This is a genomic window from Mesorhizobium sp. M0664 (assembly GCF_040320565.1).
Lineage (GTDB): Bacteria > Pseudomonadota > Alphaproteobacteria > Rhizobiales > Rhizobiaceae > Mesorhizobium.
In genome coordinates this window covers 1-56,450 of record NZ_JAMYPW010000008.1, presented here as the reverse complement: position 1 = coordinate 56,450, position 56,450 = coordinate 1, and the positions used below count along the sequence as shown (strand labels likewise).

The following is a 56,450-nucleotide window of genomic DNA, read 5'->3' as shown; positions in this document are numbered from 1 at the left end:
TATTCCCCATTGTCAGCTTCTTCTCTCAAAGACCTCCCATTTTGACGCTATATCTCGTCAGGTTATGAGGCATTTTGCGATTAGGCAGTGAGAATGGCACTGGTCCAGTACTCCGACAATGGCTTCTTCGCTCCGCGCACGATTGCCGATCCTTTCGCACGACGAGCGACGAACCCGGCCGAACTGCCGGGCTGGGCAAGGATGCCGACCAGCACAAGCTGCGCGTCCGGTCGGGCAAGACCCGCGGTGCCATCTTCGGCTAAACCCATGGCTCACAGCGGGGGCCGCCAAGGCCAATTCACGCTCCAGGGCAGCGTTGGCGACAAGAAGCGCCTTTGCTGCTTCTCTGGCCCACCACGGGCCGCGAGGGCTTCGTCCGCCGCAAGCTCCCAGTCGGCTGCAGGATCAAGTTGCTGTTGCTGCGACCTATCGATTTGGTCGCCCATGGCTATCAGCCCAACACTACCGGCGTGTCGTCATAGCTGTTGGCGACACCGGTCAGGCCGGGAACAGGGATGACCGTGCCATGTCGAAGGCATCATAGTCTGCAAAGCAGATTGGGACCCAGTTCGCCGACCCCATCAGGGCCAGCAGCGTCGAATGGCTGCATCTACAGGCCGGACAGACGACTGCACCCGACCAACGCGCCACAACAGAGGACATCGCAGGTGCCGACGCCATGAGCGGCGCTGCGCCATCACCCGACATCGCAAATCGACCTTAGGCTCTTGTTGTCAAGGTAGAGAGCTGGTCAGTGTCGTAACGGTTCCGCAAGTCTGCAAGCGCTTTCGGATTCGGAGGGCCGTGCGCAGCGAGCCTGGCAAGCTCTTCAAAATAGTGTTCGTGTCCAGGCGGAGAGACGGTCATCAGCACCCGCGCCAGCTCTTCGCTGACATTGGTGATGTTGTGCGGAATGCCCGGTGGAATGAACAGGTAGGTGCCCCCGGTCGCGCGGATCGTCTTGTCCCCAACATGCCAGACGCATTCGCCCTCAAGAAGGTAGAAGGTTTCCTCCTGCACGCGATGAACATGAAGGCCGGTAGCGAACCCGCTCGGGATCGTCCAGTCGAACATGCTCGTGTGTTTCGTATCCTTGCCGGTGACAAGGAACACCATCGGATAGCCACGTAGCATGACCCCCTTATTCTGGTCGGGCATGCGAATGACGGGAGCGACGCTCATCTGATCCTCCATTGGCTCGGCGCTTCTTCCGCAAGCACCGGCTCAGGTTGCCCTCGCCATTTCGACAAGTCGTGAAGCGGCTCCGAAATCGTTGCGAAAAATTCACAAACGGTATCTTCTTCGGGAATGGCGACAACTCTTGCGTTTGGCGCGCATAACTTGACCATCGCTCCGGTGGCTAACCATTACGTCGCTGCAGATAGCGATACCCTGGCCCGCAGCGACCGCGTCGACCGCATGCGGTTCCTCGCGAAAGCTCAGATTGTTGCTGTCCCGGATGTCGAGATCGATAGAGCGGGCAACGCCAGATATCGCGACCAGGTTGGCGCCGCGCGATCACGGTTTATCCAATCAAAATGGATGAGCGGCTAGCTTGGATGCTTTCGGAACGATCCGTGGTCGTGTCGGCTATGCCTTCGACCGCTGGCTACCGTACGTCCGCTGGCGTTGCGATGGGGAAGTGAAGATTGATGAGCACGTCTTTGGAGCGAGCGAGAGCAAGTTTCAGACATGCTATGCAGCCCCGCGCACGGCCGATTGCGACCGCGCGCCTGACGGCGGCGGGATGATGAAGCTGTCGACCTCGTCCCCGGAAGGCATGCCGGAAATGTCCATGGCGAACTCAATGAGAAATTAAGCGCTGTGTAAGGGCATCCGTCATTTTCATCTGTGGCCCGGCCCCGCCCAAGCACACGAGGCGTGCCAACTCGAAGCCTTGGCAATCAATTGCTTCGACCAAACGTTGCGAATACCTGACGCCCGATTTCCTTCTTCTAGTTTGGCGTTTTCCGGGCAGAACTCTACCGGGCGCAGGCGTTTTTCACCATGAGCGCCGTCAGGTGCGAGCATCTCGACTGCGGCAAGGATGCCGGATGGGGATTTGCCAAGTCCAGACAGCCATCGCATTGGTCCTGTTTTGAATACCGCGCCGACGGCGATGCATATCTCTGAGGAGCAATTCGAAAATGATCAGTCCGCCAAGGCGACATGGCGAGTACGCGACCGCGAGACGCCATCCCGCTCGCGATGATGCGCGCGGGCCGGCCTTGACGATCGCCAGACCGGCGCCAGACGGCGGGGCGTGGTCGCCGGCGCTCGGCGGCGTCATCGTGGTGAATTTGAGACGCTGTTTCAGCTGCTCCCCGCAAACTGATTTGCGATCGAGACAACTTTACCCGCTGGCGAAACGGACCCTCAATATGCTGCCTCTAGGTTAGTCCCAGCTAAATGAAGGGGGCTTTCATGCGGGTGACCGAACGATTTTGGCGTTCAGAACGCGGCAACCTCGCCGTGGTGTTTGCGTTGGTCTTGCCGGTCGTGCTGTTGGGCGTCGGAGTGGCGATAGACTTTGCGCGCGTGAGCCGAACTGCCCAACAGTTGCAGGAGGGAGCCGACTCCACGGCCCTTCAGTTAGCCGTGGCAAGCGCGAACAGCAGCGATATGACGTCGGAGCAGCGTCAGCAGAACGTTGATACTTTCGCCAGCCCCACCTTTGTGGCCACGCGAAGTCCCTATAGTGGTGACGCCCACCAGACGGTTGGTTCAACCAATCCCACAATTGTCACGGTTCTATTGCACCAACCCCAGGAATTGGCCTTCTCGGCAATCCTTGGCGTCGCTAAACTTGATATTAGCCGAAGCGCAACCGCGATTGCCTATCCGCGATACCCAGTCTGTCTTCTCGTGCTAGATCGGTCCGCCTCGAACGCATGGTCGAATTCGGGGTCTTCGTCGATAAATGGCCAGAAATGCGTTGCGCAGGTGAATTCAAGATCGGGGTCTGCGCTAGCCACGAATGGCGCATCGTCCATCAGGACATTGGTGACGTCAGTCGTCGGCCCCTCCGGGCCGTCTGCCGGCTTCAACCCTCAACCGCTTTTCGATCAGAAAGAGCTGGCAGATCCCATTATCTCCCGAGTGGTCTGGCCAACAGACAATGTCTGCACCTACAATAACCTGGTGATCAAAAACGCCACCGCAAATCTCGTTCCCGGCACTTTTTGTGGAGGGCTCATCCTGTCGGTCGGAGCGGTGGTCAATCTTGCTGCGGGAACGTATGTTATCAGGACGGGAGGGCTTTCGCTCTCCTCTGGCGCGGTTCTCGATGCAGCTGACGGTACCACCATCGTTCTACTCGACGATCAGGCCACCACTACAATGCAGGCCGGCGCCAAGCTACGCCTGACGGCGCCGACCAGCGGCCCGTGGATGGGGATCGCGCTAGCTCAAAAACCCCAAGGCGTGGAGAGAACCTCCACGCTCATTGGCGGTGGCGATACAGATCTAGGCGGTATAGTCTATCTGCCGTCACAAAAGCTTTTTCTTACAGGTGGGGGTGCATTGTCGACGGACAGTAAGCCTCGCATCTTTGTGGTCAACCGGATCGAGATGAACGGCAATGGCTCAATTTATCTTGCTGGCGCAAGTGACTTATTGACAACGAATTCTGCAACGAGACTGATGAATTGAACTTAGCTATAGCCGGCGCGGTGTTGTGGTACAGACTCATTTGAAGTTCGCTTGCTTCCGTGTTGGACGGAGCGGATATCGAAGGCAACGCGGGACCTCGAGTGGTAACGAATTTAGTCAATCAGCGGATTGTATCGGTTGCTTGATTGACCCGCAGCGAAGCGGCTCGTCAGTCCCTGCCTGGTAGTGAAGCACTGTGCCGATCCCACTGAGTAGACGCCGTATGTACGAGGTGATGCGCTTGGGACAGCCCGGACCGGGCGATTGGCGCCGCGGAGATCGAGCGGGCTTTCGCCCACGCTGGCGAGAGACGCCGAAGCGCGTTCTCGACGCCGCTCCGGGATGTGGGCCCGAATGCCCGGTTGCAATCTCGGCTGTCGGCCACGCGTAGTTGACGTCCGCGCCGATATGCTTGGGAGCCATGACGTCATATGCCCCGCCATAGTGGCGGCTGACGCCTGAGCGGCAATGTCATGGTCGGTTTCTTCGAGACCAGCCGCATTGTTAGGGTCGCCATGAACAACACATGTCCTGTGCGCGACGAGCCGCGACCACGCTGCCCTACATCGGGCAACGCCGTCGGGCGGCTTCGCGGCAAGGTCGATCCCGGTTCCGGTCTCGGCTTGCAGGAGGTCAATTGACGACGCCAGCCTTGTCGTACGCGGGGTTCGTGAGAAAACTTAGCTACGTTAGCGACATTGACATCGAAAATGCGATCACCGAGCGAAAGGTGCAAATGTCGCTCCGCTGACGCTTCAAAGCCAAGCCCTCGCGCGTCACCGATAAGAGCTTTAGCTATCGCGTTGGCGGCATCGTCGCGGTGCCTTAACGTCGAATAGCCGCCCACCTATGGCGCTTGCAATCGATCTCGGCGCGGGTTTTCCCTTGTCTCATCGCCTGTCAGCGCCTTGCAAATGAGCGAGACCAAGCTGTCGCGCGCTCGCTCGTGGAGTGCGCCTTCGGCCGCCATGCAAGGAAATCATCAACGCTCATCCAATCAGCCGGGTTTGTATCGGCGTCTGGCTGGCTGAATTCCACATACATCCACATACAGATGCAGTTCGTTCGGCAGGAAGACGACCCCTCCACGAGCCTTTGATGTCATTGGCAAGGTTGTAGGCGAGGATGGTCATAGCGGGGCACTCCTTTCGCCGTGGAGCGTGCCTGTCTCACGGGAAAATTCCATCACCAGAAGCAGTATTGACGCTCGCGCTTTCTCACAAATCCAACGTCCACGTGATGCCGAAAGGTGCAGCTAGCTTTTTGTGCATCTCGATGGAACACGGGATCGCCGCGAAAGTTCGGTGCACGCAGCGAATCCTCCCCCTCCAGGTATTGCTGCAGATCGGTATTCCGATCGGCCCGCGCTCCCCGCAAGGCGCGGGCCCTGGGGCTGTGGTGCTCATGCCATCTACTTCGATCCGCAAGATGGAATATGATCGGGATAGAAGAACCCTCTCGGTGTGGTTCGTCGCCAGCCGTAAACGATACGAGTTTGAGGGGGTACCGCCGGAAACCTTTGCCGCGTTCCGGGCCGCGTTCGCCAAGGGCCGCTATTTCAACGACCACATCCGCAACAATTTCCGCTACCGTCTGGTTGCGAGCGATAGCGACCCGGGATGACCTGACCTGCCGGCGACTCAGTCGTCCTATCGCTCCAACCGGCGGTTGGTGGACGCGTCGCCGCTGTGGCGCTTAGGGTTGGTTACGGTCCGCGCTCACCTGGCAAGCCCAACCCCCCGCATCCCCCCGCCTGGTGCAAAGCGTTTGATCGGTCCCGCCGTTCTGGCAGTGCGGCGGGACTTTTTTGCGGTCCAGGTGGAGCATCGGCGCGCGGGGAAGGCGCGGTGCACGCAGCACCTTTTCTCATCCAACGTACGCGGTGGCGCGCTGAAGGGTCTCAACGTCGGTCTGCCGCCGGAGCTCAACTAGCTGGACTATTGCTCGACCGGAAGCGGCTCGTGCTGGGACTCAGCGTGGTGGAAGACCTGTCCAAGATCGCGCGCGTCGAACGTTTGGCCGCAGACTGGGCAGTAGACCAAGTGCTTCGACTCGTCCTCTACCGGCCCGTCATGCGGCCTGCCCTCATAGCCCGTCGCGATGTTGTCGGTTCTAATCCGGGGCAACGACAAGTGCCTTTCGTCGGTTTGGCGGCCTATATTTCTCCACCAACCGGACCTTGTCACGGTCGATCGTGACCAGCGGCCCGAGGTCGATCGTCACGGTGTCCTCGTCGATGCGCGTGACCTCGCCTTTGAGGTTGATTTGCTGGCCTCGGTTCACCTTGCTGTGGTCGATGATGGATGTGGGAAGTCGTCACCTGGGATAGAGACGGCTTACGCAGTCCTCTGTTATCCGCCTTCGAACCGTGGCAGCACTCGCCACCTGGTCACCAATGCCTATTTCGCGAGCCATGCCATGGATTCTGGTGCGGGCAGCGTCTTCTTCAAGAGGCTTCTAATATACGCCCGTCATCCTGAGGCTGACCTAGGACCAGAGTTACAAAAGTTGAACTTCATCGGGGAACACTCCTTCTGTCTGCCTGTTCGATTTGCCAGGCGCATCCCGCGCATTCAGACAGGAGAAAGAAGATGAAACGCATCCTTTTGGCTTCGGCCGTGCTGGCGGTGTCGGCCGGGCTTTCCTTTGCCCAGACGACCAGTGGAACTTCGAGCGGAACCTCGACCACGACAACCATGCCCAGCACGACGGATCAGGGCACCGGCACGACGAGCGGCGGCACCAACATGTCCGGCGATCAAGGCACCGACACGACCACGACCAGCGGCACCACAAATGCGAACTCGGCCAGAGACTGCGCGCCCGGCCAGCAGACTGGCAGCGCTCAGCAGGCGGCGCCAGGTCAGCAGGACACGACAGCCAAGACCGCCGCGCCGGGCCAGGTGAAAAAGACCGACGAAGGTTGCTGATTGGCACATCGGCAAAGGTTGGAATCACCAGCGTGTGGCTGGCCGGTCTCCCCCGACCACCGGCCAAAATCACTCGGCTGGCGATCAAATTGCCGCCAGCCGAGCATCAGTTGAGGAACCTTTGCGCTTGCTTGTGCTTTCAGTGGGCACGCCGGGCTTCTGTTTGCTTTCGGTCAGATAGATATCCATCTGCTCGCGCATCTTGCCTGAAGGGAGCTGCGGCCGCGCTCAGAGATACGACCCCCTACATCGGACAACGTAGGTGGGGGCTGATCGTTGCGGCCGGTGACGTTGCCCCCAGTTTCTATCCAGTTTTGAGTTCGTTTCCGGCGTGGGTTGTGCCCTGCTGGGCGGGTGAAGCGGCGGGCGCTGGCGCGGGCCTGCGCGTCGCCGAGGTGTCGATGCTGAAGGTCGCCGAAGTGGTAGCGAGCGCATTGCCACGCAAAGGTCGAGGAGCGCTCCTCGCCCATGCGGATCAGTTTATGTCGTGGTATCACCGGCCTAGAAAGACGACTGACAAGGCCTCCCTTTGCCGGCATGATGCAAGCATCAACATCTGAGCCTTCCATGCTCGAATCGCCAAGGGATGTTGAGAATTTCGGATGACCCGTATCGCAACCTTTAACGTCAACGGCGTGAACGGTCGCCTGCCCTTGCTCATCAAGTGGCTGGGTCAGACCGACTATGACATCGTGTGCCTTCAAGAATTGAAGACTTCGGATGAGAAATTTCCCGCGGAGGCCGTCAGGAACGCCGGTTATGGCGCGATCTGGCACGGGCAAAAGTCCTACAACGGTGTAGCTATACTCGCACGGGGAAAGAAGCCCCTGGAGCGTCGACGCGGCCTGCCGGGTGACCCTGACGACACTCACAGCCGGTATATCGAGGCAGAGGTGGATGGGATCGTCGTGGGGTGCATCTACCTGCCCAACGGCAATCCAGCGCCCGGCCCGAAATTCGACTATAAGCTCCGCTGGTTCGACCGTCTGATCAGCTACGGCCAGCTACTGGTCAAGGAGGGGATCACAAGCGTTCTGTGCGGCGATTACAACGTCGTGCCAACGCCGATCGATGCCGTGGTACCGAGACGTTGGACGGGCGACGCAGTCTACTTTCCGGAGAGCAGGCAGGCCTACGCCGAAATGCTAGACAGTGGGTGGGTGGATGCCGTCCGCTGCATTCATCCGGAGAAAGGCATCTACACGTACTGGAACTTCTCCTACCGAGGCGCTTATGATCGGAGTTCCGGCCTTCGGATGGACCACCTCCTCGTCAGCCCATCACTTTCGAACAGGTTACGTGACGCGGGCGTGGACGCTGACCTGCGAGGCTGGGAAAAGCCGAGTGATCATGTGCCCGCCTGGATAGAGATCGACCCGTCCGGCAAGTAGTTGACATGATCGAATGTTCGGCGGAATCGCTGGGCGTCTTCGCCCACTGCTAATAGATGCGCTGCGAGATTGCTCACGCTGCTTTTCTGGCAGCCGCCCTAAACGGACGGTCAATGGTGAACGCATCTGGACGGATGGCTGCCTCAACCTGGCTCCAGGTCACGGGACGGGCGATTGGGAACCCGGGTCGCGCCCGTGGGGAGAAGGCGCCGACCGCCGTGTTGCCGCGCCCATTGCGAAGGTAGTCGATGAAGATGCGGCCCTTTCGGGCTGCCGGCGCGGCGGAGAGCAGATAGCGATCAGGATGAGCTTCAGCGAGGCGCTTGGCGAACGATCGGGCAAGGAGCCGGGCATTGTCATGCGTGATCTTCGTCCCAAGTGGGGCCATCAGGTGAATTCCCTTGCCGCCCGTCACCTTCGGCCAGCTCTGCAGACCTTCCGCTTCCATGATGTCGCGAAGCGTTAGCGCGGTCTCGATGACTTCATCCCACTCGACCCCCTCGCCCGGATCAAGGTCCAGAACTATGCGGTCGGCATGCTCGATGTCGTCAACGGTGGCATTCCAAGGGTGCAGCTCTACCGCATCCATCTCGACCAGCCCCAGCAAACCGGCAAGGTCGTCCACCCACACGCGCACACCTTCGCCACCCTCACGCTTCTGGAGTCGCAACTGATGCACGGCGGCCGGGATCTTCGGCAACGCGCCCTTGTGATAGAAGGTTGCGCCGAGTGCGTGGCGGACCAGCTTCAGCGGTCGGTGGCCGAGATGGACGAGTGCGTGATCGGCAACCCTCTGCCAATAGCGCGCAAGTTCGTCCTTGGAGGGCGAGACCGCGTCAGGCAGCAATTGCAGGATGTTCTCGCTGGGAGCGCCATGTTTCCGGGCTGGCCCACGCCGCTTTGATGGCGCCGGAGGCTTGGCCGGGATCGGCACGAGGTCTTCGCGCAGACCCTTGAATACTGCCTCGCGCAACACGCCGCGATCAGTGACGCCGCTGAACTGTACCTCGGCCAGCACCTCTGGCCTGACCCACGTCGCCTTCGGCTTCACGATGGGCTCTGACAGAGGCGACTTGCTGATGATCAGCGGGTCGAGCCGCTCTCGAACCAGGTGCGCAGCGCTCAAGGTGTAGCCGCTGCGAGCCTTCCCGGCATAGAGCAGTCGGTCGCCCTCGCGGCGACCGATGTAGAGGGATGCGATGCGGCGCGGGTGAGCGCCCAGCTTCTCGACAAATGCCACGATGGGGAAAGTGTCGCTCTTGATGCACTTCACCTTGAGCCAACTGGTCTGGACCCCTGAGCGGTAGGTGGCATTGGTGCGCTTGGAGACGATGCCCTCCAACCCCATACGGCAGGCATGTTCAAACACGTCCGTGCCGCCCACTTCCAAATGTTCGGCGTAGGTCAATGTCGGCGCTGAGTTCTTCAGCAACTTCTGAAGGGCTGCCTTGCGCTTCACCAGCGGCTGCTGCCGCAGATCGCGCCCGTTGAGGTGCAGCAGATCGAATGCATAGAAGATGAGCCTCGCCGAGTCTGGACTGCCCAACTCCCGTTCCAACGCTTGGTAATCCGGCAGGCCAGTGTCGCCGAGAACGACAGCCTCACCGTCGATGATCGCCGCTTTCACCGGCAAATCCGCCGCCGCTTGAACAATTCGTCGGTATCGGTGCGACCAGTCGTAGCCACGGCGCGTGAAGGCTCGCGCTTTGCCGCCCTCAATGATCAGTTCGGTGCGGTAGCCATCGTACTTGATCTCATGAAGCCATTCGCTGTCCTCAGGCGCGTTCTCGACCAGCGTGGGCGACTGAAACTCAATGAAAGAGAGCCGACCATCCCCAGTTTTGGAACTCATCGCACACTCCTGACCTCCACCCCAACTTTGGTGCCGCTGAATAGGTTCCGGAACAGATCTGGCCGAGGAGTAGGGTCCCGAGCCGGTTTACCCGATCCTTGCTCGAACCGGGCGTGGTTGAGGGAACTCTTATCTACGAATGTCGCTTGCGCTGGCATTGCCTATCAATGCAACAACGTCGAAGGTCTTGTTGGTGTTTTACGAGCCCGGCCCGGGACCGCGCCCGCGGCCTGCCAACTGATCGGCCGTTGGCGGACGCGACGACCTGCGCGAGCGCCCTTGTACTCGTCGGCGGATGGACGACCGCTCTTTTCATCACCGATGCCGTCACGCTCGAGGATGTCAGGGCAACTGACGACGTCGACCTAATTGTCGATCTACTTCGATGCAAGGCTTTCCGGCACGCCCGGCGCGAAATGGATTGCCGAGTACGGGGCAGGCGCCAGCATTGTGCTGGTCAATCGCGTGATGGCCGACATGGCCGCGGCGGCCGTGGCGGGGCCCGGCCTCGCGGTGCTGGCCCGCATCATAGCATAGCGACCCGGGGTTGCGGCGGTTGACCGGGAAATTCTTGGGCGGCAGAGCCTCTCGGTCGTCTACCGCCGCGAGCCCGCGCTGGCGAGTTCGGTTCCAATCATTGTCCGTTCCCGATGAACGTGATGCGGCGACATTTTGGCGCGATGCCGCGCTGAGCGGTCAGAACCTGAAGGTCGACGAGACAATCGACGGCTTGTGTGAGTTGAGCCTTTGCCCATGGCAGTGCGGCGGCTTCCTTTGCTGTGTTGAAGGTCAGTGCCAACTGTTGCTGCCGGTGGTGCTCGGCTGGTGCAACGAGAACTTCAGCCATAGTGAAGGCGCGGTTTGGGCACTGTTTCGGTGAACTGCACACCGACACGGTCGTTCCTGCGCCAGCGCAACACAGACCGATAGGCAACGCCATCGGTCGGCACGTAGAGAAGGAAATGCTCCGGCACCAGGGCTTCGACCGGCACCTTGAGTTCGGCTCCGCCGACGTTCTGGTTTCGAATGGTGCAGGTGATTTCGGAGTTGTTGATGCCGTTAATGATCGCGGCACCCTTCAGGACGCGCTGTCTCCGTTCGCGGCGGTTGTCGCCTTCTTCAACCATTGTGACCTCCGTTAGGCACCCCACTTGTATATCACAACCGCCCACGCGCGAGCCGGATTAAATCGCGGAGCGTTGTTACCCGCGTCGAGCTGCGATGGCTGTCCAGTCGGGTCAAAAAGGGTTTCCATATGGCTCGGCCCCTTGCCTCGGCCTGGATACAGCGCCCTGTCAGGATTCTTGAGCTGCCCTTCCGGGTAGCCGATGGGTCCGCCCGGAAGGGGGTGCTAACGTCCGCCTTCAGACGTTGCGCCAAGTTCTTCGTCGCCAGGCCGGTGCCGACCGCCGTCAAGCGATAGCGCCCGCTGTGCATGGACTTTCCGCACTGGCGAGATCGTGAGCGAGCGCGGAGCCGGCGGCCGGGATTATCTCCATCAGGGAGTCTCTGCCGTCGGTCCGCGCTGTGCAGCGCGCGGGCGATGGCGTTAGGCAGGGAATGGCGGCCGAGGTGAGGGACGGCAAGCCGCGCATTGCCGGGGCAAAGGCCGTGATCATACATGCCGTCCCCGATCTATAGCCAGGATGAAGGCCCGCGCCGAAGCCTACGTTCTGGCTGGTGGCGGTGAAGCAGACCTGAACGCAAGCAAAGAAGAACAAGCCGATCACTGCGCATGTTGCGTAAGGAGACTATTGGGTGCGCTCATGACGCAACCAACGGAACTGTGACAGTTGTCGCATAATTTATCGAGTATCGGTCGAAGTACGGAAACTCGATCGCGAACGCATATTTGGCGGTCAGATGGGCCATTCGAAAGCCGCCGCTGGGGGCGTCGATTGCTATTGTTACGTCGACGTCGGTTAATCCCAAACTCAGCAATTTTGCCGTGGCGATCGCTTTTATCTCGGCTTCGGTCAGCGAATTCTTCATTTGCAGCGCTCGTGAGGACGTTTCCAGAGTATAGCGAACACTTGACATGGCATTCAGAGCCCAGCCGAATGCGAAGATGCCGATCAAAAGCATTATCAGAATAGGCGCGATCAGCGCGAACTCCAGTGCGGCTCCGCCTGATGCCCCACGTATGAAGGCTCTCCCTTTAGCGAACACGTATCACCTGTTTGTGGCTGAGCTCGCGCGAGAGGGAAAACTCGCCGAAACTGAAGGGCGGCGACCAGGTGGCCGTCGCCTGTATTTCAACGAAAACCGCGGAAGCTTTCAAACTGTCGCACAGCACAGATGGATCGACCACGGTGATCCCGCACATATGTTTCCGGCTCAGCGTCACCTGCGCGTCATCGGGATGATTTTCCCAGCTCGAAAGGGCGACGGTCTGGGTAGCCGCGTCGTCGGCTGCCCCTTGCATCACGAGATTGGCCGCCGTTTTCACGCCCGCGCGCATCGACAACGCGCTTGATACAAAAGACCAGCCGTCAATGATGGCAAGAAGTACCAGGCAAAGGATCGGCACAACCAGCGCAAACTCCACCGAGGCAATACCCGAATCGCTCCCGAACATTCGGGCTGGTAACCGTGCCACGAAGATTACTCGACAAGCTTTATCGATTGCGTGGCCGGAATGTCTCGCATTCCAAGGCTCGTGCAATCCTGATTGACGTTCGCATTGCCGGACCACTGCACGGAACTGGCGACGACCTGAGTGCAACCACCTTTGCCCGAGAAATTGCCGAGGTAATTGACATCCTGTGTTGGAAAATACAAAGCGCCGGTCAAAAGCGAATCTGCCGTGCCATTAAACGTGTTCGATCCCGTCCGGTTAGCTTTGTCGCCGTAAAACAGCACCCCCGAATAGGTGCCTGACGTCGGTGCGCTGAGCTTGACGGTGGCCGTGCCGTTCATGCTGACGCCCGCGCTGCCGGCCAGATAGATGATGACTCCCTCGCCTGAAATATTTGCATTCGAGTTCGCTTTGAAATCTCCTCCCTGAATGACGTATACCCCGGCCGAGAGCGTCACATTGCCGCTCAAGCTGAGCCCCCTGCAGTATGTTCCAGGTTGCAACGTCGACTGGTTGCTGTTTTGACAGGGGTTCGTGGCCGGTGGCGCCGGCAAGTCGGCAAAAGGATCGGCAGCGGGCAACGCCTGGGTTATCGGACTGGCGCAGACGGTCGTCACGGGGTTGCTCAACGAAACACCGCCTGCCGATATTAGGCAATCGACCTGAAGGCTTGCCGATCCCTGAAGCTTGATGGCGTCCGCGGCTATCGAATTCGACATTATGACGCAGCCGGTCAGTTTGAGGTTGGAACTGCCGGAAAACAGCGCCGCTTTCGAAGCGGAAGGATCGAGCGCCGTAAGGCAGGCCTTTGAAGCAGCCGTGATAAGAGCCACCGCTCTTGCCCGTGCGCCGACCGGGTTTTGCGTGAATATCGATGTAAAAAACCGATCGAGGTTCTGATGGACGATGACCTCGACGGCCTTTTGGGCGACATTCGGGCCAGAGGACGGGGGCGTGAAGATTTCGATTGTGCCTGTTGACGGGTCCCAGCCGTTCGTCGTCGCTGACAGTGTCGCGGCGGAGACAATCGTTGGCTTGTCAGATCCCGAAACTTTTTCCAAAGCGCCAGCATAGGCCGCCGCATCCGCCACCGCCTGTAATTTCAGGCTGCTAAAATACCAGTAGGAGGTCTCGATACCGAGACCCGCTGCGCCGACGACAATCGGCAACGACAGGGCAAAAATAGTAGCAATGTTGCCGCTCTCGCCTGTTTGTCGCTGACGGCTAACAAACCGCCTCAAGATACGGCCACCCCATTCCATGGAAGTATTAAAGCCGGGATGAATGAAGGAACGGCTAAGGATTTCACTCCATTTTTCCGGTACGCTCCTTGGGCGGCCGGCACGAGCTCCGGGGGCAACTGCTCGACAACGCGGGCCTCTGCTATTGATGGTAATGCAGATTCGCATTTCTAATCGTGCGGATCAGTTGGAGCTGCGATCGAGCATCAGGCCGAGCCACTCGTCGCGACTTAGGTCGCCAGCACTGTCCTGCTCGGCAAGCTCCCGCAGGCGGCCGCCATGCCGGCGAACCCGAGGGCATGCATCTGATCAAGTGTTGGGTTTTCAGCATTCTTTCTTCCTTTCCTTCACTGGTCATAGTTACTGCCGCGGATGTTGGGATGCGCATGCGTCGGCGCACGTAGCGTCGATACGCCTTGGGCATGTGGGCGTTGACAGTGACATGGCCGGAGCGACGTGTTTCAGACGCCGAGCAATTCCAAGGACTGAGCACCAGAACCGAACCTCCCGACGGATTTTCGCGAGCTGGATTCCTCCCTCCCTCCTTATCAAAACCGCCGCTCGCGAATTCGCTGGCGAGTATATCTCCAGCATGATATACATATATCACTCAGAGGATATACAAATGCCGCTCTTCATTCGCGATCCCGACGTCGATGCCATGGCCGTCGAGCTGCAGCAGATTACCAACGCGCGCAGCAAGACCGAGGCCGTCAGAACCGCCTTGCGCCATGAGATCGAGCGCAACCGCGGCAGCGTCCCGCTGCGCGAGAGACTTGCCAAAGTCAAGGAAATGGCGCGGCGGATCGGGCCAGCCAACCCTGATTTCGATATGAAGAAATTCACCGACCAAATGTGGAGCGACGACTGATGTTCGTCGATGCCTCGGTGATCGTTGCCATTCTGAACGAGGAACCTGGCGCGGAAGAACTGGAAAAGCGGCTCGCGGCCGCGACCAAGCCGCTGTATATCTCCCCGCTCGTCCGGTTCGAGGCAGTCCAGGGTCTCGCGCGAGCGTCGGCCGAAGCCATCAAAAAGAACGCCAAGCCCACGGCCAACATGCTGGCGCAAGCCCGTGATACCGTCGACGCCTTTTTGATCGAGATCGCCGGCAAGGAAATCACGATATCCGGCGACATCGGCGACCGGGCGATCGAAGCCAGCATGAAATACGGCAAAGCAGTCGGGCACAAAGCCGATCTCAATTTCGGCGATTGTTTTGCCTACGCCTGCGCGAAGGCTCATCGGCTTGCCCTGCTTTACAAGGGCAATGACTTTTCACAAACTGATCTGGCGTAGGGCTTTCCTGGCCTTGCATCGCGGCGCGAGAGCCGATGGGCCCCTTTTGCATGCTTTGGGCGAATCGTCGTCTTTCATGGCTAAACGCAACAAGATCGTAGGTGCACTGGTCGTCAGGCGCCACAAGCCAGGTGCCTTCCATGAGCAAGTTGTCCATCTGCTGGAGACCTTCGCAGCCCAATCGGTGCTCGCGATCCAGAATGCCAAGCTGTTCCGCGAGATCGAGGAGAAAGGCCGGGAGCTGGAGGCAGCTAGCCGCCACAAGTCCCAGTTCCTCGCGAATATGAGCCACGAGCTCAGGATACCGCGTTCAGTCTTGGGCTTCACAGAACTGCTGGTCGACGGCATCTACGGCGAACTCCCGGACAAGGCGAAGACGACCGTCGCGCGTGTGCAGGCAAACGGCCGTCATCTCCTCGGGCTCATCAACGACGTACTCGACCTTTCCAAGATCGAAGCCGGCCAGCTCACGCTGGCGATCGAGGACTACTCCGTCGCGCAGATTGTTCGATTGACCGTTACGGCTGTCGAGCCGCTGGCACGAGCGAAAAGGCGGCGAGTTCTGGCAGCCCTGGGGACTGGTCCACCGCCGACGCGTGAACCCGTCTAAGATGCCGTTGGTGTCCAGTTTTGGACGTGCGTCGGCGATGTCGTGTGAAGCTTTTTTGATCATCCTATCGAGCGGTTGGAAACTCGTTGGCCTCGAAAACATGGTGATGCACACGGCCGGTGAACATCTTGAGCAGCTCTCCGGTCACATCGCGGCTCTGAAAGCGAACGTCGGAATGCAGCGCCTTGTTGCAGGCGTCCATGTCGGGATAACGGATGGCGAGCGCCATGGCATAGACGGGGGCGCCCTCATCCCGTGCCGTGCCATCCAGAACGCGCACCTCCTCGGCTCCAGGGAATTGCGTCCACAACGGCACTAGCCTTTCCCTGACAAAGCGCCGGAATTCGCTCTCGCGTCCGGGGTGGATTTCGCCTTCGAACAGGGCGTAGCGAATGATCATGGCGAGGGTTTCCTGATTTCTGCGCTTGGGATGGCCGCCGGCCGGCAAGGGCAGGTCGCGGTGCAATCCGTGGATTTGTCGTGCGAATGAGATGCGGGCGCATCGCGTATTGCGCCCGCATCGCCGGGCTCCTACTTGCCCCAGATCTTCTTGTATGCGTCGCGGTAGCCATTGCCGGGGTCGAATGCGTTATTCGGCCCACCGTCGAACTCGACATTGTCTGCCGTCACCACATGCAGCGGCGACAGATAGCCCGACCATTTTTCGCCAGCGATGGCGCGGTTCAGCTCGTCGACCAATTGCCAGCCCTGCAAGTTGAGCGGTTCGGCGACGGTCACCTTCTGGAACTGACCGGCGCGAATGCGCTGATAGGCCGATTCCGAACCGTCGCCGGCGGCGACATTGATCGGCGCGTCGGTACCGGCTTTGCCGGCGGCGGCAAGTGAGGGTCCCATGAAGTCGAAATAGAGATCGTTGATCGCCAGCGAATGCGTCCAGGCATCGCCGTATTTCTGCAGCAGCGAAGTGGTCAGCTGCGGCATGCGCTGCGAAGTCTCGGCGATCGGCGTGTCGACATATTCGAGCACCTTGCCGCCCAGCCGCTCGATCTCCGCCTTCATCTTGTCGGCTTTGGCGATGGCGATGGCATAGGTCGAATCGGTGAAGATGACGACGCCGGGCTTGCCCTTGGCATCGGCGTAGGCCCAGTCGGCCGCGGCCGTGGAGACTTGCATGGCATCCGTCGACACGTTGGCGAACACGCCGCTTTTCTCGTCGGGCCCGATCACCGGTCCGGCATGCCAGGAGACCAACGGGATACCTGCGGCCTTGGCCTGTTCCAGCGCCGGCGCCTGCTCGACCGCGTCAAAACCGTTGATGACGATCCCATTCGGCTTCAACGCCATGGCTTGGCCGAAGGCAGCGGTGCGGCCGCCGATCGAGCCGGCGCCGTCAATCACCTTGACGTCCCAGCCGATCGCCTTGGCTGCTTCCTCGACGCCGTTGGTGACGCCCAGGATGCCGCCGTTCTTGAGGTCGCCGGCGAGCACGACGATCGTCTTGCCTTGCTGCGCCTTCGGACCGGTGGTCGGGCCATCCCAGGCCGTGACCTTCTGCGCATATTTCTGGACCACCGCCATGGCGTCGGCTGTGGCGTCCGCCCGTGCCTGGCCGGCGAACAGGACAGGAGCAGCGATTGTCATGGCCATCAAGGCGACGGATGATTTCAGGAATGTTCTGCGTTGCATGTTGGTACCTCCCTTGGTTTCAAGAAATTGCATGGTCTTTCAAACTCGGCTTTCGATTGGAGTTGGCGACATGTCACCGGCTGATGTCGCCCGCCACCGGACCAACACCGGCCGGATGTGCGTTGACGTAGATGGCGTAGAGGGATGTCTGAGCGGTGATGTAGAGGCGGTTGCGCTTGGGACCGCCGAAACAGACATTGGAAACGAGCTCGGGAACCAGGATACGGCCGATCAGGGTTCCGTCCGGCGCAAGGACGCGCACCGAGTCGGCGCTGGAGGCCCAGATGTTGCCGTCGCGATCGACGCGAAAACCATCGAAGAGGCCTGCCCCGCACTCGGCGAAGATGCCGCCTGCAAGCGCCGAGCGGCCATCGGCGGCAAGGTCATAGGCCTTGATCGCGCGCGGCAGGCCGGGCACATGGCTGGCGCCGCTGTCCGAGACATAGAGGATCGTCTCGTCGGGCGAAAAAGCCAGGCCGTTCGGCTGCACCATGTCGGTGAGAACGGCGCTCACCTCACCCGAAAGCTCGTCGAACCGGTAGACATGGGAGCCGCCGATCTCCGCTCTGGCGATCTTGCCCTCGTAGTGGCTTTCGATGCCGTAGACCGGGTCGGTGAACCAGATCGTACCGTCGGATTTGACCACCACGTCATTGGGTGAATTGAACCGCTTGCCTGCAACGGTTTCGACAAGCGTCTGCCAACGCCCGTCATGCTCGAGCCGGGAGACACGGCGCCCGCCATGCTCGCAAGCAACGACGCGGCCTTCGCGGTCGAGTGTGTGGCCGTTCTGGTAGTTACAATGGGCCTCGAAGATGCTGACGGAACCATCGCTTTCGTCGTAGCGCAGCAGCCGATCGTTCGGGATGTCCGACCACAGCAAATGCCTTGCGGCGGGGACATACACCGGTCCTTCCGCCCAACGGCTACCGGTCCATAGCCGTTCGAGCTTGGCATGCCCGATCATCAGCTTGCCGAACCGATCGTCGAGAACCTCGTAGTCGTTCATTCCATGATCCACGGGTTTGGCTCGATTTGTCACTTCGAGGGCTGCGCGACGGTCTTGGTCCTGTTTGTTTGCGCTGCGCCGCGCTTGCGCTGGGCGTAGCCGGCAATGCCTATGGCGACGAGCAGCGTGACGCCGTTGAACAATGGCTCGACGAAGAACGAGCCGCCGAACTGCTGGATGCCGGAAATGCCGACCGCCAGGATGATGACGCCCGTCATCGTGCCCCAGACGTTGACTCGTCCAGGCTTGATCGTGGTCGAGCCGAGAAAGGCGCCGACGAGAGCCGGCAGCAGATACTCCAGTCCGACGCTGGCTTGGCCAATGCGAAGCTTGGAGGCGAGCAACACTCCTGTCAGCGCCGTCAGGAAGCCCGAGGAGATGAACGCCCCAATGACGAAGCGGCGCACCGGAATGCCATTGAGAGCAGCCGCCTTCGGGTTGGCGCCGATGGCATAAACGTAGCGGCCGATCGGCAGATATTCGAGAATGATCCACAGTGCGACGGCGATGCCAAGCACGTAGAGGCCGGTGATCGGCAGCCCGAACACCATCGTGCCGTTGAGCGCGTAGAAGCCGTTGGGCAACACGCCGACAACCTGCCGGCCGCCAGTGTGCCAAAGCGCCAAGGAATAGAGCACGGTGCCGGTGCCCAGCGTGGCGATGAAAGAGTCGATGCGGGCGACTTCGACCAGCAGGCCGTTGAGGAAGCCGGTCGCGGCGCCGAGAACCAGCACTATCATCACTGCCAGCGGCCACGGAATGCCGAACATGGTCTGCAGACTGATGGCCAGGATGTGCCACAGCACAATGCCGTAGCCGACGGTGAGGTCGATGCGTCCCGACGCCATCGGGATCATCGCCGCCAGCGACAACAGCGCAATAATCGCCTTGTCGGAGATGATCGAGCGCAGGTTAAGCAGCGTCGGGAACGTGTTCGGCAGCAGGATCGAAAACAACAGGATCAGCAACACCGTCAGGATAACCAGCCCGTAGACCGGCAGCAGCCGGATGACCTTCTGCGCCATGGACAAATCAGCCATCTCGCCGCGGGTCGGTTCGAGGGCGCTGGATTCGATCGATTGCATGAGTTCGCTCCCAGAAAGATCAGGCGGCTTCGGAAGCCGATGCCGCGGTGATCACGGCGGATGTGGTGAGGTCTTTGCCGGTGAGTTCGCGAACGATCTGTCCTCGCGAAAACACCAAAGCGCGGTGGCAGATGTGGGCAATCTCCTCGAAATCGGTCGACACCACGACGACGGCGAGGCCGGCTTCAAGCGCGCGGCCGATCAGCCGGTAGACCTCAGCCTTGGCGCCGACATCGACGCCGGCCGTCGGATCCTCGGCGATCAGCAATGTACGCCCGGTGTGCAGCCAGCGCCCGACGACCACCTTTTGCTGGTTGCCACCCGACAGCGCCTCTATCGGCAGGTTTGGATCGTTGGGGCGCAGCCCGACGGAACTGCCGATCGCCTGCGCCAGCGCAGCCTCCTTGTGAGGCGCAAGGAAGGAAAACAGGCCGCGCTTGCCGGCGCCGGGATTGAGGAAACTGTTCTCACGGATCGACAAGGATCCAGCGATTGATTCTTCGGTCCTGTCGCGCGCGATCAGGCCGATGCCGGACGACATCGCCGCGATCGGGCTGGACAGGTCCGGCACAGCCCCGCGGATCGTCACCGTGCCGGAAAAGGCCTGGCAGCCAAACAGCGCCCGGCCAACCAGTTCCTGCCCGGCGCCGCGCAGGCCGACCAGGCCGAGCAACTCACCCTTGCGCACGTCGAAAGACACCGGGCCGGCACCGGCGCAGACAAGGTCGCGGACAGCACAGATCGTCTCGCCGGCCTGCGTTTGAGCCTTGCTGAAAACCTGGCTGACCGGACGGCCGACGATCATCTCGACCAGTTCGTCCGGTTTTGTGTCGGCGACTTTCTTCTCGCCGACCAGCCTGCCGTCGCGCAGCACGGCGACGCGGTCGGCGATGCGGAAAATTTCATCCAGGCGGTGCGAGACATAGATCATGCCGACGCCGCGCTGCTTGAGCGGACGGATGGCGTCGAACAGCCGCTCGACCTCGTCGGCGGGAAGGCTGGCGGTCGGCTCGTCGAGCACCAGCACATCGGCCTCGGTAGCCAAGGCGCGAGCGATGGCGACCAGCGATTTTTCTGTACGCGTCAGATCCTGAACGCGTGTCGTCGGGTCGAAGTCACAGCCGACCAGCTTTAACGCCTCATGCGCCCTCGCCTCCGTCGATCGCCAGTCGATGAGCCCGGAGCGCAGCGAAAAGCCCTGGGCCAGGCCGACATTCTCGCCGACCGTCATCCATTCGATAAGACCGAGATCCTGGTGAATGAAGGCGACGGGCTGGCGCTGGTTCGGCCGCGGCGGGCGATGATGGTAGGGCTCGCCGCGAAACCGGATTTGGCCGCCATCCGGCCGATAGATGCCGGCGAGCGTCTTGATCAGCGTCGACTTGCCGGCGCCATTCTCGCCGAGCAGCGCCAGGATCTCGCCCTTGTGCAGATCAAGCGTCACGTCGGAGAGCGCGCGGGTGCCGCCGAACTCCTTCGTAATTGACTTGAACTCGATCAGTTTTTGCTCGGTCACAATGCGTTCCTCCCGAGATCGCCCAAATGATGTTATCGATAACATTTCTAACCGTCAAGCATCAAAGAATAAGGCCAACGGATCAGCTGGTCTTGCCGTCGAGCAGACGCATCGTCTCGGCCGAATCGTTCGGCCCCAATCCAGCGGCGCAGAGCAGGCGATGGATCTCGACCACCTGCCCGGTCATCGGCATCGGCGTCTTGGTTTTCAGCGCGAAGGCCTGCAGCGAATCCAGATCCTTCAGCATGTTGTCGATGCGGCCGGTGGCTGAAAAATCCCGGGCAGCGAATTTTGCCATGAACTCCTGCATGATGCTGGAGTCGGCCCGCCCGCCCTTGAGTGCAGCGGGGATTGCCTTCGGGTCTACGCCGCCGGCTTCGGCAAGCTTCACGGCTTCGGCGACAGCCTGGAACAGTACGGCGCAGAACAGCTGGTTGATCAGCTTGGTCGTCTGCCCTGCCCCACTTGGGCCCATGAGAGTGTAGTTGGCGCAGAGATGCCGCATCACCGTGCGCGCCTGTTCGAAGTCTTCAGCCTCGCCACCCGCCATGACGGTCAGCCTGCCGGCCAGCGCGCCGGGAACGCCGCCCGAAAGCGGGCAGTCGAGCCATTTCATGCCGGTCTCGGCAGACAGCTTCCCGGCCATCTGCGCGGTGTCGACGGGATCGATCGAAGACATATCGATCAGCAGCTTCTCCGACGACGCCGCAGCAGCGACACCTGCATCGCCGAACACCACCGAACGCACGATATCGGCATGGTTGAGACTGAGAATGACGAAGCTGCTCGCCCGCGTTGCTTCGGCCACCGACGCGGCGGCAGCAGCACCCTTTGCAGTCAGCGCTGCAACCTTGACCTTGTCCAGATCGAATACCGTTACGGCTTGCCCAGTCTCGATCAGGCGTGTGGCGATCGCCGACCCCATGATGCCGGCACCGACAACGGCGACTTTTGTTGGTTGCGTCATTTCAACGTGCCTTTTTCCTTGATGCTGACAGGGCTGACCCCAAGTGCACCCAGACCCTGCAACACTCTATCGGCAATCGTGTCGACAGGCGCCTCGATGTCCACTGTGACCACCAGCTTCTCGTCACCTGGATGCTCCAGTGTGGCGAACTGGCTGTCGAGCAGCGCGGGCGGAAAGAAGTGGCTGCGGCGCTCGGCGAGCCTGGCTTGCAACACCGCACGTGAACCGTCCAAAAATACGAAAAGCACGGGCCCAATGGCACCATCGCGAAGACGATCGCGATAGGATTTCTTCAGCGCCGAGCAACTCGCGACGAGCCCGCGTCCTTGCTCATGTGCATGGCGCAAGGCTGCGCCCAACAGGTCCAGCCAAGGCCAACGATCCTCGTCGGTAAGCGGTATGCCCGCCGACATTTTCTCGACATTCCCGCGCGGGTGCAGCGCGTCGCCTTCGACAAAAGCGAGCCCTAGACGAGCCGCGATCGCGATGCCAATGCTGGTCTTGCCGCAGCCGCTGACACCCATCACGACGATGGACCAGGACTCAGAGGCAGGTTGTGATGCCGCCATCGACATAGAGCGTGTGTCCATTGACAAAGGATGAGGCCGGTCCAGCCAGAAAGATCGCCGCGCCGACCAGTTCGCCGACATCGCCCCAACGACCCGCCGGTGTGCGGTTGGTCAGCCAGGCTGAAAACTCGGGATTATCGACCAGCGCCTGGTTGAGCGGCGTCTTGAAGTAACCGGGCGCAATGGAATTGATCTGCAAGCCGTGCTTCGCCCAATCGGCACACATGCCGCGCGTCAGGTTGCGCACAGCGCCTTTCGTGGCCGTATAGGGCGCGATGTTCGTCCGTGCCAGTTCGCTTTGCACCGAGGCGATATTGATGATCTTGCCGCGCCGCCGCGGGATCATGTGCCGCGCCACCGCTTGTCCCACGAAGAACACGCTGGAGATGTTGGTGCGCAAGAGTTCCTCCCATTTGTCGGCGGGGAAATCCTCGAGCGGCATTCGGAACTGCATGCCGGCATTGTTGATAAGGATATCGATGGCGCCGATCGTCGTCTCGATCTCCGCGACGCCGTTCGCCACCGCAGCATGATCGGTGACGTCGAAGACGGCGCTATGGACCTTGTGTCCCTTCGCTGTCAGTGCATCCGCAGCCGTTTTGACCTTTTCGGCGCTGCGTCCGTTGAGCACGATTTCGGCGCCGTGCTGCGCCAACCCCTCGGCCAGCGCCAGGCCGATCCCCTGTCCCGAGCCGGTGACCAGCGCCCGCATGCCGGTCAAATCGAACAATGAACTGCCCAAATGCTCCTCCTGAGCAATGTTTCCTGAGCGGCCACGATTTCCAACGCACTGCCGCCAGTCCCTATTGACATGAATGTTATCGATAACATAGTCAATGGAAAAATGAGTTCGCACAGGAGACGACGCCGTGACCGACATTTTGATGACAGGTCCCTATCCCGATTGGGACATGGGAGATCTTGAGGCGAAATATCGCGTCCACAAACTTTGGCAGTCCGAGGACAAGGACGCGTTGCTCTCAAGCCACGCCGGCGCGATCCGCGCCATAGCTACGCGCGGCGAGCTTGGCGCAAGTGCTGCGCTGATGAGAAAGCTGCCGCAGCTCGAAATCGTTTCCTGCTATGGCGTCGGCACCGACGCCATCGACCTTGCCTATGCCAGTGCGAACGGCATTCGTGTCACCAATACACCTGATGTTCTAACGGAGGACGTAGCCGATATCGGGATCGGGCTGCTGCTCGCCGTGGCGCGAAAAATCCCGCAGGCCGACGCCTATGTACGCGATGGAAGCTGGCGCAAGGGCAATATGGGGCTGGTCACGCGTGTCTGTGGAAAAAGGCTGGGCATTGTCGGCATGGGCCGCGTCGGTGCGGCGGTGGCGAAGCGCGCCGCTGCATTCGACTGCACGATTTCCTACTTCGACAACCGCAAGCGCGAAGATCTTCCTTATGCTTTTGTCGGCGATCTGGTCGAACTGGCGCGCGACAGCGAATTTCTGATCGTAACGCTCGCCGGCGGCGAAAGCACAAAACACATGATTAATGCGTCGATCCTGGCAGCGCTCGGAGCAGACGGTATCGTCATAAATATTTCGCGCGGCAGCACGATCGACGAGACCGCGTTGCTCGCGGCCCTGGAATCCAGTGCCATCAAGGGTGCCGGGCTCGACGTGTTCTGGAACGAGCCAACCATCGACGAGCGCTTCCTGAAGCTTACCAACGTCGTGCTGCAACCGCACCACGCCAGCGGCACGGTGGAAACCCGCAAGGCCATGGGTCAGCTCGTTCGCGATAATCTCGCGGCCCATTTCGGCGGACAGACTTTGCTGACACCGGTCGTCTGAGAAGGGATCACATCATGAAGTCGATCGTCATCCACGCGGCAAAAGACCTGCGGATCGAGGAGACCGATCCGGGCTCCCCTGGCGCCGGACAGGTCGAGATCGCGGTCGAGGCTGGCGGCATCTGCGGCTCGGACCTGCATTATTACAACCATGGCGGCTTCGGCGCGATCCGCCTTCGTGAACCCATGATTCTTGGCCATGAGGTTGCGGGCACGGTGCGGGCCCTCGGCGACGGCATCTCCACACTTGCGGTCGGCGATCGCGTGGCGATCTCGCCCAGCCGAGCCTGCAATGCCTGTCGCTACTGCCTGCAAGGCATGCAGAACCAGTGCCTCGACATGCGCTTCTATGGCAGCGCCATGCCGATGCCGCACATCCAGGGCGCCTTCCGCCAGCGCCTGATCGCCGAGGCGTGGCAGTGCCACAGAATAGCCGACCACATCTCCATCAACGAAGCCGCTTTCGCCGAGCCCTTCGCGGTGACGCTGCATGCCATGAACCGCGCCGGCTCGCTGCTCGGCAAGCGGGTTCTGGTCACCGGCTGCGGGCCGATCGGCGCGCTTTGCATCCTCGCCGCACGAGCCCACGGCGCGCGCGAGATCGTCGCCACCGATGTCATGGAGGGCGTGCTGGCGAAGGCCCTGGAGATCGGTGCCGACCGGACGATCAATGTCGCGACGAACAGCGAAGAGCTCGCCGCCTACAATGTCGACAAGGGTAGTTTCGACGTGATGTTCGAGGCCTCCGGCAATGAACGCGCGGTGCGTGCAGGGCTCGATGTCCTGAAGCCGCGCGGCGTGCTCGTGCAGCTCGGTCTCGGCGGCGATCTGTCGATCCCGCAGAACCTCGTCGTCGCGAAAGAGATCGAGATGCGGGGCACTTTCCGTTTCCACGAGGAGTTTGCGATCGCCGTCGACCTGATCAATCGCCGCCGGGTGGATGTCAAACCGCTACTGACGGGCATCTATCCTCTCGACGAGGCGGTCGCGGCTTTCGACATCGCCGGTGACCGAAACAAATCCATGAAGGTTCAGATCGCGTTCTGAAGATCCTTCGGTTGCGCTGGAGGCGCATCGGCACATCGCATGAAATCACGTCGGCGCCAACCGCCGCCAAGGCGGCGTGTGCCACATCGAAATCCTGCTCGCCAGTTCCCGACCCGACGCCGATGCCGCCCGCAAGGCGTCCGCCGAAGCGGATCGGCAAGCCCCCGGGCAAATTGGTCACGCCGCCCTGCGATGCGATACCGGCTGAGAGCGCCGCTTCGAACGCCATGCCGCCAGTAGCGGCGTTTATTGACGCTGCGGTGCGCGCCTTCGCCTGCGCCGTACGCATGCTGAGGAACCGCGCGCCATCCATGCGCAGACTGGCGAGGACTTCGCCGCTCGCATCGACGACCACGAGACATTGCGACGCCCATCGTGACGGCGCGCGCTGCTCCGGCTTTCAAGGCACCGTCATGCGTGAGGGTGATGGTCTCGCGAAACATCGCTGCTGGGCTGCCCTTCGCTGCGTTTGAATCGATGCAGGAGCTCAGGTGCTTTCGCGCTCGACGACGCGATAGCTTGTGAGGACGATTTCTTCGCCGTGTCGTTTCTCGTCGCCTCGGATCACCTGGATCAATCTGCGGGCGGCCTGTTGCCCGATGCCGTAGCAGTCGACATTCACGGTGGTGATGCCGGGATGGCAAAAGGCGGCTACCTCGTAGTCGCCGAAGCCGGCAATGGCGATGTCCTGCGGGATCCGCATGCCCCGGCGCTTGCATTCCATCAGTGCGCCGAAGGCCGAAAGGTCCGAAACGCAGAGTACGGCTTGCGTGTCCGGCCAGCGCTCCAGCATGCTGACGACGGCCTGGCCTCCCTGCTCGATGGATATCGGCGGCACGCCAAAGGAAACGAGGCGCCCGGTTGGCAGGCCGAGCTCCTCAATGGCTCTGACAAAGCCTTCGCGCCGTTGGCTGCCGCGCGTGTCGCGCGAGGTCGTGCCACCGATGTAACCGAATTTATTGTAGCCTTTTCTGGCCAGCGTCTTGACGAGAAGCCCCATGGCCTCTTCGTTGGAGAATCCGACCACCTGATCGATGGGTTTCGCCGGCAACTCCCAGGTTTCGACTACAGGGATGCCCGCGTTTTTAAGAAGCCGGCGGGCGCGCTCCGTATGGGCGCCGCCGGTCAGAATGATGCCTTCGGGCCGCCGACGGAGCATCGCTTCGATCAGCTTTTCCTCCTTCTCGACCGTATAGTCGGTGTAGCCGAGCAGAAGCTGGAGTCCCGTGCTCTCCAGTTCATCCGTTATGCCGCGCGCCGTATCGGCGAAGTTGGAATTGTTGAGTGATGGAACCATCGCGGCAACAAATCCAGTCTTGCGCGAGGACAGGCTGCCGGCCGATTGGTCGAGCACGTAGCCGAGGTCGTTGACCGCGACCATGATCTTTTCCCGCGTCGCCTTGGAAACGAGGCTGCCCTCTTTCAGGGCGCGTGAAACCGTCATGGTGGACACACCTGCCCGCCGCGCCACGTCGACCATCGTCGGGGCGTGGCTCTCGCCCGGTCTCGATGAGGCTGCCTTGGCCATCATGCCGGTCCACCAGCCGGCAGCGATGTGCCCAAGCAAAACGCTGGACACTCGGGCACAAGGTCTCTGCGGCGTCCGGCATCGCTCATGAACCACCCGTTGGAATCAACTTCACGCAAGGCATGTTATCGATACCATATCAAAAGACAACAGCCACATACGGCCCAAGCGTAAACATGGTCATGAGCACCGGTTTGGTCCGCGATCACACTTTGGCTCTACTGCCGACGACGATTGCCGAATGAGGTCCGCCCGACAGGACCGGACACCGTTTCTTCGATGCCTGCCGGGCGTGGGTGCGCCAGCTCTGTCAGCCAGCCCATAGCGAGCAAGTCGACGGTGTAGGCGACGGGATCAGGAGCAGCAGGGCAGGAACGCCCGCCATTGGGATGCCGGGACCACACGATAGACCGCCTTCATGTAGTTGGCGCTCCCGAGCAGATAGATCGCCGGTCCGCCAGTGAGGATCAGGACTTAGGTTAGGCCGTCTTGAGCGGATCATGGGAATGCGCCAGCACCAGATCGTTGCCGACGGCGGCGGCGATGACCCCGCCGACCAGGATCCCGCGGGCATAACGAGGCCTATCTGCCGAATTGTCGGAGGTTAGAAACTCTTCCGCCGAGGAGAACGACTTCGCGTTGAAACCGAACGCTCTAAGCAGGTCTGGCAGGGACTCGCGCACGGATTCATCGTCGTCGACGACAGACACGAGTGGTTGCACAACTTTCATCGAATCCCCGCTGAACTCTGCGCATTGCCCATAGCCGATGCGCGCACGGTGCCGACCTCGCGAAGCCCTTCCCCGAAGTACTCCGGGATGGAGAATGAGAACGTAGCACCCGGGCCACGGTTCCGTTCAGCCCACAGGCGTCCGTTATGGCTCTCTATGATGGTGCGGCTGACGGACAACCCGATCCCCATGCCCTCGCTCTTGGTTGTATAGAACGCCTCGAAGAGGCGCGCCGTTCCTTCCGGCCCGAAACCAACGCCGGCGTCCTGTACGGAGAGGTGCACGTGATCGTCTTCGTCCAATTCGGTTCTGATCACCAGCTGCTTCGCGCGGTCATCGACGCCGCTCATCGCATCGGAAGCGTTCCGCAGCAGGTTTATGATTACCTGTTGAAGCTGGACCCGGTCACCGCCGACCGGCGGAAGCCCGTCGGCGAACTCGGTGTGCAGCACCACCCGGTTTCGTTGAAGATCGCCGGACGACAGTGCAATCACCTCTCGCGCAGCCTCGTTCAGATCAATTGGTTCGATCGTTGGGGGCCGTTTGCTGAAAAGCGCGCGCAATCGTGCAATCACGTCCGCCGCACGATTGCCGTCGCGGATGGTGCGGCGCGCGGTTTCTTGCGCGACCTCGATGTTTGGCGGGTCGGCCGCCAGCATGCGAAGGCACGTGCTGGCATTGGTAATGAGGCTGATTGACCTCATGCGCGATCGAGCCCGTTATTGCGCCGAGGCTCATTATCCTCGTGAGGTGGGCGAGTTCCGACCTAAGTTTGTCTGCGCCTGCGCCAACAGCCGGCTTTGTGTCACGTCCTGAACCGCGCCAACGCATTCCAGTCGACCGGTATCGTGCTTTATCACGCGGCCGAATACTCTGACGTGTTTAATCCTGCCATCAGCCATGAGAAGCCTGATGTCGTATTCGGGATTGTCCCGACCGGAGCGCACCCGACGGGCGGCTGCACGATGCCAACAGCCTTGATCGTCGCCAGCAGCAGGGGGCCTGCGGGCTGGACTTGGAACGGCGCGCCTTGTCGGGATTGTCCTTGAGCGAGCGCGGATCAACGAATTTCAGTTCCATTGGAATGCTCCTGGAGGGTTGCGGACGCGGCCTTTTCACCGGTCCTTTCTCGTCTTCTTTCCGAAGACATCACCCGGCCCGCGGAGCGGGCGGGCCGGTGCAACTGCCTGGTGAGCTTCCCTGCCCGGCAGGCCAAGCGGGGCTTTCAGCCCTGCGCCGGACGACGCGGCCGGGATTGCGAGGCTGGCGGTTGAGCGTCAGCGCCACCGGTCCGACCGATCAGCGAGCGGGTTTTCCTTGCCCCCCATTTTCCTCTCCCCACGCTGTCCAAATCTGCTGGGCGGAGCGCTCACGCCTGACGGAGCTTGAAATCCGTGTATATTATGGCAATATACACTGATGATCGAATGGGAACGGATTGCCGGCTTCGACTGGGATGCGGGCAACGCCCGCAAGAGCATCGACAAGCACGACGTCAGCCAGGCCGAGGCGGAACAGGTGTTCTTCAACGAGCCGTTGCTGACCGTTCCCGACGCAAAGCACAGCGCCATCGAGCAACGAATTCATGCTCTGGGGCGCACCGATGATGGAAGGCTGCTGCACATCACCTTCACGCTTCGGGACAAGGACACCAAGATCCGGGTGATTTCCGCCCGGGATATGAGCCGCAAGGAGCGAGGCTACTATGACCAAGACAGCTAAGCCGGTTCCGACCTTTGCATCGGAGGCCGAGGAGCGCGCCTTCTGGGAGTCCAACGACTCCAGTGAGCATGTCGATTGGAGCAAGGCAGAGCGGGTCCGCCTGCCCAACCTCAAGCCGTCGTCGACCTCGATCTCGTTGCGGCTGCCCAATAGCCTGCTCGAACGGATCAAGGTCGCGGCGAACAAGCGCGACGTGCCCTATCAGTCCCTTATCAAGACCTGGCTGTCCGAGAAGATTGACGCCTCTCGAGGCTAAGGAGGAAAGCCGCTCAAGCAGGCGAAAATCCTCTCCGACTGCCGGGCGGCTCTGCAACTCGAGGCGGGACTGAAGGAGATCATTTTCGCTACAACCGCGGACGACGATACCCATGCGACCGATGCGGCAGTCGCCGTCGAGAAAGCCCTCCAGGAAGAGAGGCACGACCTGATGCGTTCGCGGGCCGGCCCGCGCCGGCGCTCTCCTAAACTAAGCTCGGATCGCGAGGGGACGTAGATGCTCACTCAGCAAGATGCCCAGAACGCGAGCGTCAAGGCGACCCATCGCGAGTGGGTTGGTCTCGCGGTGCTCGCCTTGCCCTGCGTCCTCTACGCGATGGACCTCACGGTGCTGAACCTGGCGATCCCGTCACTCACGACGGATCTGAAACCGACGGCGGCGAAACTTCTGTGGATCGTTGACATCTACGGATTTCTCGCTGCCGGCGCGCTTCTGATCATGGGAGCTCTGGGCGACCGTATCGGCCGCCGAAGGCTCCTGCTGATCGGATCGGCCGCCTTCGCCGTCGTGTCTCTCCTGGCGGCGTTCTCGAAGAGCGCAGCGATGCTGATCGTGGCGCGCGGCCTCCTCGGAATCGCTGGTGCAACCATGGCGCCATCGACGCTCTCGCTCATCGGCAACATGTTTCAGAACGAGCGTGAGAAGACGTTCGCCGTGAGCGTTTGGGTGTCGAGCTTCTCCTTCGGCGGGGCGATCGGGCCCGTCGTGGGCGGCATGCTCATCGCTCGCTTCTGGTGGGGCGCGGTCTTCCTGGCTCCTGTCCCGATCATGGCGCTGTTGCTGATCCTTGGCCCAAGGCTGCTGCCCGAGCATCGCAGCAAGAAGGCGGGGCGCATCGATATCGTTAGTGCGATTTTGACTTTGGCGACCGTGCTGCCAATCATCTTCGCCATCAAGCACATCGCGGAGGGAGGTGACGCTCAGCTTGGGGGGCTCGCCGCCGCCGTCGGCCTAATCTGCGGGGGCGTGTTCGTGCGCCGCCAACTGAAGCTGGAAGTCCCGTTGCTCGACCTGCGCCTCTTCAGGCTACCGGCGCTATCAGTGGCGTTGAGCGTCAATGCACTCGATTTCCTGGTGGGTTTCGGGATTCTGGTGGTGGTAGCGCAGTATCTCCAGCTCGTGCTGGGGCTCTCGCCGGTCGATGCCGGGCTGTGGGGCGTTCCTGCGGGACTCGGCTTCGTGGTGGGGTCTCTTCTGACCTCGGCTCTCCTGAGGGTGCTCCGGCCAGCGTATGCGTTGGGCAGCGGCCTGATGTTGGGCGCCGTCGGTCTCGCGTTGATGGCCTATGCGATCGGGGTGCACAGCCTGATCTTGATCACCCTCGGGAACACGCTGTTCGCCGTGGGTTCCGCGCCGGGGACCACGGTGGTCGCCGATCTCGTCGTGAGCTCCGCTCCAAAAGATCAGTCAGGTTCGGCGTCGGCGCTATCAGAGACTTGCTCGGAGTTCGGTGGCGCGCTTGGCATTGCCTTGCTGGGCAGTCTGGTGACGTTTCATCTATCGGCAGATGCTTGCCGTGGCGCTGCCTGCGGGCGTGCCCGCTCCCGCCGCTGAGACCGCTTTGCGTGGTATCGGTGCTGCGAGGGCGGCCGCGCAGACCTGGAACGATGGGGCCGCGTTGCTGGAAGCGGCTAAGCACGCCTACACGAGCGCCGCCGGCATCGCCCTCCTGGCGAGCGCGGCCATTACTGTCCTGACGGCCATCCTGGCGGTGACAATGTTCAAATCCCGAGCTTCCATCGAAGGCGGTGTCGCCGTAGACGTTGAGCCGCCCTGACAGGTATTGAACGACATGGTTCCGCAATCGATCAGTTCCGCACTTCCAGGTTCTCAAATTAAGGGCCAATCCTGACCGAAACGACTGCATTCTTACGGTTAACTGCCAAGCGATACCTGATGGACCAACCCCTTCTTGCCAACCACCCCGCTTCGAGACCAGCCGGCCGTTCCTGATTGCCGGTCTTAGCGAGCGCTACAGCTGCGAAACCAGTGCCGCCATTCCGATGCAATGGCAGCGCTTCGGCCCCTATATCGGCAACATCCGGGGCGAGACCGGCGACGTCGCCTACGGCGTCTGTGTGAATGGGACGATGCCGGCAATTTCGACTACATCGCCGGTGTCGAAGTGAGCGACTTTTCCGACCTCCCCAGGGAGCTCAGCCGGGTGCGCATACCGGCCCAGAAATATGCTGTGTTTTCGCATCGAGAGCACATCTCGACCATTCGCCGGACCGTCAACACGATCTGGAACAAATGGCTGCCGGCCTCCGGGCACGAGATAGCGGACGCGCCCGAATTCGAGCGCTATGGTCCGGAGTTCGATCCGCGCAGCGGCAATGGCGGGCTGGAAATCTGGATTCCGGTCAGGCTTGATCAGCGACAGGTCAAGATCCCGGTTCTGGCCAACCAGAGCCTTGCCGAAAGAATGGTGAGGCTCTTCCTCGATCAGTTTGAAGCAGGCCGCCTGGCAGATGGGCCGGGCGGCAGTTAGAATGTCGTTGGTCCACAAGGTCAGCGTCTTATAGCGCTTCGAGCGGGCAAAGCCGATGCTGGCTGTGAAGCCCCACAGTGTAATGGTGTATCATCGAACCTGAGGCGTCCGATGAGGATGCCCTGTGGCAAGTGTTCTTCACGCCAGAGCCCGGACCACGCTGCGTCTTCGAGGAGATCAGGGTCGAGTCTGAAGGGATCGACGGCCTCCTGGCTGTTCCAGATGGTGCGCTCGGGATCGTGATCCTGGCTCACGGCAGCGACAGCGGGCGTTTCAGCCCGCGCAACAATGTTGCGGCGGCTTAGAGGCAGGCAGGTTTGGCGACGCTTCTGCTCGACCGGCTGAAAAAGCTTGAGCGTGCCGGAATCGCGGGCGAGGAAGCCCGCAAGGCAAAATTGCTGCTTTCGGTAGATTTGGAGGACAAGGATAAGAAGCTTGCCGAGCTGGAGGCGGCGTTGAAGGCGCGCGACGAAAAGCTCACCGAGGCCCAGCAGCAACAGGCGGAATTCCTGAAAAAGCAGCGTGCGCTCGACGACGAAAAGCGCGAGATGGCGCTGACCATCGAAAGGAAGATCCGGGAAGGACTGGACGCCGTTCGCGTCAAGGCGAGGTCGGAAGCCGAAGACGGCCTTAAGATGAAGGTTGCGGAAAAAGAAGAACAGATCGCCGGCATGCAGCGTCAGATTGAGGAGCTGAAGCGCCGTGCGGAACAGGGTTCCCAGCAGCTCCAGGGCGAGGTGCCGGAGCTCGAGCTGGAAGCCCTCATTGCCAGCCGGTTCCCGATGGACGTCATTGAACCGGTTGCCACGGGTGAGTTCGGCGGAGATGTCCTGCACCGCGTGGTCGGACCGGCCGGCCAGCCATGCGGCGCCATTTTGTGGGAATCGAAACGCACCAAGAACTGGAGCCAGGGTTGGCTGGGGAAGCTCAGGGCGGATCAGCGGGCCGCAAAGGCCATATTGCGTTGATGATCTCGGAAGCTCTGCCTGCCGGTGTGGAAACCTTCGATCTTCTGGACGGGGTCTATGTCGCCCATCCCAAATGCGCGATGCCGATCGCAATCATGCTGCGACAATCACTCATCGAGCTGGCGAACTCCCGCCTCGCCCAGGACGGCCAAGCCACCAAAAATGGAGCAGGTCTAATTGGCGCCGTCACCTTCCCAACTGGAAACGTGAACATCAGAGGTCTTCGTCCCGGAACTCCCAGGCCGGACGACCGTTTCGCCTTATGTAAAACAATGGAGGATATGTCATGGACTGGAATCGGGTCGAAGGAAACTGGAAGCAGGTCAAGGGTAAGATCAAGGAACAGTGGGGCAAACTTACCGATGATGATCTTGATCGCATCGCTGGCAATCGCGATCAGCTCGAAGGCAAGATCCAGGAACGATATGGTATCGAAAAGGACCGTGTTCGGCAGGATATTGACGACTGGTATGACCGGCAAGTCTGGTAGGATCGCATTAGGCAGCCATTTACAAGAAGAGGCGCTGCTTACTTAACGGCGCTCATTGGTGGGCTGGCAGTCGCAAAGCCATAGCCAGCCTGTGCGGTCTGACCCACTGTTGCGCGTAAGCGCAGACGGACCGGCGCCTGGCCATCTTTTGCCGAGCGCGCCGCCACCGCCCGCCGCACCGTAGGACCGTCACTTCTCGAGCGCGGCGTAAGTGGCGCACGGTACCTCCGCAATACGTCTCGGAGGCGCCGAAGGCGAGGTCGCCCGAAATTCCGCAAACCGATATGGGACGAGGGCGACCATGAAGGTTAGCGTGCCCTCACCTCCGCCATCGCCGAAGAAGGCCGCCTTGTAGATGGAAAAGCGGATCGTGCCGCTGTCGGTGTGCTTGGCGCTATATTATTGCAGTGACCCTGCCCGACGCATCGAGACGACAACTGACTTGCGCCTGCCGGACTTCGATGCCGCCTTTTCTTGCATAGTCTATTCGCACCTCGATCGGCGCCGTGAGTGCACCCCGACGTTGATCCAAGGCGCCTGCGCTTGCCGCGTGGACACGGACGGCCCCAAGCGGCATCGCAGCGGCCATGATCGCCGCGCGGCAGGCTCGCACGATCAGAATCGGCGTACCGGGTTTCGCTGTCAGTAGTCCCAAAGATACAAAGGGATATCCCTTGGAGGAGTCACGGTCACCGGCTTTGGAAGGCCTGAGGACGGGTGGCAGGACGATGGATTGCTCAGCCGTCTTGGCAGAAGCAGGGGCCGTCGCTGCAGTCGAACTGTCGGGTGCGGTTGCCGCTTCGTTTTCGGCGGACGGATCGTCGCCCACACTAGTACTTGTGCTTGTGTCGCCAACGTTGCCGCTGGCACCAACGCCTGCGTCGACTGGTCCGTCATCTGCACCGACCGAAGCTCCAACATTTGCTCCGCCTACGCCGTCGACGCTCGTGCCCGCCCCCACAGATACGCCGTGCGAACCGGCGCTCACTCCAGCACCGACCCCGACACCGCCCGCCCTACCGCCCACGCCTGCTTCAAGAGCTGAGGCAGGCCCAACTGTGATCCCGATCGTCAAAGCGGCTGCGACATATGTCTTCATTCTCGTCTCTCCTGCGGCATACATTTCGCTCACTAGTTTTCACTGGCGCGGCTCGAGCTTTTTGATGGCCGTGTTGGAAGCAATGCTGCGGGAAGAGGTATGGTTGCCAGCAGAACGGTTTGCGGCGGCTTTTGGACCTTCACTTTCTGTTTTTCCAAGCCCGGTTTACGGGCTGGTTGGGCGCCCGAACGCGATAACCTACTTGCAAGTGCACTCGCGGGGGTACGTCTTTTTGGCGCGCGCTCCACAGCCGCAGTGTGACGCTTACCCTTGGCAATATCAATTGCCTCACGCGCGGCACTGAGGCTGCGGGCTAGACCGATAGCCCTTTCACGCTCTTGGTCGAGCGCCGCACTCAATTCTACCGAGTTCTGCTTTAAAGCATCGCGTTCCTGGCGAACAATATCGAGGTCACGTACAGCTGAATCTGCTCGTTCGAGTCCCAGCTCGAGTGTTTCTCGAGCCTGCTTTAGAGCGGCCTCGGCCACCTGTCGCTCCCTTATGGCGTTGGCCTGCTCGACGGCCGCCAGATTTGCGCCTGTCTTGAGAGCATCGATAGTTTGGCGAGCCGTGGCAAGTTCTTGCTCCAAGAGCTCGACCTTGTGCCGCTCGTCATCAAGCGTTCGCTTCGCAGCAAGCTGGGAGGCGTCCTTAGAGGGGAGTGCTCCAGGCGCGGCAGCCTCTTCGCTGTTCCAGAGACTGGCTTCGGCCCTGTAGCTTTCGATAACGCGCTGCGCCGTCTCCAGATCGAGCCCGAGCGCTTCCTCTGTTCGCTGCTGCTCTTTTAGGGCTTGCGCTTGCTCAGCCACCGTGTCTGCCAGCACGTGTGCTTGGGCGCTAAGATCACGTACGCCGCGCTGCATAACGTCTAGCTCCGCTCGTGCTGCGGCCAATTCGCGGCGCAAAGCCACTTCATGCTCGCCGAGCGGCGTTTGCGCGCCCTTGTTGAGTGCCTGTGTTTCGCTGAGCACCATCTCACTAGATTTACGGGATCCGAGCGTGCTCGGTTGTTGCTTGCCAGGTTCTTTGCCGACGTCGGTGTGTTCGGAGACCACGACCGACGAGCTGTCGTTAGCCGTGGCAACCGCTGGCGCTTCGGGCACGAACTGAGCATTTGCCGGAGATGTCAACAGCAGAACGAGGCATAGCGGGATGAGGGATGGCATGGCGTTACACCCCCTGCCGCGTATCTCGTGAAGTAAAATCAAGGGCTGTCGTTTAATAAAGGCGAAGTCACAGCGGAGACATTTTGACGTGGTGCCCTGCACACGATTCATCACTGAACCTCGCCGATCGCGGCGCTCACCGCTATTGCACTCTCCACTTACTGCATGCAGCAGCGCCGGGGTGCCGCACCAAAAAGATCAATGCCAGTGAAGCACCCTCGGCAAGGCCAAAGCACGGAATAACGCGCGAAGGCTGTCCCCTGTTTCCTAAGTTGTCATCGTTCGAACGAACGGGACTTTCGTTCATTTACTCTGGAACTTGTCTGAAACTCCGGAAGGCTGCCCTGCTCATGCTGCATGCTCCCCTGTCTGGTCACTCCAGACCCTCCAAGGCCCAGCCGCGGCGCTCGCATTCGACCGAGTGTCGTTCCTCACCGCGCCTAGGAACGCGACGGCCTCTCCGCTCGTTGATTGCTTTTCGAATCGAACCGCCGTCATGCCGTCCACCTCGATACGCAAAACGGAATACGATCCTGACAGAAGAACCCTCTCTGTGTGGTTCGTCGCCAGCCGTAAACGGTACGAGTTTGAGGGGGTACCGCCGGAAACCTTTGCCGCGTTCCGGGCCGCGTTCGCCAAGGGCCGCTATTTCAACGACCACATCCGCAACAATTTCCGCTATCGTCTGGTTGCGAGCGATAGCGACCCCGGATGACTTGACCTCTCCGTGTCACCGGCGGTTGGTAGACGCTTTGCCGCTGTTGCGCTTAGGGTCGCTTACGGTCGACGCTCACTTGGCAAAGCCCCCCCTCGCATCCCCGCGCCTGGTGGAAAGCGCTTGATCGGTCCCGCCGTCCTGGCAGTGCGGCGGGACTTTTTTGCGGTCCAGGTGAAGCACCGGGCACGAGAAGCTTCGGTGCCCAGCAAATCCTTCCCCTCGTACGATATCGCAAGATCGGCCGAATCCGATCCGGTGCTATCGTGCGCTCCCTTGTGCTATGGGTGTAGGCGAGGACGGTCATGGCGACCACTCTCCTTACCTCTTTCTCCCCACCGCCAAGACAATTCTCGTTCAACTGTCCGAATCAGGAATTGCACCCAGGCTCACCGAACAAGAAGTTGGCGCGCTTCTCATGCTGTCTTAGGCGATATAGCCACCCGGAGTGCTGCGAAACTTGCACAATGGCATCGGCTCACGACGAACAATTCCGCGTGGAGACACCCCAGGGCTCCGCAAGCGTAGCACCACTGCATCCGTCGAATGCAAGGTTTCTCAATAGCGGATGAAAGGTCCGCGTTCGTCGGAATCATGCGCGCGAATGTACTCTCGGGCGGGATACGGTTCCGCCTCGACTGACAGGGAGCGCATTGGTCATTCGGCCCATCTCGCCTTTTGTCGCGGCGGCAAAGACGGCCGGGGCGTTTTGGCAGCGCTCATCACTGATAGAGTAACGGCGGCACCCCGTTTCGCCCGATATCAGGGAACGATATCGCCCCCCATGCATTAGAAACTGATGGACACTATGGAACCCCACGGGATAGCGGCAGATATTTTGACATCGGAAGTTGCCAATGCCAGGCGGCGCATCCACCGGACCGAGCTCGCGCTTCAACGCACTGAAGAAATGCTGGCCGAGAATCTCGCGCTGCGCAGCAGGATACGAACTGCGGTCGAGGCCGCAGACCGCTTGTTGAAGATCGATCGTCCCAGCTTTGAAGGGCGTCGCCCAGGTTGAACTAGGCCGGCGCTTCATTCGTCGCGCCCCACCTGCTACCGGCGCCACCACTCGCGCTCGAGCACGGCGGCAATCATGTCCACAGACGGCGAGCGCGGCTCATCGTGGGCGGACTGGTGCTCGGCCAGGAACCGATCGTCCATGCGGCCGATGGCTTCAGCGACGTGGGCCAGCGATTGGTCGATCCAGACCGCGGCGGAACGATCGGTCGCCGTCATGCCGACGGCTCGGTGTCGGGGTGCTCGGGGCGGCGGTGGGTATTGGTACATCATGTGTTTGTGCTGTCGTCAACGCATTCGGGTCCGCATTTGGCATTATCGGGTGCTCTCTTCACCGCAATGGGGTGATCTCGTCCCCGCATGGCCTCTTCGGTGCGGACCGATTTCGGGAAGGGAGATTGAGGTGCGACCGGCCGGAATCAGGCGCAAAGCGGGCGCCAGCTTAATCCCTCCATATACCTCATCAGCTGTTCAGCATCGCAGCATTGGTGAGCTACGCGGGCACGCTCGCGCTGGCGCCTGCAGAAGACTTGCCTTTGGGTGATCACCTGTCATCCCTCATGACCAGGGAGGAAGCAGAACAGGGTGTTCGCTACTTTTGCACAAAATGGGCTGAAGAGCGCGGGGATCTTGATCAGCCAGAGAATCCGAGATGTTCCGATTTCTTTTCTTGGCTTGAGCAGAAGTCGCCGGGCCACTTGAAATTCCGAAGCAGTACTTCGGTGCGGGGCGACGTCGAGCGATGGTTCATCGACGAATTCAAGCAAGGTTGGCGCCACTAGCAAGCGATTTCCGGAGAAGCCAGTGCCGTGCTTCGGGCCACCTTCCGCGATCACGCCATACCCATCTCACTTGCCTCCTGCGGCGGGAGACCCCAATCCCGCCTTCGGTCTTCCAAGACCTTCGTGCCTCCCACCGGCAATGGCCGGACTCACCGTACGCCTTCTGCGATCGAGCGTCCGCAACGGGTCGCAAATGTTGCCATTCGTCTCATCGAGGGGAACGAGCAAGTAGCGCTATGGGCGGACGCGTAGCTTCGAGGTCTTGAACGTCTCGAAATGTCACGGAAGTAGACCGTCCGCAGTCAGGTCGAAACTATCAGGCGAGGACACGGCCGATAGCTATGAAGCCGCCTTGCTGGAAGCGCCCTCCCCTTCACATGACGCTCGCCGCGTGGGAGGCGATTATTGTTCTATCCCGGGCCGGACCAGCTGGATTGCCCGTACAGCGCCCCCAAAGAGCGCTGTAGTATAGGCGAAGGCTGGCGCGAGAAGATTGCGCCGAGGATCTCGCTGAAAACGGCTTTCGGCCGGCGGCCGAACCTTCCGTTTTTTCGCCGTCACGACCCCTTGACCCGCACGCCTGTAGCCGGTGGGCGGGCTGCGCTCTCCCCCTCTGGCCGAGCAAATGCCGGGGCATTTACTCGACCAGAAGGGCGAGGCTTCGCCCCAACGGGAGAATGTGAATCAGCGCCGAAGGTTGACCCTTGGCCATTGCTGTGTAACCCCTAGATTGCAGCCGATTCATCCTATGGCAGCATTTGACCTGACATCGCACAATGTCCGGCGGTCTGTATGCCAATCAGCAACCAGCTCGATGATCCCCAGCACACTCCAAGCACCCGACCTCCCGGCAAACGTTCACAAAGTCGACGAGGACGCGCTGCTGGACATTGTGCAACGGCAAGCGGCCCGGTACTTCTGGGAAGGCGCACATCCCGTCAGCGGCCTTGCCCGAGATCGACAGAAGACCACCGGTGCTCCGGCCAACGATCTCGTGGCGATCGGTGGTTCTGGTTTCGGTATGTTGGCCATCATCGTTGCGGTTGAACGCGGATGGATCGATCGCACGGCAGCATTAAGCCGATTGCAGGGAATGCTGGATTTCCTGGAAGCTCGCAGCGCTATCACGGCGTGTTCCCGCATTTCATCAATGGCCGCACTGGTGCGACAATTCCGTTCCGACGCAAGGACGACGGCGCTGATCTGGTCGAAACCACTTTCCTGTTTCAAGGTCTGATTTGCGCCCGTGAATATTTCGCCGGGATGGCAACCGAGGAAGCGCGCCTTCGCGAGTGTGTAAACGCGCTGTTGTCATAGGCCGAATGGAACTGGTTCACACGTGGGGCTCGGCAACTTATGTGCCACTGGAGCCCGAACCACGGCTGGGCGATGGACAGCCCGATCAGGGGTTGGAACGAATGCCTGCTCACTTTCGTGCTGGCGGCGGGATCAGCGCGCCACCCGATCGATCCGGGGATCTATCATGAAGGCTTTGCGGGTGGACCCGACTTTCGAAACGGGCGCGACCATTACGGGATCGTCCTGCCGTTGGGAATGAATTCTGGTGGTCCGCTTTTCTTTTCGCACTATTCCTTCTGCGGGCTCGATCCGCGAAGCCTAAGCGACCGATACGCCGACTACTGGCAACAGAACCTCCGTCATACGCAGATCAATTATTGGCATTGCGTCCGCAATCCCCATAACCATTTGGGATACGGCCCTGATTGCTGGGGTCTGACCGCGAGCCATGGGCCGCGAGGGTACGTCGCGAGTGCACCTGACAGAGACTTTGGCGTGATCACTCCGTCCGCTGCCCTGTCGAGTTTCCCTTATGCTCCGGCGGAAGCGATGTGCGCGCTACGTGGTTTCCTGACCAAGCCGCGAAACCGCATATGGGGCCGCTTTGGCTTTGTCGACGCGTTTTGCGAATATCGCAACTGGTACTCCCGAACCTATCTGGCGATCAATCAGGGGCCGATCATCGCGATGATCGAGAACCATCGTACAGGGCTGCTGTGGAAGCTGTTCATGGGCACGCCGGAGGTGCGCAGGGGCTTGGCGAGGCTGGGCTTCACCAGCCAGCGTCTGGACAACATCAACGTATGCACAGGTCGAGAGCTGCCGCGGACATAGTCCATGGGGTGGATTCTTCCCTGAGTGATCGTCTGGCAGGTCCACTCGGTTCGCGATGCGCTTCCCCGCCGCGTCGTAGTTGCGGCGCGGAGTGAGAAATGTCAGGGAATAGTCGCGAGAAAGTCTAAGCGTTGAACCTAAACGCTACCATGTATTCCAAAATGCCATAGCATAGATAGCAGTACCGATAAACAACACAGTCGACATTCTCATGAATAGCTGAAATGAAAAATAATCTTTCATCGCGGCCTCCTTTGTTTTCTTGATTTTTTGTGGCCAACAGATCACCATATCACAAAACGCATGCGCTTTGGTAATTTATTTCCAGAGTTTATAGCGCAGGTCTAGATCAAGCAGCCGACCGTTCGCAGCCGCAAATCGAAGTCGGTTTCGTTAGATCGCCCGGTTTGATTGCCTCTCGATTCGACGATACTCGCTCGCCCTTCAACTTTGAGCTGATCGCACCGCAAAGAGCTCGTCTGCGCGTGCCAGGCGTCCATGGCAGGGCGCGTGGTGACACCGGAGGGCACCCCCTATCCGGATCGACCGCGATCTTCTCACCCGGATGGTCGAATCCCGCGGCTGGGCCGGACGACATCGGGCGTTAGCTGCTTCTGTTCATAGTCTACATCCGCGACAATCGCGCTCGCTCGAGGCTGCTGCTGTGATCTATCGTCCCCACTAAGCGGCGCGGGCTACCGACCAGCGTCTGTTCTTTGGCGTACTGGCGACATTGGCGTATCGGCCGGCGAAGGTCGCCTCAGGGTCAAAGGCGTGAATTTGACGACATCACGGTCTCAATCAGCGCGGATAGAGATTTCAGTTTCAACGGAAACGGGAAGCTGAAATAGCTGGCGGAATTGCCGGTGCAATGAAAGAACCAGCGCAGCGAATTTTCAGCCAGGTCCAGGCGAAAGGGAATTCGGCATTGGGCGAACCGCGTGCGCACCAGCCGCCGCGCCGCCGGATTGTGGAACCTCTCGCGGATGGTTTTACAACAAACACCAAGGCCATCAGAAAGCAGGAAGTCGTTGATCGCTGGGGTGATTGTTTCTGACTTACTTTGGGGTGGTCCCGCACCGCCATCGTTGTCGATCGCTCACCCTGTCGACCAAGTAGTCCGGCGAATAGAGGCGTCACGTCGGCGCGTCCAGGGCGGCAACAAGCTTGGTATGCCTCGTCTGAAGTCAAGGCTCCGCAGCCGATCCAGCGCTTATTGCTTTACGGCGCTGCATGCGGTGGTGAGCGGCTTTTATAAATAGGGTTACTTACAACGCCTTCCCACAGGCGAAGCTGGGTTGAACGGAGGGTTGCCGATCAGACACTCTCCAATTTTGGGGCGAGAATAAAATCGAAAATGGGCTCGGGCTGGTCAGGGTTTAGCTCTGGCAAGAAAACCCGGGAAGTTACGGCCGCTTCGGCATATTCTGCAAGCGCGGCAGGTGTCATCCCGAGTGCAGTCTCAAAGTGCCGGCTCGGCACCGTCACCACCTGACGAAAAAGCGCGGCAGCTCTTGTCGCGTGGCGCACGGCAGCGACCCGCTTTCCCTCGCGTATTTTTACCCCGGCCGCCGCCAATAGGATCAATCCCTTGAAGAACAGGCGGTGCTGGGTGCTTCGTTTCGCAGCGTGCCAAAGAGACTCCCAAGCCTCATGGGCTTCCCAGTAATAGCCGTGGTTAAAAAGGTCGATTCCCCATCGAAAGACATCCGAGCCTAACGCTTCCGCAAGGGGGACGGTCACGGGATCGTTTCGGTAGCTATGGCCCAAGGGGTCCCGTACCGGATGCGGATGTTTGCCAGGCAGGTACGCATAGGTCGGAAGATTCTTTTCGGGCAGCAAGCGAGGACGAGACATCGGCCTAGCAAGCATGAAAAGCGCGTTGTGGCAATTCATGTCACATGGGAACTGCCATTCGTCAGAGCTGAGGCCTTGAATGGGGTGGGTTCCGGTTTCGGGAGATTTCGCTCCCAATTCCTCACTGCCAATTATGCGAGTTTCAAGCACAAATCATGAACATAGGATGACGGGGTATTGGGTTCGAATTCGCAGCCAGGGGTCAGGTTTGCGCCTGATGTCGGCCGTTGAGCAGCCCAAAGCCGTAACCCAAAGGCGGACATTCGAGCGAACAGACGACATAACGTTTGCGACATTTGTTCCCGTGTGGTTGCCGTTGATGGATACGGCTGCTCCCGCGAAACAGCAGTCCTCCAGAGACAACTAATATCTGGAGGCCGGTTGCTGCCGCCACCCGGCCGCGTTGCTCGCCGCGAAAATCGCGCAGCGACACGCGCGCCCCGTCCTGCGATGTCAACGTGATGTCCTGAGCCAGTCCGATTGTCGGCAGGCGCTCGTCGTTCGGCGCGTCGTGCTCACTCGTCCGCGCTATGTTCAGCGCCAAGGCGAGAACTGCGTCTGCTGGGGTCTCAGGCCTTCAACTCGCGTTTGAGCTCGTTGAGGAAACGCCAGTCCGTTCCGTTGGCCAGGACTTGTTGCGGACTCGACTTGATCATGCCGGTCTCCTGCATGCGCAGTGCATAGAACCGCACGCTGTCCTCGGCGTCGAACACGCGCCACTTGTCGTGCTGAGCACCGTTCAGCGTCCCAAGCGCTTCGTCATAGTTGGGCAGAAAGCCTCGATCGACGAGCTGCTGTGCCGCCAACGACGGATCAGAAGCGCACAGGTCGGCCGATTTGAGAATGGCGCGCAACACTCGCTTCGTCGCGACCGGGTATCTGCTCACATAGTCCGCATTACCGGCCACCATACAGCAAAAATATTGCGACCACGGGCGGTCGGTCCCGTTGTTGACGATCGTATGGCCGATCTTCCGGGCGTGCAGGATCTGCGGTTCGGGCGGACCAGCCATGTAGGCATCGACCTTGCCGTCGATGAACATTTGCATGGGGGCCTGTTCTCCCTCAACCCACTCGATATCGTGCACCGGATCAAGCCCGACATAGTTGGCCATGAGGGCCGTCAGGATGTGAGGATGCGACTCCACCGACCCTCCCCCGACGCGCTTGCCCCGCAGATCCCTGATGCTGCGGACGCTGTCGTTGCCGATCAGTTCGAAGCAGCCGGAATGCACGCCGATCAGCACTTTGACCGGCACGCCGGCGTCGATGGACCTAACGTGCATCGACGGCATGTTCATGTCGAAATCGATCAGGCCGGCGGAGAGCCACTTGGAATTGTCGACGTGGGTGTCGCCTTCGACATATTGGATATCGGTGAAACCGTCGGCGCGCAGAAGTTCTCCGGCGAGGTAGATGGACGCCCAACAGTAAGCGCCTCCGACCCACTGCCCCAAGCGGACGGTTGTCGTTTCCAAAGCAGGCTCCCCGGCCGCACTGGATGGGCGAACATTGAGGAGCCCGGCACCGCCGATCGCCGACAGGCCGGCCAGGAATGCGCGACGATTCTGAATTAGCTTCATCGGGACGCTCCTTTGGCAAACTGATCGTCCCTAGGGATCAAGCAAATGACCCCAGTAGAGGACGGACAATGCGTGAGCGCGCCGAGTAATCGCGAGTTGGAGCACGCCCTGTATAAAGGCGGGAGTCTTGTCGTTCTTCAGTCGCTGGCCAAGAACGCTTTCAGCCAACGATTAACGACCATACGCCTTGTCAACGTTGGTGGCGAGGGCAATGCTCTCAGCCAGGGCCAAGCCCTTTACGGAACCCTCGTACCTTCCAGGGCGCTGACAAAACGGATCGTCGGGTAGTTGCCAAAAGGCGCCTTCTCGAACCAATTCGAGACGTTCGAGTTCATCCCACGTGACGACTGGATCGGGTCCAAAGGTCGCGTTCGCAGAAGTCTAGCTTGCGCCATGAACGGACGCTGCACATCCGTTACGGCCATCTTGTCCAGACGTTGTCATAGATTACTTCGGGAAACTCCTGTCGCGCCTTTTGGCAAAGAAGCCAACCGGCTATCTGTAACGTGGCCGACGAGCTAACGTGTTTCCCTCGAGCGAGGCGGAAACAAGGAGCAACGGCCATGGAACTCAAGGCCATCCGATCGCTGATCGGTCTATAGCTGCCGGCATCCTTGTATTGCCCCATTCAGTCGATGCGCAGGAGGCGATCTATCTCATTCGGCACAGTGATCCTTAGCTTGGCCGACCGATCCACCGCACGATTTCATAGGCAGGCATCGGTCGGCGAAAGCCCTTCAGCGTCAGTTCGCCAACGGCGACGGACTCAACCAGGGATTCGACGGCACCAACGACCCGCTGGCTGACGAGAATCTGGCGTGGCCTGGCTTCCTCGCATAATCGGGCGGCGTGGTTCGACACTGTGCCTATCACTGCATAATCGGCGCGCTGATCGAAACCGATCCGCCCGATGGTTGCATGGCCTCGGGCGATGCCGATTCCGAAGCCGAGCAAGTGATCGCGCTTGCGCCATTGCTCTGAATGCTCGTCAATCGCATCACGCATCGCCGCAGCCATGCGGACGGCTCTCTCCGTATGGTCGGCGCAGGGCAGTGGATCGTTGAAAACGACGACGATACCGTCGCCCACGAATCGCTCAAGAGTTCCCTCGTAGCGGACGATTTGTTCACCAAGACAGGCGTGGTATTCGCCAAGAACCGCCATCACCTCCTCAGGTTCGGCAGTCTCGGCGAAGGCTGTAAAGCCGCGTAGATCGCAGAAAACGACGGTCACCTCGCGGCGGTGACTTTGCAGAAGCGTGTCGCCATTTCCCGCCGCAAGGATGAGGTCGGCGACTTGCTCGGGCAGGAAACGCCGGAGCCGGCTCATTCGCTCGATCTCGATCACCTGCTCCGCCAGGGTCTGCTCGAGCGAGCGGTTCCAATCGGAAAGCTGCACGGCTTGGCTTGCGACGGTATCGTGAAGCGCCTTCTGGCGCAGCATCGAGCGCACCCGCGCCAACAGCGCCTGGTGCTCGAAGGGCTTTGTCAAATAGTCATCGCCCCCGGCGTCCAGCCCCTCGACCACATCGCGCGTGTCGGCTTTTGCGGTGACAAGAATGACCGGGATCGATCGCAGCGAGAGATCCTGCTTCAGCATACGCACCACGCTGATGCCGTCGAGCTTCGGCATCATGATGTCGAGCAGGATCAGATCCGGCGTGAGATCGCGGGCCTTACCAAGCCCCTCTTCACCATCCGCGGCAGTCACCACTTCGTAGCCATTCGCCTCGAGCCGCATGCGAAGGATCTCAAGGTTCTCCGGGGTATCGTCGACCGCGAGAATGCGAGGCGGATCGTGCAAGGTACCGTCTCCCCTCAGGAAAGGAACTGACGAATCTCGGCGAGCAGCTGGCGCGGACTGAATGGCTTGGCAATGTAGCCATCGCACCCTGCAGCAAGGGCCTTCGCCTCGTCGCCCGACAATGCATAGGATGTGACGACAATGATCGGGATGTGCCGCAGCGCCGGATCGGCCTTTATACGGCGGGCCGCTTCATACCCGTCGATTACCGGCAGCTGAATGTCCATGAGGATCAGGTCTGGCTTCTCGGCCGCAGCAGCAGCGACGCCGGCGGCACCGTCCGCCGCCTCGATCAACTCGTATTCGGTGGTGGCGATGAGATCGCGGATGATCTGGCGGTTGTCCTCGGTGTCTTCCACCATCAGGATTCGTTTGCTCATGCGGCCCTCACTTCCTCATTCACCCGGATTGGTATCTTCAGCCGGAATGTCGATCCTGACCCGAGCACGGACTCGACGTCTATGGTCCCACCATGCATTTCGACGATGCGCTTTGTGATCGCCAGGCCGAGACCTGTGCCACCCTTCTGCCTGGTGCTGCTGTTGTCGACCTGCTGGAATTCTTCGAAGATGAGATCCTGGTCCTTGGACGCGATGCCGGGACCTGTATCCCGGACGGTGATCTCGAAATGTCCGTCGGCCGCGCCGGCAAGAATTTCGACCGCACCCGTTTCGGTGAACTTGACGGCATTGCCTGCAAGATTGAGCAGGACCTGCGTCAAACGGCGTTCGTCCCCGCGGCCGATTGGAAGGTTCTCGGCAACAGTCGTTGAAAGCTCAAGACCCTTCGCTCGTGCCAGCGGCTCGACAGCCGTAACGGCCAATCGAACAATCTGCGCGACGGAGTAGTCCTCGATCGCCAGCGTGAGCTGACCGGCTTCGATCTTCGAAAGGTCGAGTACGTCGTTGATGAGCCCGAGGAGATGACGGCCGTTTGCCTGCACACGCGCGACGGTCGTCTTTGCCTTGTCCGGAAGTTCGCCGTAGATGCCGTCGACCAGCAGTTCTGTGAAGCCCAAGACCGAATTGAGCGGTGTTCTGAGCTCGTGGCTCATATTCGCGAGGAACTGGGACTTGTGGCGGCTAGCTGCCTCCAGCTCCCGGCCTTTCTCCTCGATCTCGCGGAACAGCTTGGCATTCTGGATCGCGAGCACCGATTGGGCTGCGAAGGTCTCCAGCAGATGGACAACTTGCTCATGGAAGGCACCTGGCTTGTGGCGCCTGACGACCAGTGCACCTACGATCTTGTTGGGCCTCAGCAGCGGAACGATCAGGATACCGCGATATCCGGCATCGACGATCGTCTTTCTTACAAGGAAGGATGAGGTCTCCTGGCCGAGGTCGGGAAACTGCACCGGCATGCAGCGCCCGGGTGCGTCGCCGATCCCCATGTCGGCCAGCCCGATCGTCTGGTGTGAGACTGCGGCGATAAGCTCATCGCTCATACCGAAGTTTGCGCGCGGACGGAATTGCTGCCGCGTGCTGCTGAACACGTAGATGGTGCCAGCATCCGTCTCCGACAACTGGACCGCTTTGGCGACGATTGTTTTCAGCACCGTGTCGAGATCCAGCGTCGAATTGACCGCCTTGCTCACCTCACCAAGCGCCTCGAGCTCACCAACAGACGCGGCAAGCTCGCGCGTTCGTGACTGCACCGCCTCGAAGAGCCGCGCATTCTCGATGGCGATCACCGCCTGGTCGGCGAATGTCTCGACGAGCGCGATCTCCTTGGGATTGAAAGATTGCGGCTCAACCCGGGTCATGACGAATACGCCTACGAGATCACCCTCCCGCAACAGCGGGGCAGCGAGGACGGTGCGGAACCCGCCTGCCTCAGCGATCAGGGCCACGCGGTAGTCCGGATCAGCGGTCACGTCTTCGATTTGCACGATCCGACGTTCTTCGATTACGCGCCCTACGGCGGAGCCTCGGCCTGCGGCAAGCGCTGGAAGTGGATTGGCGTCGACATAAGCGCGGAAACTGGGCGGGTAGCCATGCGTCGACACATAGCGGAATACGCCATCCAACAACTGCACGATACCACCCTTGTCGGCACGGCAGAGCCTGACAGCCGATTCCACCAACGTATCGAGCACGACCTGTAGATCGAAGGTAGAGCGGCTGATGACCTTCAGAACATCTGCAGTGGCTGTCTGCTGCTGAAGGGCCTCGTCGAGCTGCTGGGTGCGCGTCTCAATCTCCTGATATAGGCGCCCCAGCTGGTCGGAGGTCTGGTTGACGTTAGCGGCGAGCACTCCAAGTTCGTCGCGATTGGCGACGGCAACGTGTTGGGCGAAGTCGCCGGCCGCTATTTGACTGAGACGCGTCTCGATCTTCTTGACCGGTTCGATCAACGACCATGAGATTATGTAGCCAAGCGCAAGCGCGAGCAGGATGCTGCCCACAGCGAAAGCAACCACGACCAGTTGGGAGGTGCCGTACGCCCCCTCGCTCGCTTCGATGGCCACGACCATGTCGGCTTCGGCCATGTTGACCAACTGGTTCGTCAGCCGCTCGAGGCGGTCGGCCGACGGCATGATCTCGTCCAGCTGAACCTTGCGCGCTTCGTCCGTGCGACCGGCGCGGAAGAGCTCCGCGACACGCGTCACGCCGGCCGCGAGCCGTTCGTATTCCTGTCGGACCTGGCCCAGCACCTCCGCCTCAGTTTTAGCGACGAACTCCATGCGGTCGAGGTCATAGCCAAACTGGTTGAGCTGGCGCAGCGCCCCATCCAGCATCCGGTTGTCCTGAAGCAACAGGGCGGTGGAGATGCCGTAGAGCTGGGTGGTCGTATCGTGCTGCACCTGGCGATAGGCCGCGATCCTGCGCTGCAGCTTGATCAGCTCGTTGGTCTGATCGTTGACCCCACTCAGCACCTGCAACCCGACGGCCCCGAGCACGATCAGCAGGCCGACGATCGACAGGAACGCGATCAAGAGCTTGGTCTGGACGCGCGCCGGCAGCCGGGCAACCCAGCCAACGAGCCGGTTCGTTATGCTATTTGGATTCGTCCAAGAGGCTGACAAGGTCATCCCGGAACTCCTCCAAGTCGAACCGGACGCCAAGATACTGTACTCGCAAGATGCCATTGGGGTCTACGAGCGACGTCAGCAAGGTATGGTCGACATCTCCGTTCACCGTTTTCTTCGCGATGACGCCGTATTTCCGTCCAACCTCATGGACAATCGCCGGATCACCGGTAAGAAACGACCAGCCCTTCAGATCGGCGCCAAAATTCTGCGCATATTCCTTCAAAACATCGGGCGTGTCGCGCTCCGGGTCGACGGTGATCGAAACGAAGGCGATCTGGGGTCCGAACGCGTTACCCAACTCCTCCTGCACGCTGGCCATATGGGCGGTCAGCATGGGGCAGACGTCGGTACAGTGCGTATAGATGAATGAGACGGCGACCACCTTGCCGCGAAAGTCGTGCAGCGACACGCGCACACTATCCTGCGATACCAAGGTAAAGTCCGGCGCCTGTCCGATCGTCGGCAGGCGCTCGTCGTGCCGCGCGTCGTGCGCGTGTGCCGGCCCGGCCATCAGCGCCAGCACCAAGATGCGCGCCGGCCACTCGCTCACGTTTTCATCTCGCGCTTGATCTCGTTGAGGAGGCGCCAATCCGTGCCGTTGGCGATAATCTTGTTAGGGCCGGCCTCGATGAAGCCGACTTCGTTCATCCGCAGTGCGTAGAAGCGCATCGTGTCTTCGGGGTCGAACTCCCGCCACACGTCGTAGCGCGCTCCGCGCAAGCCCTCCAATGCATAGTCGTATCGATCGGTGAACTTGCCGTCGACCGATAGTTGCGCAGCCAGTTGCGGATCCGACACGCAGATGTCGGCGCCCTTGAGGATCGCTCGCAGCACGCGTTTGGTCGCCACGGGGTGTCTGTCGACATAGTCCGCGCGGCCGGCAAGCATGCAGCAGTAGTGTTGCGACCATGGCCGGTCGACGGTCGTATTAAGGATTGTGTGGCCGACGTTCCGGGCGCGCTGCTCCTGCGGCTCGGGTGGCACCGCCAGAAAGGCATCGACCTTTCCTTCGTTAAATAGTTGCATCGAGCTGACGTCCGGGTTCGCGACCCACTTGAGATCGGTGGCGGGATCGAGACCGACATAGGCGGCCATGAGGGTTACGAGCATGTGCGGAGCTGAGGTCAGCGCGAACACGCCCACCCTCTTGCCCTTGAGGTCGGAGATGCTGTTAATGCTTTCGTTGACGATCAGTTCGAGGCAGCCGGAGTGCAGGCCGGTGACCACCTTTATCGGCATGCCGGCCTCGATCGCCATGATGTGCGGTGGCGGAAAGTCGGTGGCGAAATCCAGTTCGCCGTTTGCGAGCATCGCGAACGGATCGGAGTCGGCGGCCAAGTCTATGTAGCGTACATCGGTGAACCCTTCGGCGCGCAATAGCTCCCCGGCGATATTCTTGGGTGCTTCGCAAAGGGCGCGGAACGTCCTTGGCAAACGCACTGTCGTGGTCTCTGGCGCCGGCTCGGCATGAGCCGATGTCGGCACGTTGACGAGACCCGCGGCGCCGACCGCCGACAGGCCCATAATGAAGTGGCGGCGGCTCTGGACAATCTCCATGTCACGTCTCCTCTCCCTCGGCACGAGCAGACTCAGCCTTTCATCTCGCGCTTTACCTCGTTGAAAAAGCGCCAATCGGTGCCATTCGCGATGATCTCGTTCGGGTTCGACTTGACGATGCCGGCTTCATGCAACCGTAACGAGAAGAATCGGACCGTATCCTCGGGATCGAAGTCGCGCCAATCGGAGTATGGGAGCTCGCGGAGCGACTGCACGGCGTAGTCGTATTGTTCGGTGTGTCCGCCATCCACCAAGAGGCGTGCCACCCGTTCCGGTTCGGCCGCGCAGATATCGGCCGATTTGATGATGGCCCGGATGACGCGCTTGGTGGCAACTGGATTTTTCTCGGCATACGCGGCGTTGACCGCCAGCATGCAGCAGTAATATTGCGACCACGGCCGGTCCTTGGAACTGTCGAGGATGACGTGGCCGACTTTGCGGGCGCGGAGGTCTTGAGCCTCAGGCGGAAAAGCCAGGAAGGCGTCGACCTTGCCATCGGCGAAGAGCTCCGCCGGCTTTGCCTCGCCGACGATCCATTCGATGTCGCGTTGCGGATCGAGGCCGACATAGGTCGCCATGGCACTGACGAAGATATGCGGATCCGACGATAGATTGCCGCCGACGCCGACTTTGCGGCCCTTGAGATCTGTGATGCTCTTGATGTTCTCGCGTCCGAACAACTCGTAGCAGCCGACATGGACTCCGGAGATCACCTTGATCGGGGCGCCAGTGTCGACCGGAATGATTAGGGCCGTGGCAAAGTCAATGCCGAAGTCGATGTCCCCGCGCGCCAGCATCTCGGTCTGGGCGAAACCGGCCTCGGCGGCCACGAAGCCGAAATCTGAGAACCCCTCTGCGCGGATCAGATCCTCGGCGACGTACTGCGGAGCGATGCAGATACCAGGCGCCGCCGCAAAGCGGGCGGTCGTGGTTTCAGGTGCCGCTTCGGCGGCGGCCGCGTTGCGGCCCTTTGCAAGACCCGCGGCTGCGAGCGCAGACAGGCCTGTAAGGAAACGGCGACGGTTCTGGACAATCTGCACGAGTCTCTCCTTCCCTTGAAAAGGCAACGCGTATCGGCGATAGGTCTACGTCTTCAGCTCTCGCTTTAGCTCGTTGAGGAAGCGCCAGTCTGTTCCGTTGGCGATGATCCTGTCGGGTGTGGACCCGATCAAACCGATTTCCTTCAGCCGCAGCGCATAGAAGCGGACGGTGTCAGTTGAATCGTAGTCCCGCCATTTCCGGTAGGGCAACTCGCTGATCGCTGCGAACGCGTCATCGTAGCGGCTGGCGAATCCGCCCGCGACCAAGCGCTCGGCAACCAAGGCCGGCGCGGCGGTGCATAGATCCGCGGCCTTGAGGATGGCGCGCAGCACCCGCTTGGTAGCAACCGGATGCGCGGCCACAAAATCGCTGTTGCCGGACAGCATGCAGCAAAAATATTGCGACCAAGGTCGGTCCACTGTGCTGTTGACGATCACGTGCCCGACCTTGCTGCGCCGCAATTCCTGCGGGTCCGGCGGAAAGCCCAGGAATGCATCGATTTCGCCCCGCGCGAACAGCTCCTTGGGCTTGACCGCCGGGTCCACCACCCAGTTGATGTCGCGCGCTGGATCGAGCCCGACATAGGCGGCGATGCTGGCGAGGAACAGATGCGGCCCCGAACCGAGCCCCTGGACGCCGACGTTCCGGCCCTTCAGATCGACGACGCTGTCGATCCCGTGCTTGGCAAACAGCTCGAAGCAACCGGGATGGACGCCGCCGAGCAGAGTGAGCCGCGCACCGGAGTCCAAGGCGACGATCGAATTTGTCACGAAGTTGAGGCTAAAGTCGATCTCGCCATTCGCCACCGCGGAGGCCGTGGCCGCACCGGGGCCTGCCGCGACATAGGCAACCTCGGTGAAGCCCTCAGTGCGCAGCAGGTCCTCTACAACATACTGTGGCGCCACGCAGATGCTAGGGATCTTGGCCAAGCGAATGCGTGTGGTCTCCGGCCCTGGCTCGGCAAGAACTCGAGTTGGAGCGCCGACGAGGCTTGCGGTGCCGGCAGCCGTCAGGCCGGCCAGGAAGAGCCTGCGGCTCTGAATGATTTGCATGTCTACGTCTCCCCTCGAGACCAGATGGGATCAGGTTTTCAGCTCACGCTTCAACTCGTCGAGGAAGCGCCAGTCCGTTCCGTTGGCGATGATCTGTTGTGGGCTGGACCTGATCATGCCGGTCTCCTGCATGCGCAGTGCGTAGAACCGCAAGGAGTCTTCGGGATCGAATTCCCGCCAGCGGTCGTACCGAATGTCCTTCAGAGTTTGGAGCGCGTAGTCATAGCTGGTCTCGAAATCGCGATCGACCATCTGCTGGGCCACACTTTCGGGATCTGACACGCAGAGGTCGGCGGCCTTGAGGATGGATCGCAAGACCCGCTTGGTCGCCACCGGGTATCTTGTCACATAGTCCGTCGTGGCCGAGATCATGCAGCAGAAATACTGCGACCACGGGCGGTCGACGGCATTGTTGAGGATCGTGTGGCCGATCTTCTTGGCGCGCAGCTCCTGCGGCTGGGGCGGCGTCCCGAGGAATGCGTCGATCTTCCCTTCGACGAAGAGTTCCGTCGGCTTGACGTCGTTAGTCAAGACCCATTGGATATCGTTCACTGGATCGAGTCCGACATAAGCGGACATGAGGGACAGCCACACGTGCCGCGAGTTGTTGAAACCGTTCACGCCCACTCTCTTGCCCCGCAGATCCGTGACGCTGCGAATGCTCTCCTTGGCGATCAGTTCGAGGCATCCCGAGTGCAAGCCGGTCAGCACCTTGATCGGCACGCCGGCGGCGATCGACGCGACCTGGTTCGGCGCAAAGTTCACGGAGAAATCGGTCTCACCGCGTGCGATCCATACCGATTGGTTGACGCTTCTGTCGCCTTCTATGTAGCGGACATCGGTAAGACCCTCGGCGCGCATCAGTTCTCCGGCGATGTACGCACCTGCCCAACAGTAGGAACTACCGACCCACAGCGGCAGACGAACCGTGGTCGTTTCCAACGGCGGTTCCGCGTGGAGTGACCCTGGAACACCGACGATACCGGCAGCGCCTGCCATTGCAGCGCCGGCTAGGAACCGGCGGCGGGTTTGGATGATCTGCATCAGAACGCTCCTCTTCCGATTGGCAAAAGCAATACTGGCCGGAACCGAGGAAAAGAGGTTTCAGCAGAGGCAGATGGTCTGGTGAGCGCGACGAGTAGTTGTGGAACCTAGCGCGCCTAGTCCGATGCGAGAGTCTTGCGCTCTCAGTCGCCGGCTCATTTATTAGCAACAGACGATATGCCACGATACGCCCAATTTGCGTAGGTAGCGAGCGCAAAACTTGCTACGCCGAACGTCCCGCCAGCACCTCGCTGTCATGGAGACTGTTTACGGGGTTGCGAATGGCCAGTTCAAGTTTGCTGCGGCCGGACCCACCCGCTGAACGTCCGCTATCGTTCTTCGGACGCCAAAAGCCGCCATTCCGCTATACGGCCCCCCGCCCCGCCCGAGACGCTCAGATCGTTTGGCAGGTGTTTAGTTCAGGCGGTGGTCGGGTTGAGCTGGCGTCCCGTGGCCGGCCCCGATGCGCGCACGCCGCTGATCGAGACCTGCCGAACGATGACGCTCCGACCGCGTACGTCCCCTTTCCAAATAGGCCGACCCATGATCGGACTGTCCGTTACCGTGAAGAGTTTCGGGCGCCGGCAGGCGTACGAAAGTCCCCGAGGAAGGAACCCGTGGGCCACAGTCGATGGCTATGGGGATTTCGATTTGCGGCTGGTGTCGGCGATGGCGCGACCGCCGCTGGGAAGCGGCGGGTTTGATGCGGACGGACCGTTTCGCGTTTCAGCCACGCGGTATTGTTGGCTCGTCGCGCGGCCGGACGCGACCCGTTCGGCGTCGATAATCACCATGGACACGCGTGGGTCCGTTGCCGGAGGCTGAGTGCCTGCGGCTGAAGGCTGGAGCATGCCATGCCGGGTCATGGAGAGTTCTCCCGGTTCGTCGCCGTGGTGTCCGGCGGTCCGCGCGGCTGTCGCCACCGTTCGAACGTCTCGATGATGATCATGCTTCCGCCGCAGCACCGGCATGGCGGACGGAAGTCAGTCGGTTCTACCGAGTTGTCGTCCGCCGACGGCGCAGCGACGTTCAGCAGTTCGCGGGCGCGTGCGAGGCTGGTCTTGCGAGCAGAGCCGGCGAGCAGGCCGTAGTGCCGGATGCGGTGGAAGCCACGTGGCAGGATGTGGAACAGGAATCGGCGGATGAACTCGTCGGTGGCGAGCGTCATGACCTGCTGCCGATCGGCGCCGTCGCGGCGGTAGTCCTTGTAGCGGAATGTGACGCCGCTCTTGTCGAAGGCGATCAGCCGGCGGTTCGAGATCGCAACCCGGTGGGTATAGCGGGACAGATAGGCGAGCACCGCCTCCGGCCCGGCGAACGGCGCCTTGGCGTACACCACCCAGTGCTTCTTGCGGACCGGCGACAGGTGCCGCACGAATGCCTGCCGCGCGGACAGGTGCGCCATCGATCCGAAGAAGGCGAGCCGTCCTGCGTCGTGCAGCGCGACCAGCCGGGTGAGGAAGAGCCGTCGGAACAGCTTGCCGAGTACGCGTACCGGAAGCAGGAAGGCCGACCGAGAAGATATCCAGCGGCTTCCGTCCGGCGCGATGCCGCCGCCCGGCACGATCATGTGCAGGTGCGGATGGTGCGTCATCGCCGATCCCCAGGTGTGGAGCACCGCGGTGATGCCGATGCGCCCGCCGAGGTGTCTTGGGTCGGCGGCGATCGTCAGCATCGTCTCCGCTGCCGCCTTGAACAGCAGGTCGTAGACGAGCGCCTTGTTCTGGAACGCGATGTCGGCGACCTCGGCGGGCAGCGTGAACACGACATGGAAGTAGCCGACCGGCAGCAGATCGGCCTCACGCTCGGCCAACCATGTCCGTGCCACCGCGCCCTGGCACTTCGGGCAGTGCCGGTTGCGGCAGGAGTTGTAGGCGATCCGCCATTGGCCGCAGTCCTCGCAAGCCTCGACGTGACCGCCAAGGGCTGCGGTGCGGCAATACTCGATCGCCGACATGACCTTGAGCTGGGCGAGGCTAAGGTGACCTGCATGGGCAGCCCGGTAAACGGGTCCGGCAGCACGGAAGATGTCGGCGACCTCGATCGAGGCGCGTACGGCTCAGATGTCGGGCGAGACCTCTCCCGGCTTGAACAGCCCGAGCTTGTCGAGCGGGCTCGTCACGGCAGACCGTCCGGGTCGCCACCTTCGCGTAAAGGGCGGTGTTGTTGAGCTTGGCATGCCCGAGCAGGACCTGGATGATGCGGATGTCGGTGCCGTCCTCCAGCAGGTGGGTGGCGAAGCTGTGGCGTAGCGTGTGCGGCCCGACCCGCTTGGCGATGTCGGCGGCCTGGGCTGCCTCGACGACGATGCGATAGAGCTGCCGCGTGCTGATCGGCTTCATCGCGTGCTGTCCGGGGAACAGCCAGCCGTCGCGGTGCATCACGCCCTGCTGACGTCCGACCTTCCACCACTCACGCAGCAACAAGAGCAGGTCCTCCGAGAGCATGGCGTTGCGATAGCGCCCGCCCTTGCCACGCTCGACGCGCAGCAGCATGCGCTCGCTGTCGACGTCGGCAACCTTCAGCATCGACACCTCGGCGACACGCAGGCCCGCGCCATAGGCGACTGACAATGCGGCCTGGTGCTTGAGACACGTGGTGGCGTTGAGCAGCCGGGCCACCTCGTCGCGGCTGAGCACCACGGGCAGGTTGCGCGGATGCGCCAGCCGGACAAGCCTGCGCGCCAGGTCCGGGCGGTCGAGCGTGTGGGTGAAGAAGAAGCGCAGTGCCGACACGATGCTGTTCATCGTTGGCACGGGAACGCCGTCCTCCTGCTGCTCGATCTGGAACCGGCGCAGGTCGTCGGCGGTAGCGGTGTCTGGTGAACGCCCGAGGAATGTCGCCAGGCGTCCGATGTCGCGGAGATAGTTGCGCTGCGTCTCGCGTGAGAAACGCCGCATGTTCATGTCGTCGATCAGCCGCTGGCGCAGCGGGCTGATGGGTGCATCGAGAACGGGATGGGGCATTGGTCAGGCTCCTTGTTGAAGAAGCCCGTCATGCTCTGCCCCCGCCGGACGACGCTCAACGCCAGCGCGACGACCGGTTCTTGATCACTACCTCAACCGCAGGCGCCCCTCCCGCGCAGCGGGTCGTCTAATCGCTCGACCGTCAAGGGGGTGAGTGCAAGGCCGTCGTCCTTTCTGTCGATTCTCGTTCGTCCGAAT

General features: G+C 60.9%; 54 protein-coding genes and 10 pseudogenes. 24 read left to right on the top strand and 40 right to left on the bottom strand.

The annotated features are described in order from the left end of the window. Positions 1-80 precede the first annotated feature (80 nt). Positions 81-269, bottom strand: coding sequence for a hypothetical protein (locus tag NKI39_RS11770; RefSeq protein ID WP_352831907.1), 189 nt, complete (start codon positions 267-269; stop codon positions 81-83). Positions 270-720: 451 nt separating this feature from the next. Continuing rightward, positions 721-1,182, bottom strand: a complete 462-nt coding sequence (locus tag NKI39_RS11765) for a cupin domain-containing protein (RefSeq protein WP_352771252.1) — start codon at positions 1,180-1,182, stop codon at positions 721-723. Between the two features lie 159 nt (positions 1,183-1,341). Here NKI39_RS11765 and NKI39_RS11760 point away from each other — a divergent pair, with 159 nt between their 5' ends. The 3 genes from NKI39_RS11760 (at position 1,342) to NKI39_RS11750 (ending at position 3,651) form a co-directional block, all read left to right on the top strand. Continuing rightward, entirely contained in the window at positions 1,342-1,554 is a 213-nt protein-coding gene (locus NKI39_RS11760) for a hypothetical protein (protein WP_352831906.1), read from the top strand. A 1-nt stretch (position 1,555) separates the two neighbouring features. Then, a complete protein-coding gene (locus NKI39_RS11755) occupies positions 1,556-1,819 on the top strand; it encodes a hypothetical protein (protein WP_352771256.1) in 264 nt (87 codons plus the stop codon). A 605-nt stretch (positions 1,820-2,424) separates the two neighbouring features. Beyond that, positions 2,425-3,651, top strand: coding sequence for a pilus assembly protein TadG-related protein (locus NKI39_RS11750; RefSeq protein WP_352831905.1), 1,227 nt, complete (start codon positions 2,425-2,427; stop codon positions 3,649-3,651). 363 nt (positions 3,652-4,014) lie between these two features. Here the strand turns inward: NKI39_RS11750 and NKI39_RS11745 are convergent. Next, positions 4,015-4,095 (bottom strand): annotated as a pseudogene (locus NKI39_RS11745) (carboxyl transferase domain-containing protein); the annotation flags it as partial. Positions 4,096-4,097: 2 nt separating this feature from the next. After that, a pseudogene (locus tag NKI39_RS11740) lies at positions 4,098-4,316 on the bottom strand (aminoglycoside phosphotransferase); the annotation flags it as partial. Positions 4,317-4,851: 535 nt separating this feature from the next. Here NKI39_RS11740 and NKI39_RS11735 point away from each other — a divergent pair. Beyond that, positions 4,852-5,274: a KTSC domain-containing protein gene (locus NKI39_RS11735; RefSeq protein WP_352474364.1), complete on the top strand. Its 423-nt coding sequence runs from the start codon at positions 4,852-4,854 to the stop codon at positions 5,272-5,274. 489 nt (positions 5,275-5,763) lie between these two features. Here NKI39_RS11735 and NKI39_RS11730 read toward each other — a convergent pair whose 3' ends face one another. After that, positions 5,764-5,934: a hypothetical protein gene (locus NKI39_RS11730; protein WP_352831904.1), complete on the bottom strand. Its 171-nt coding sequence runs from the start codon at positions 5,932-5,934 to the stop codon at positions 5,764-5,766. 308 nt (positions 5,935-6,242) lie between these two features. Here NKI39_RS11730 and NKI39_RS11725 point away from each other — a divergent pair, with 308 nt between their 5' ends. Both NKI39_RS11725 and xth read left to right on the top strand, forming a co-directional pair. Next, positions 6,243-6,581, top strand: coding sequence for a hypothetical protein (locus NKI39_RS11725; protein ID WP_352831902.1), 339 nt, complete (start codon positions 6,243-6,245; stop codon positions 6,579-6,581). A 602-nt stretch (positions 6,582-7,183) separates the two neighbouring features. Further along, entirely contained in the window at positions 7,184-7,972 is a 789-nt protein-coding gene (xth, locus tag NKI39_RS11720; protein WP_352771259.1) for an exodeoxyribonuclease III, read from the top strand. Positions 7,973-8,045: 73 nt separating this feature from the next. On the opposite strand, the gene ligD is transcribed toward xth, so the two are convergent. Continuing rightward, entirely contained in the window at positions 8,046-9,824 is a 1,779-nt protein-coding gene (gene ligD, locus NKI39_RS11715) for a DNA ligase D (RefSeq protein ID WP_352771261.1), read from the bottom strand. 369 nt (positions 9,825-10,193) lie between these two features. On the opposite strand from ligD, the gene NKI39_RS11710 reads away from it, so the two are divergent. Next, positions 10,194-10,361 (top strand): hypothetical protein, encoded by a 168-nt coding sequence (locus tag NKI39_RS11710; RefSeq protein WP_352474376.1) that lies wholly within the window; start codon positions 10,194-10,196, stop codon positions 10,359-10,361. Positions 10,362-10,458: 97 nt separating this feature from the next. Here NKI39_RS11710 and NKI39_RS11705 read toward each other — a convergent pair whose 3' ends face one another. From NKI39_RS11705 to NKI39_RS11680, 5 genes are all read right to left on the bottom strand, one after another. Further along, positions 10,459-10,671 (bottom strand): hypothetical protein, encoded by a 213-nt coding sequence (locus tag NKI39_RS11705; protein ID WP_352771263.1) that lies wholly within the window; start codon positions 10,669-10,671, stop codon positions 10,459-10,461. Continuing rightward, positions 10,664-10,951, bottom strand: a complete 288-nt coding sequence (locus NKI39_RS11700; protein WP_352474370.1) for a PilZ domain-containing protein — start codon at positions 10,949-10,951, stop codon at positions 10,664-10,666. Before NKI39_RS11700 ends, NKI39_RS11705 begins: the two co-directional genes overlap by 8 nt. Before the next feature lie 637 nt (positions 10,952-11,588). Then, a complete protein-coding gene (locus NKI39_RS34285) occupies positions 11,589-11,993 on the bottom strand; it encodes a TadE/TadG family type IV pilus assembly protein (RefSeq protein ID WP_502898563.1) in 405 nt (134 codons plus the stop codon). Further along, positions 11,983-12,402: a TadE/TadG family type IV pilus assembly protein gene (locus NKI39_RS11685; RefSeq protein WP_352474371.1), complete on the bottom strand. Its 420-nt coding sequence runs from the start codon at positions 12,400-12,402 to the stop codon at positions 11,983-11,985. Before NKI39_RS11685 ends, NKI39_RS34285 begins: the two co-directional genes overlap by 11 nt. Before the next feature lie 26 nt (positions 12,403-12,428). Beyond that, positions 12,429-13,643, bottom strand: coding sequence for a pilus assembly protein TadG-related protein (locus tag NKI39_RS11680; RefSeq protein ID WP_352474372.1), 1,215 nt, complete (start codon positions 13,641-13,643; stop codon positions 12,429-12,431). Between the two features lie 625 nt (positions 13,644-14,268). Here NKI39_RS11680 and NKI39_RS11675 point away from each other — a divergent pair. The 3 genes from NKI39_RS11675 to NKI39_RS11665 all read left to right on the top strand — a co-directional run bounded on the left by NKI39_RS11675 (position 14,269) and on the right by NKI39_RS11665 (position 15,552). Next, the gene (locus NKI39_RS11675; protein ID WP_023722247.1) at positions 14,269-14,514 is read left to right on the top strand and encodes a type II toxin-antitoxin system VapB family antitoxin; all 246 of its coding nucleotides are present in this window, start codon (positions 14,269-14,271) and stop codon (positions 14,512-14,514) included. After that, positions 14,514-14,942 (top strand): type II toxin-antitoxin system VapC family toxin, encoded by a 429-nt coding sequence (locus tag NKI39_RS11670; RefSeq protein WP_352685439.1) that lies wholly within the window; start codon positions 14,514-14,516, stop codon positions 14,940-14,942. Before NKI39_RS11675 ends, NKI39_RS11670 begins: the two co-directional genes overlap by 1 nt. Before the next feature lie 76 nt (positions 14,943-15,018). Continuing rightward, a complete protein-coding gene (locus NKI39_RS11665; protein WP_352831899.1) occupies positions 15,019-15,552 on the top strand; it encodes a GAF domain-containing sensor histidine kinase in 534 nt (177 codons plus the stop codon). 64 nt (positions 15,553-15,616) lie between these two features. On the opposite strand, the gene NKI39_RS11660 is transcribed toward NKI39_RS11665, so the two are convergent. The 8 genes from NKI39_RS11660 to NKI39_RS11625 form a co-directional block, all read right to left on the bottom strand. Next, positions 15,617-15,952, bottom strand: coding sequence for a hypothetical protein (locus NKI39_RS11660; RefSeq protein ID WP_352474892.1), 336 nt, complete (start codon positions 15,950-15,952; stop codon positions 15,617-15,619). A 131-nt stretch (positions 15,953-16,083) separates the two neighbouring features. Further along, on the bottom strand, positions 16,084-17,199 hold the full coding sequence (locus NKI39_RS11655; RefSeq protein WP_352450614.1) for an ABC transporter substrate-binding protein: 1,116 nt from the start codon (positions 17,197-17,199) through the stop codon (positions 16,084-16,086). 73 nt (positions 17,200-17,272) lie between these two features. Next, positions 17,273-18,208 (bottom strand): SMP-30/gluconolactonase/LRE family protein, encoded by a 936-nt coding sequence (locus NKI39_RS11650; RefSeq protein WP_352831897.1) that lies wholly within the window; start codon positions 18,206-18,208, stop codon positions 17,273-17,275. Positions 18,209-18,237: 29 nt separating this feature from the next. Continuing rightward, positions 18,238-19,293 carry an ABC transporter permease gene (locus NKI39_RS11645; RefSeq protein ID WP_352831895.1) on the bottom strand — a complete coding sequence of 352 codons (1,056 nt, stop codon included), beginning with the start codon at positions 19,291-19,293 and terminating at the stop codon, positions 18,238-18,240. A 19-nt stretch (positions 19,294-19,312) separates the two neighbouring features. After that, on the bottom strand, positions 19,313-20,854 hold the full coding sequence (locus tag NKI39_RS11640; protein WP_502898562.1) for a sugar ABC transporter ATP-binding protein: 1,542 nt from the start codon (positions 20,852-20,854) through the stop codon (positions 19,313-19,315). 37 nt (positions 20,855-20,891) lie between these two features. Beyond that, positions 20,892-21,776 carry an NAD(P)-dependent oxidoreductase gene (locus NKI39_RS11635; protein ID WP_352831892.1) on the bottom strand — a complete coding sequence of 295 codons (885 nt, stop codon included), beginning with the start codon at positions 21,774-21,776 and terminating at the stop codon, positions 20,892-20,894. Next, positions 21,773-22,351 carry a gluconokinase gene (locus NKI39_RS11630; protein WP_352831890.1) on the bottom strand — a complete coding sequence of 193 codons (579 nt, stop codon included), beginning with the start codon at positions 22,349-22,351 and terminating at the stop codon, positions 21,773-21,775. The genes NKI39_RS11635 and NKI39_RS11630 overlap by 4 nt, the downstream gene beginning before the upstream one ends. Beyond that, positions 22,320-23,057 carry an SDR family oxidoreductase gene (locus NKI39_RS11625; protein ID WP_352831989.1) on the bottom strand — a complete coding sequence of 246 codons (738 nt, stop codon included), beginning with the start codon at positions 23,055-23,057 and terminating at the stop codon, positions 22,320-22,322. Before NKI39_RS11625 ends, NKI39_RS11630 begins: the two co-directional genes overlap by 32 nt. 172 nt (positions 23,058-23,229) lie before the next feature. On the opposite strand from NKI39_RS11625, the gene NKI39_RS11620 reads away from it, so the two are divergent. Together NKI39_RS11620 and NKI39_RS11615 are read left to right on the top strand one after the other, a co-directional pair. Continuing rightward, entirely contained in the window at positions 23,230-24,150 is a 921-nt protein-coding gene (locus NKI39_RS11620) for a 2-hydroxyacid dehydrogenase (protein WP_352831987.1), read from the top strand. A 14-nt stretch (positions 24,151-24,164) separates the two neighbouring features. Next, complete coding sequence (locus NKI39_RS11615; protein WP_352831889.1) at positions 24,165-25,196, top strand: L-idonate 5-dehydrogenase; 1,032 nt, start codon at positions 24,165-24,167, stop codon at positions 25,194-25,196. A 43-nt stretch (positions 25,197-25,239) separates the two neighbouring features. On the opposite strand, the pseudogene NKI39_RS34280 reads toward NKI39_RS11615, so the two are convergent. The 4 genes and pseudogenes from NKI39_RS34280 to NKI39_RS11595 all read right to left on the bottom strand — a co-directional run. Then, positions 25,240-25,639, bottom strand: a pseudogene (locus NKI39_RS34280) (GlcG/HbpS family heme-binding protein); the annotation flags it as partial. Positions 25,640-25,683: 44 nt separating this feature from the next. Continuing rightward, entirely contained in the window at positions 25,684-26,676 is a 993-nt protein-coding gene (locus tag NKI39_RS11605) for a LacI family DNA-binding transcriptional regulator (RefSeq protein ID WP_352474894.1), read from the bottom strand. 647 nt (positions 26,677-27,323) lie between these two features. Further along, positions 27,324-27,455: pseudogene (locus NKI39_RS11600) on the bottom strand (DNA-binding response regulator); the annotation flags it as partial. Next, positions 27,452-28,114 carry a sensor histidine kinase gene (locus tag NKI39_RS11595; protein WP_352771281.1) on the bottom strand — a complete coding sequence of 221 codons (663 nt, stop codon included), beginning with the start codon at positions 28,112-28,114 and terminating at the stop codon, positions 27,452-27,454. The gene NKI39_RS11595 and the pseudogene NKI39_RS11600, both read right to left, overlap by 4 nt. A 760-nt stretch (positions 28,115-28,874) precedes the next feature. Here NKI39_RS11595 and NKI39_RS11590 point away from each other — a divergent pair. From NKI39_RS11590 to NKI39_RS11570, 4 genes and pseudogenes are all read left to right on the top strand, one after another. Next, entirely contained in the window at positions 28,875-29,177 is a 303-nt protein-coding gene (locus tag NKI39_RS11590; RefSeq protein ID WP_352474884.1) for a BrnT family toxin, read from the top strand. After that, a complete protein-coding gene (locus NKI39_RS11585) occupies positions 29,161-29,433 on the top strand; it encodes a BrnA antitoxin family protein (protein WP_352474883.1) in 273 nt (90 codons plus the stop codon). The genes NKI39_RS11590 and NKI39_RS11585 overlap by 17 nt, the downstream gene beginning before the upstream one ends. Positions 29,434-29,670: 237 nt before the next feature. After that, positions 29,671-31,231: pseudogene (locus tag NKI39_RS11580) on the top strand (MFS transporter). A 139-nt stretch (positions 31,232-31,370) separates the two neighbouring features. Continuing rightward, positions 31,371-31,822, top strand: a pseudogene (locus tag NKI39_RS11570) (GyrI-like domain-containing protein); the annotation flags it as partial. 12 nt (positions 31,823-31,834) lie between these two features. Here NKI39_RS11570 and NKI39_RS11565 read toward each other — a convergent pair. Beyond that, positions 31,835-32,002, bottom strand: a pseudogene (locus NKI39_RS11565) (MarR family transcriptional regulator); the annotation flags it as partial. A gap of 290 nt (positions 32,003-32,292) precedes the next feature. On the opposite strand from NKI39_RS11565, the pseudogene NKI39_RS11560 reads away from it, so the two are divergent. Together NKI39_RS11560 and NKI39_RS11555 are read left to right on the top strand one after the other, a co-directional pair. Further along, a pseudogene (locus tag NKI39_RS11560) lies at positions 32,293-33,074 on the top strand (DUF2130 domain-containing protein); the annotation flags it as partial. A gap of 125 nt (positions 33,075-33,199) precedes the next feature. After that, entirely contained in the window at positions 33,200-33,403 is a 204-nt protein-coding gene (locus tag NKI39_RS11555; protein ID WP_352478587.1) for a CsbD family protein, read from the top strand. A 96-nt stretch (positions 33,404-33,499) separates the two neighbouring features. Here NKI39_RS11555 and NKI39_RS11550 read toward each other — a convergent pair. Both NKI39_RS11550 and NKI39_RS11540 read right to left on the bottom strand, forming a co-directional pair. Further along, positions 33,500-33,772, bottom strand: a pseudogene (locus tag NKI39_RS11550) (hypothetical protein); the annotation flags it as partial. A 762-nt stretch (positions 33,773-34,534) separates the two neighbouring features. Beyond that, positions 34,535-35,668, bottom strand: a complete 1,134-nt coding sequence (locus NKI39_RS11540; RefSeq protein ID WP_352831881.1) for a coiled-coil domain-containing protein — start codon at positions 35,666-35,668, stop codon at positions 34,535-34,537. A gap of 496 nt (positions 35,669-36,164) precedes the next feature. Between NKI39_RS11540 and NKI39_RS11535 the strand changes: the two genes are divergently transcribed. Next, on the top strand, positions 36,165-36,383 hold the full coding sequence (locus NKI39_RS11535) for a KTSC domain-containing protein (protein WP_352618872.1): 219 nt from the start codon (positions 36,165-36,167) through the stop codon (positions 36,381-36,383). Positions 36,384-37,182: 799 nt separating this feature from the next. Beyond that, positions 37,183-37,404, top strand: a complete 222-nt coding sequence (locus NKI39_RS11530) for a hypothetical protein (RefSeq protein ID WP_352618870.1) — start codon at positions 37,183-37,185, stop codon at positions 37,402-37,404. A 35-nt stretch (positions 37,405-37,439) separates the two neighbouring features. Here NKI39_RS11530 and NKI39_RS11525 read toward each other — a convergent pair whose 3' ends face one another. Then, entirely contained in the window at positions 37,440-37,622 is a 183-nt protein-coding gene (locus NKI39_RS11525; RefSeq protein ID WP_352772297.1) for a hypothetical protein, read from the bottom strand. A gap of 269 nt (positions 37,623-37,891) precedes the next feature. Here NKI39_RS11525 and NKI39_RS11520 point away from each other — a divergent pair, with 269 nt between their 5' ends. From NKI39_RS11520 to NKI39_RS11505, 4 genes are all read left to right on the top strand, one after another. Continuing rightward, on the top strand, positions 37,892-38,185 hold the full coding sequence (locus tag NKI39_RS11520; protein WP_352831880.1) for a hypothetical protein: 294 nt from the start codon (positions 37,892-37,894) through the stop codon (positions 38,183-38,185). Between the two features lie 814 nt (positions 38,186-38,999). After that, positions 39,000-39,422: a hypothetical protein gene (locus NKI39_RS11515; RefSeq protein ID WP_352831878.1), complete on the top strand. Its 423-nt coding sequence runs from the start codon at positions 39,000-39,002 to the stop codon at positions 39,420-39,422. Between the two features lie 152 nt (positions 39,423-39,574). Further along, entirely contained in the window at positions 39,575-40,318 is a 744-nt protein-coding gene (locus tag NKI39_RS11510) for a glucoamylase family protein (protein ID WP_352772304.1), read from the top strand. Positions 40,319-41,189: 871 nt separating this feature from the next. After that, complete coding sequence (locus tag NKI39_RS11505; protein ID WP_352831876.1) at positions 41,190-41,375, top strand: hypothetical protein; 186 nt, start codon at positions 41,190-41,192, stop codon at positions 41,373-41,375. A 260-nt stretch (positions 41,376-41,635) separates the two neighbouring features. Here the strand turns inward: NKI39_RS11505 and NKI39_RS11500 are convergent, their stop codons facing one another. From NKI39_RS11500 to NKI39_RS11440, 13 genes and pseudogenes are all read right to left on the bottom strand, one after another. Continuing rightward, a complete protein-coding gene (locus tag NKI39_RS11500; RefSeq protein ID WP_352831874.1) occupies positions 41,636-42,061 on the bottom strand; it encodes a DUF309 domain-containing protein in 426 nt (141 codons plus the stop codon). Between the two features lie 316 nt (positions 42,062-42,377). Next, the gene (locus tag NKI39_RS11495; protein ID WP_352831872.1) at positions 42,378-42,719 is read right to left on the bottom strand and encodes a hypothetical protein; all 342 of its coding nucleotides are present in this window, start codon (positions 42,717-42,719) and stop codon (positions 42,378-42,380) included. A gap of 25 nt (positions 42,720-42,744) precedes the next feature. Beyond that, positions 42,745-43,758 carry an ABC transporter substrate-binding protein gene (locus tag NKI39_RS11490; RefSeq protein ID WP_352831871.1) on the bottom strand — a complete coding sequence of 338 codons (1,014 nt, stop codon included), beginning with the start codon at positions 43,756-43,758 and terminating at the stop codon, positions 42,745-42,747. Positions 43,759-44,433: 675 nt separating this feature from the next. Beyond that, positions 44,434-45,561: an adenylate/guanylate cyclase domain-containing protein gene (locus NKI39_RS11485; RefSeq protein WP_352831869.1), complete on the bottom strand. Its 1,128-nt coding sequence runs from the start codon at positions 45,559-45,561 to the stop codon at positions 44,434-44,436. Between the two features lie 14 nt (positions 45,562-45,575). After that, positions 45,576-45,941, bottom strand: coding sequence for a response regulator (locus tag NKI39_RS11480; RefSeq protein WP_352698959.1), 366 nt, complete (start codon positions 45,939-45,941; stop codon positions 45,576-45,578). Then, positions 45,938-48,592, bottom strand: a complete 2,655-nt coding sequence (locus NKI39_RS11475; protein ID WP_352831867.1) for a GAF domain-containing protein — start codon at positions 48,590-48,592, stop codon at positions 45,938-45,940. The genes NKI39_RS11480 and NKI39_RS11475 overlap by 4 nt, the downstream gene beginning before the upstream one ends. Beyond that, a complete protein-coding gene (locus NKI39_RS11470; protein WP_352819248.1) occupies positions 48,558-49,142 on the bottom strand; it encodes an SCO family protein in 585 nt (194 codons plus the stop codon). Before NKI39_RS11470 ends, NKI39_RS11475 begins: the two co-directional genes overlap by 35 nt. Continuing rightward, complete coding sequence (locus tag NKI39_RS11465) at positions 49,139-50,149, bottom strand: ABC transporter substrate-binding protein (protein ID WP_352831865.1); 1,011 nt, start codon at positions 50,147-50,149, stop codon at positions 49,139-49,141. Before NKI39_RS11465 ends, NKI39_RS11470 begins: the two co-directional genes overlap by 4 nt. A 32-nt stretch (positions 50,150-50,181) precedes the next feature. Beyond that, a complete protein-coding gene (locus NKI39_RS11460; protein ID WP_352772327.1) occupies positions 50,182-51,189 on the bottom strand; it encodes an ABC transporter substrate-binding protein in 1,008 nt (335 codons plus the stop codon). A gap of 45 nt (positions 51,190-51,234) precedes the next feature. Continuing rightward, on the bottom strand, positions 51,235-52,242 hold the full coding sequence (locus tag NKI39_RS11455) for an ABC transporter substrate-binding protein (protein WP_352831863.1): 1,008 nt from the start codon (positions 52,240-52,242) through the stop codon (positions 51,235-51,237). 30 nt (positions 52,243-52,272) lie between these two features. Continuing rightward, positions 52,273-53,286 (bottom strand): ABC transporter substrate-binding protein, encoded by a 1,014-nt coding sequence (locus tag NKI39_RS11450; protein WP_352542839.1) that lies wholly within the window; start codon positions 53,284-53,286, stop codon positions 52,273-52,275. 862 nt (positions 53,287-54,148) lie between these two features. After that, positions 54,149-55,330: an IS91 family transposase gene (locus NKI39_RS11445; RefSeq protein ID WP_352831986.1), complete on the bottom strand. Its 1,182-nt coding sequence runs from the start codon at positions 55,328-55,330 to the stop codon at positions 54,149-54,151. 15 nt (positions 55,331-55,345) lie between these two features. Further along, a pseudogene (locus NKI39_RS11440) lies at positions 55,346-56,252 on the bottom strand (tyrosine-type recombinase/integrase). Between the last annotated feature and the right edge of the window lie 198 nt (positions 56,253-56,450).

Coding starts and splice junctions, on each gene's coding strand:
- NKI39_RS11770 (WP_352831907.1), bottom strand. CDS start 269: ATGGGTTTAGCCGAAGATGGCACCGCGGGTCTTGCCCGACCGGACGCG.
- NKI39_RS11765 (WP_352771252.1), bottom strand. CDS start 1,182: ATGAGCGTCGCTCCCGTCATTCGCATGCCCGACCAGAATAAGGGGGTC.
- NKI39_RS11750 (WP_352831905.1), top strand. CDS start 2,425: ATGCGGGTGACCGAACGATTTTGGCGTTCAGAACGCGGCAACCTCGCC.
- NKI39_RS11725 (WP_352831902.1), top strand. CDS start 6,243: ATGAAACGCATCCTTTTGGCTTCGGCCGTGCTGGCGGTGTCGGCCGGG.
- xth (WP_352771259.1), top strand. CDS start 7,184: ATGACCCGTATCGCAACCTTTAACGTCAACGGCGTGAACGGTCGCCTG.
- ligD (WP_352771261.1), bottom strand. CDS start 9,824: ATGAGTTCCAAAACTGGGGATGGTCGGCTCTCTTTCATTGAGTTTCAG.
- NKI39_RS11705 (WP_352771263.1), bottom strand. CDS start 10,671: ATGGCTGAAGTTCTCGTTGCACCAGCCGAGCACCACCGGCAGCAACAG.
- NKI39_RS11700 (WP_352474370.1), bottom strand. CDS start 10,951: ATGGTTGAAGAAGGCGACAACCGCCGCGAACGGAGACAGCGCGTCCTG.
- NKI39_RS11685 (WP_352474371.1), bottom strand. CDS start 12,402: ATGTTCGGGAGCGATTCGGGTATTGCCTCGGTGGAGTTTGCGCTGGTT.
- NKI39_RS11675 (WP_023722247.1), top strand. CDS start 14,269: ATGCCGCTCTTCATTCGCGATCCCGACGTCGATGCCATGGCCGTCGAG.
- NKI39_RS11670 (WP_352685439.1), top strand. CDS start 14,514: ATGTTCGTCGATGCCTCGGTGATCGTTGCCATTCTGAACGAGGAACCT.
- NKI39_RS11665 (WP_352831899.1), top strand. CDS start 15,019: ATGGCTAAACGCAACAAGATCGTAGGTGCACTGGTCGTCAGGCGCCAC.
- NKI39_RS11660 (WP_352474892.1), bottom strand. CDS start 15,952: ATGATCATTCGCTACGCCCTGTTCGAAGGCGAAATCCACCCCGGACGC.
- NKI39_RS11655 (WP_352450614.1), bottom strand. CDS start 17,199: ATGCAACGCAGAACATTCCTGAAATCATCCGTCGCCTTGATGGCCATG.
- NKI39_RS11650 (WP_352831897.1), bottom strand. CDS start 18,208: ATGAACGACTACGAGGTTCTCGACGATCGGTTCGGCAAGCTGATGATC.
- NKI39_RS11645 (WP_352831895.1), bottom strand. CDS start 19,293: ATGCAATCGATCGAATCCAGCGCCCTCGAACCGACCCGCGGCGAGATG.
- NKI39_RS11640 (WP_502898562.1), bottom strand. CDS start 20,854: ATGTTATCGATAACATCATTTGGGCGATCTCGGGAGGAACGCATTGTG.
- NKI39_RS11635 (WP_352831892.1), bottom strand. CDS start 21,776: ATGACGCAACCAACAAAAGTCGCCGTTGTCGGTGCCGGCATCATGGGG.
- NKI39_RS11630 (WP_352831890.1), bottom strand. CDS start 22,351: ATGTCGATGGCGGCATCACAACCTGCCTCTGAGTCCTGGTCCATCGTC.
- NKI39_RS11625 (WP_352831989.1), bottom strand. CDS start 23,057: ATGCGGGCGCTGGTCACCGGCTCGGGACAGGGGATCGGCCTGGCGCTG.
- NKI39_RS11620 (WP_352831987.1), top strand. CDS start 23,230: ATGACAGGTCCCTATCCCGATTGGGACATGGGAGATCTTGAGGCGAAA.
- NKI39_RS11615 (WP_352831889.1), top strand. CDS start 24,165: ATGAAGTCGATCGTCATCCACGCGGCAAAAGACCTGCGGATCGAGGAG.
- NKI39_RS11605 (WP_352474894.1), bottom strand. CDS start 26,676: ATGGTCGACGTGGCGCGGCGGGCAGGTGTGTCCACCATGACGGTTTCA.
- NKI39_RS11595 (WP_352771281.1), bottom strand. CDS start 28,114: ATGCTGGCGGCCGACCCGCCAAACATCGAGGTCGCGCAAGAAACCGCG.
- NKI39_RS11590 (WP_352474884.1), top strand. CDS start 28,875: ATGATCGAATGGGAACGGATTGCCGGCTTCGACTGGGATGCGGGCAAC.
- NKI39_RS11585 (WP_352474883.1), top strand. CDS start 29,161: ATGACCAAGACAGCTAAGCCGGTTCCGACCTTTGCATCGGAGGCCGAG.
- NKI39_RS11555 (WP_352478587.1), top strand. CDS start 33,200: ATGGACTGGAATCGGGTCGAAGGAAACTGGAAGCAGGTCAAGGGTAAG.
- NKI39_RS11540 (WP_352831881.1), bottom strand. CDS start 35,668: ATGCCATCCCTCATCCCGCTATGCCTCGTTCTGCTGTTGACATCTCCG.
- NKI39_RS11535 (WP_352618872.1), top strand. CDS start 36,165: ATGCCGTCCACCTCGATACGCAAAACGGAATACGATCCTGACAGAAGA.
- NKI39_RS11530 (WP_352618870.1), top strand. CDS start 37,183: ATGGACACTATGGAACCCCACGGGATAGCGGCAGATATTTTGACATCG.
- NKI39_RS11525 (WP_352772297.1), bottom strand. CDS start 37,622: ATGACGGCGACCGATCGTTCCGCCGCGGTCTGGATCGACCAATCGCTG.
- NKI39_RS11515 (WP_352831878.1), top strand. CDS start 39,000: ATGATCCCCAGCACACTCCAAGCACCCGACCTCCCGGCAAACGTTCAC.
- NKI39_RS11510 (WP_352772304.1), top strand. CDS start 39,575: ATGGACAGCCCGATCAGGGGTTGGAACGAATGCCTGCTCACTTTCGTG.
- NKI39_RS11505 (WP_352831876.1), top strand. CDS start 41,190: ATGAAAGAACCAGCGCAGCGAATTTTCAGCCAGGTCCAGGCGAAAGGG.
- NKI39_RS11490 (WP_352831871.1), bottom strand. CDS start 43,758: ATGAAGCTAATTCAGAATCGTCGCGCATTCCTGGCCGGCCTGTCGGCG.
- NKI39_RS11480 (WP_352698959.1), bottom strand. CDS start 45,941: ATGAGCAAACGAATCCTGATGGTGGAAGACACCGAGGACAACCGCCAG.
- NKI39_RS11475 (WP_352831867.1), bottom strand. CDS start 48,592: ATGACCTTGTCAGCCTCTTGGACGAATCCAAATAGCATAACGAACCGG.
- NKI39_RS11465 (WP_352831865.1), bottom strand. CDS start 50,149: ATGGAGATTGTCCAGAGCCGCCGCCACTTCATTATGGGCCTGTCGGCG.
- NKI39_RS11455 (WP_352831863.1), bottom strand. CDS start 52,242: ATGCAAATCATTCAGAGCCGCAGGCTCTTCCTGGCCGGCCTGACGGCT.
- NKI39_RS11450 (WP_352542839.1), bottom strand. CDS start 53,286: ATGCAGATCATCCAAACCCGCCGCCGGTTCCTAGCCGGCGCTGCAATG.